The organism is Algiphilus sp. (assembly GCF_965216485.1).
Taxonomy (GTDB): domain Bacteria; phylum Pseudomonadota; class Gammaproteobacteria; order Nevskiales; family Nevskiaceae; genus Algiphilus.
The window spans coordinates 227,487-285,157 of the sequence record NZ_OZ244162.1 but is presented as its reverse complement, the minus strand read 5'-3'; the positions used below and the strand labels follow the sequence as shown (position 1 = coordinate 285,157).

49 protein-coding genes (2 of these 49 cut by a window edge) are annotated in these 57,671 nt (G+C 65.8%); 25 read left to right on the top strand and 24 right to left on the bottom strand.

Translation table 11 applies throughout. The annotated features are described in order from the left end of the window. A protein-coding gene (locus ACOOFO_RS01275) for a DUF2868 domain-containing protein (protein ID WP_420427854.1) crosses the window boundary here: on the bottom strand, nt 1-194 show its start. 1,180 nt of this gene lie to the left of the window's left edge; the window shows 194 of its 1,374 coding nt (coding positions 1-194); the start codon lies at nt 192-194; the stop codon falls past the left edge of the window. Between the two features lie 88 nt (nt 195-282). Here ACOOFO_RS01275 and ACOOFO_RS01270 point away from each other — a divergent pair, with 88 nt between their 5' ends. Further along, nucleotides 283-615, top strand: a complete 333-nt coding sequence (locus tag ACOOFO_RS01270; protein ID WP_420427853.1) for a DMT family transporter — start codon at nt 283-285, stop codon at nt 613-615. Continuing rightward, nucleotides 616-1,200 carry a uracil-DNA glycosylase family protein gene (locus tag ACOOFO_RS01265; protein ID WP_420427852.1) on the top strand — a complete coding sequence of 195 codons (585 nt, stop codon included), beginning with the start codon at nt 616-618 and terminating at the stop codon, nt 1,198-1,200. A gap of 37 nt (nt 1,201-1,237) precedes the next feature. Here ACOOFO_RS01265 and ACOOFO_RS01260 read toward each other — a convergent pair whose 3' ends face one another. Continuing rightward, nucleotides 1,238-2,143 carry a DMT family transporter gene (locus tag ACOOFO_RS01260; protein WP_420427851.1) on the bottom strand — a complete coding sequence of 302 codons (906 nt, stop codon included), beginning with the start codon at nt 2,141-2,143 and terminating at the stop codon, nt 1,238-1,240. Between the two features lie 131 nt (nt 2,144-2,274). Between ACOOFO_RS01260 and uvrD the strand changes: the two genes are divergently transcribed. Further along, a complete protein-coding gene (gene uvrD, locus ACOOFO_RS01255) occupies nt 2,275-4,476 on the top strand; it encodes a DNA helicase II (protein ID WP_420427850.1) in 2,202 nt (733 codons plus the stop codon). Between the two features lie 4 nt (nt 4,477-4,480). Next, nucleotides 4,481-5,251 (top strand): zinc-dependent peptidase, encoded by a 771-nt coding sequence (locus tag ACOOFO_RS01250; protein WP_420427849.1) that lies wholly within the window; start codon nt 4,481-4,483, stop codon nt 5,249-5,251. A 39-nt stretch (nt 5,252-5,290) separates the two neighbouring features. Here the strand turns inward: ACOOFO_RS01250 and ACOOFO_RS01245 are convergent, their stop codons facing one another. The 12 genes from ACOOFO_RS01245 to ttcA form a co-directional block, all read right to left on the bottom strand. Then, nucleotides 5,291-6,820, bottom strand: a complete 1,530-nt coding sequence (locus ACOOFO_RS01245) for an NADP-dependent isocitrate dehydrogenase (protein ID WP_420427848.1) — start codon at nt 6,818-6,820, stop codon at nt 5,291-5,293. 7 nt (nt 6,821-6,827) lie between these two features. Continuing rightward, the gene (locus ACOOFO_RS01240; RefSeq protein WP_420427847.1) at nt 6,828-7,190 is read right to left on the bottom strand and encodes a DUF190 domain-containing protein; all 363 of its coding nucleotides are present in this window, start codon (nt 7,188-7,190) and stop codon (nt 6,828-6,830) included. Continuing rightward, the gene (locus tag ACOOFO_RS01235; protein ID WP_420427846.1) at nt 7,187-9,472 is read right to left on the bottom strand and encodes a DUF2309 domain-containing protein; all 2,286 of its coding nucleotides are present in this window, start codon (nt 9,470-9,472) and stop codon (nt 7,187-7,189) included. The genes ACOOFO_RS01240 and ACOOFO_RS01235 overlap by 4 nt, the downstream gene beginning before the upstream one ends. Then, a complete protein-coding gene (locus tag ACOOFO_RS01230; protein ID WP_420427845.1) occupies nt 9,465-10,856 on the bottom strand; it encodes a proton-conducting transporter membrane subunit in 1,392 nt (463 codons plus the stop codon). Before ACOOFO_RS01230 ends, ACOOFO_RS01235 begins: the two co-directional genes overlap by 8 nt. Before the next feature lie 77 nt (nt 10,857-10,933). Then, nucleotides 10,934-11,836 carry a LysR family transcriptional regulator gene (locus ACOOFO_RS01225; RefSeq protein ID WP_420427844.1) on the bottom strand — a complete coding sequence of 301 codons (903 nt, stop codon included), beginning with the start codon at nt 11,834-11,836 and terminating at the stop codon, nt 10,934-10,936. A gap of 27 nt (nt 11,837-11,863) precedes the next feature. Continuing rightward, entirely contained in the window at nt 11,864-12,280 is a 417-nt protein-coding gene (locus ACOOFO_RS01220; RefSeq protein ID WP_420427843.1) for a YkgJ family cysteine cluster protein, read from the bottom strand. Nucleotides 12,281-12,371: 91 nt separating this feature from the next. After that, nucleotides 12,372-14,165, bottom strand: a complete 1,794-nt coding sequence (locus ACOOFO_RS01215; protein ID WP_420427842.1) for a patatin-like phospholipase family protein — start codon at nt 14,163-14,165, stop codon at nt 12,372-12,374. Between the two features lie 78 nt (nt 14,166-14,243). Next, nucleotides 14,244-15,878 carry a 3-(methylthio)propionyl-CoA ligase gene (locus tag ACOOFO_RS01210; protein WP_420427841.1) on the bottom strand — a complete coding sequence of 545 codons (1,635 nt, stop codon included), beginning with the start codon at nt 15,876-15,878 and terminating at the stop codon, nt 14,244-14,246. A 260-nt stretch (nt 15,879-16,138) separates the two neighbouring features. Next, the gene (locus tag ACOOFO_RS01205; RefSeq protein ID WP_420427840.1) at nt 16,139-16,795 is read right to left on the bottom strand and encodes an SPOR domain-containing protein; all 657 of its coding nucleotides are present in this window, start codon (nt 16,793-16,795) and stop codon (nt 16,139-16,141) included. A 2-nt stretch (nt 16,796-16,797) separates the two neighbouring features. Next, nucleotides 16,798-18,564: an arginine--tRNA ligase gene (gene argS, locus ACOOFO_RS01200; protein WP_420427839.1), complete on the bottom strand. Its 1,767-nt coding sequence runs from the start codon at nt 18,562-18,564 to the stop codon at nt 16,798-16,800. A 90-nt stretch (nt 18,565-18,654) separates the two neighbouring features. Beyond that, entirely contained in the window at nt 18,655-20,814 is a 2,160-nt protein-coding gene (locus ACOOFO_RS01195; RefSeq protein WP_420427838.1) for a primosomal protein N', read from the bottom strand. A 287-nt stretch (nt 20,815-21,101) separates the two neighbouring features. Continuing rightward, complete coding sequence (ttcA, locus tag ACOOFO_RS01190) at nt 21,102-22,004, bottom strand: tRNA 2-thiocytidine(32) synthetase TtcA (protein ID WP_420427837.1); 903 nt, start codon at nt 22,002-22,004, stop codon at nt 21,102-21,104. 131 nt (nt 22,005-22,135) lie between these two features. Here ttcA and ACOOFO_RS01185 point away from each other — a divergent pair, with 131 nt between their 5' ends. Next, nucleotides 22,136-22,903 (top strand): SDR family oxidoreductase, encoded by a 768-nt coding sequence (locus ACOOFO_RS01185; protein ID WP_420427836.1) that lies wholly within the window; start codon nt 22,136-22,138, stop codon nt 22,901-22,903. After that, entirely contained in the window at nt 22,881-23,849 is a 969-nt protein-coding gene (locus ACOOFO_RS01180) for a histone deacetylase (protein WP_420427835.1), read from the top strand. Before ACOOFO_RS01185 ends, ACOOFO_RS01180 begins: the two co-directional genes overlap by 23 nt. Here ACOOFO_RS01180 and ACOOFO_RS01175 read toward each other — a convergent pair. Further along, nucleotides 23,825-25,750, bottom strand: a complete 1,926-nt coding sequence (locus ACOOFO_RS01175; protein ID WP_420427834.1) for a DUF4105 domain-containing protein — start codon at nt 25,748-25,750, stop codon at nt 23,825-23,827. The genes ACOOFO_RS01180 and ACOOFO_RS01175 overlap by 25 nt on opposite strands. A 74-nt stretch (nt 25,751-25,824) precedes the next feature. Continuing rightward, the gene (locus ACOOFO_RS01170) at nt 25,825-26,304 is read right to left on the bottom strand and encodes a DUF3015 domain-containing protein (protein ID WP_420427833.1); all 480 of its coding nucleotides are present in this window, start codon (nt 26,302-26,304) and stop codon (nt 25,825-25,827) included. A gap of 228 nt (nt 26,305-26,532) precedes the next feature. On the opposite strand from ACOOFO_RS01170, the gene ACOOFO_RS01165 reads away from it, so the two are divergent. The 3 genes from ACOOFO_RS01165 to ACOOFO_RS01155 are packed head-to-tail and all read left to right on the top strand — an operon-like array spanning nt 26,533 to nt 29,387. Beyond that, nucleotides 26,533-27,657, top strand: a complete 1,125-nt coding sequence (locus tag ACOOFO_RS01165) for an NAD(P) transhydrogenase subunit alpha (protein WP_420427832.1) — start codon at nt 26,533-26,535, stop codon at nt 27,655-27,657. 2 nt (nt 27,658-27,659) lie between these two features. After that, on the top strand, nt 27,660-27,962 hold the full coding sequence (locus ACOOFO_RS01160) for an NAD(P) transhydrogenase subunit alpha (RefSeq protein ID WP_223054964.1): 303 nt from the start codon (nt 27,660-27,662) through the stop codon (nt 27,960-27,962). A gap of 9 nt (nt 27,963-27,971) precedes the next feature. Next, a complete protein-coding gene (locus tag ACOOFO_RS01155) occupies nt 27,972-29,387 on the top strand; it encodes an NAD(P)(+) transhydrogenase (Re/Si-specific) subunit beta (RefSeq protein ID WP_420427831.1) in 1,416 nt (471 codons plus the stop codon). 152 nt (nt 29,388-29,539) lie between these two features. Here ACOOFO_RS01155 and ACOOFO_RS01150 read toward each other — a convergent pair whose 3' ends face one another. Next, nucleotides 29,540-30,034, bottom strand: coding sequence for a hypothetical protein (locus tag ACOOFO_RS01150; RefSeq protein ID WP_420427830.1), 495 nt, complete (start codon nt 30,032-30,034; stop codon nt 29,540-29,542). A 230-nt stretch (nt 30,035-30,264) separates the two neighbouring features. Here ACOOFO_RS01150 and ACOOFO_RS01145 point away from each other — a divergent pair, with 230 nt between their 5' ends. From ACOOFO_RS01145 to ACOOFO_RS01085, 13 genes are all read left to right on the top strand, one after another. Beyond that, complete coding sequence (locus ACOOFO_RS01145; RefSeq protein ID WP_420427829.1) at nt 30,265-31,053, top strand: EAL domain-containing protein; 789 nt, start codon at nt 30,265-30,267, stop codon at nt 31,051-31,053. A gap of 104 nt (nt 31,054-31,157) precedes the next feature. After that, nucleotides 31,158-31,547, top strand: a complete 390-nt coding sequence (locus ACOOFO_RS01140) for a hypothetical protein (RefSeq protein WP_420427828.1) — start codon at nt 31,158-31,160, stop codon at nt 31,545-31,547. 72 nt (nt 31,548-31,619) lie between these two features. Next, a complete protein-coding gene (locus tag ACOOFO_RS01135) occupies nt 31,620-32,600 on the top strand; it encodes a hypothetical protein (protein ID WP_420427827.1) in 981 nt (326 codons plus the stop codon). A 114-nt stretch (nt 32,601-32,714) separates the two neighbouring features. Then, a complete protein-coding gene (locus tag ACOOFO_RS01130; protein ID WP_420427826.1) occupies nt 32,715-33,191 on the top strand; it encodes a hypothetical protein in 477 nt (158 codons plus the stop codon). An 8-nt stretch (nt 33,192-33,199) separates the two neighbouring features. Continuing rightward, a complete protein-coding gene (thpR, locus tag ACOOFO_RS01125) occupies nt 33,200-33,742 on the top strand; it encodes an RNA 2',3'-cyclic phosphodiesterase (protein ID WP_420427825.1) in 543 nt (180 codons plus the stop codon). Nucleotides 33,743-33,853: 111 nt separating this feature from the next. Continuing rightward, nucleotides 33,854-34,636, top strand: coding sequence for a DUF3450 family protein (locus tag ACOOFO_RS01120; RefSeq protein ID WP_420427824.1), 783 nt, complete (start codon nt 33,854-33,856; stop codon nt 34,634-34,636). Next, complete coding sequence (locus ACOOFO_RS01115; protein ID WP_420427823.1) at nt 34,633-36,024, top strand: MotA/TolQ/ExbB proton channel family protein; 1,392 nt, start codon at nt 34,633-34,635, stop codon at nt 36,022-36,024. The genes ACOOFO_RS01120 and ACOOFO_RS01115 overlap by 4 nt, the downstream gene beginning before the upstream one ends. After that, nucleotides 36,021-36,650, top strand: coding sequence for a MotA/TolQ/ExbB proton channel family protein (locus ACOOFO_RS01110; protein WP_420427822.1), 630 nt, complete (start codon nt 36,021-36,023; stop codon nt 36,648-36,650). Before ACOOFO_RS01115 ends, ACOOFO_RS01110 begins: the two co-directional genes overlap by 4 nt. Further along, a complete protein-coding gene (locus tag ACOOFO_RS01105; protein WP_223054973.1) occupies nt 36,647-37,063 on the top strand; it encodes an ExbD/TolR family protein in 417 nt (138 codons plus the stop codon). Before ACOOFO_RS01110 ends, ACOOFO_RS01105 begins: the two co-directional genes overlap by 4 nt. 5 nt (nt 37,064-37,068) lie before the next feature. Further along, nucleotides 37,069-37,701, top strand: a complete 633-nt coding sequence (locus ACOOFO_RS01100) for an energy transducer TonB (protein ID WP_420427821.1) — start codon at nt 37,069-37,071, stop codon at nt 37,699-37,701. Nucleotides 37,702-37,705: 4 nt separating this feature from the next. Then, on the top strand, nt 37,706-38,851 hold the full coding sequence (locus tag ACOOFO_RS01095) for a tetratricopeptide repeat protein (protein ID WP_420427820.1): 1,146 nt from the start codon (nt 37,706-37,708) through the stop codon (nt 38,849-38,851). After that, nucleotides 38,842-41,901, top strand: a complete 3,060-nt coding sequence (locus tag ACOOFO_RS01090) for a TonB-dependent receptor domain-containing protein (protein ID WP_420427819.1) — start codon at nt 38,842-38,844, stop codon at nt 41,899-41,901. Before ACOOFO_RS01095 ends, ACOOFO_RS01090 begins: the two co-directional genes overlap by 10 nt. Before the next feature lie 217 nt (nt 41,902-42,118). After that, on the top strand, nt 42,119-43,702 hold the full coding sequence (locus ACOOFO_RS01085; protein WP_420427818.1) for a hypothetical protein: 1,584 nt from the start codon (nt 42,119-42,121) through the stop codon (nt 43,700-43,702). Between the two features lie 222 nt (nt 43,703-43,924). Here the strand turns inward: ACOOFO_RS01085 and ACOOFO_RS01080 are convergent, their stop codons facing one another. Together ACOOFO_RS01080 and ACOOFO_RS01075 are read right to left on the bottom strand one after the other, a co-directional pair. Then, nucleotides 43,925-45,385, bottom strand: a complete 1,461-nt coding sequence (locus ACOOFO_RS01080) for a hypothetical protein (RefSeq protein WP_420427817.1) — start codon at nt 45,383-45,385, stop codon at nt 43,925-43,927. 9 nt (nt 45,386-45,394) lie between these two features. After that, the gene (locus tag ACOOFO_RS01075; RefSeq protein WP_420427816.1) at nt 45,395-45,610 is read right to left on the bottom strand and encodes a hypothetical protein; all 216 of its coding nucleotides are present in this window, start codon (nt 45,608-45,610) and stop codon (nt 45,395-45,397) included. Nucleotides 45,611-45,831: 221 nt separating this feature from the next. Between ACOOFO_RS01075 and ACOOFO_RS01070 the strand changes: the two genes are divergently transcribed. From ACOOFO_RS01070 to ACOOFO_RS01060, 3 genes are all read left to right on the top strand, one after another. Continuing rightward, a complete protein-coding gene (locus ACOOFO_RS01070) occupies nt 45,832-46,566 on the top strand; it encodes an Abi-alpha family protein (RefSeq protein ID WP_420427815.1) in 735 nt (244 codons plus the stop codon). A gap of 104 nt (nt 46,567-46,670) precedes the next feature. Further along, nucleotides 46,671-47,996: a DUF445 family protein gene (locus ACOOFO_RS01065; protein ID WP_420427814.1), complete on the top strand. Its 1,326-nt coding sequence runs from the start codon at nt 46,671-46,673 to the stop codon at nt 47,994-47,996. A gap of 45 nt (nt 47,997-48,041) precedes the next feature. Further along, nucleotides 48,042-48,368, top strand: coding sequence for a hypothetical protein (locus ACOOFO_RS01060; RefSeq protein ID WP_420427813.1), 327 nt, complete (start codon nt 48,042-48,044; stop codon nt 48,366-48,368). 43 nt (nt 48,369-48,411) lie between these two features. Here ACOOFO_RS01060 and ACOOFO_RS01055 read toward each other — a convergent pair whose 3' ends face one another. The 5 genes in view from ACOOFO_RS01055 to ACOOFO_RS01035 are tightly spaced (at most 52 nt apart) and all read right to left on the bottom strand, a layout consistent with a single transcriptional unit that may run on beyond the window. Then, nucleotides 48,412-52,104, bottom strand: a complete 3,693-nt coding sequence (locus tag ACOOFO_RS01055; RefSeq protein ID WP_420427812.1) for a translocation/assembly module TamB domain-containing protein — start codon at nt 52,102-52,104, stop codon at nt 48,412-48,414. After that, nucleotides 52,101-53,840, bottom strand: coding sequence for an autotransporter assembly complex protein TamA (locus ACOOFO_RS01050; protein WP_420427811.1), 1,740 nt, complete (start codon nt 53,838-53,840; stop codon nt 52,101-52,103). The genes ACOOFO_RS01055 and ACOOFO_RS01050 overlap by 4 nt, the downstream gene beginning before the upstream one ends. Nucleotides 53,841-53,855: 15 nt before the next feature. After that, nucleotides 53,856-55,019 (bottom strand): osmoprotectant NAGGN system M42 family peptidase, encoded by a 1,164-nt coding sequence (locus ACOOFO_RS01045; RefSeq protein ID WP_420427810.1) that lies wholly within the window; start codon nt 55,017-55,019, stop codon nt 53,856-53,858. A gap of 20 nt (nt 55,020-55,039) precedes the next feature. After that, a complete protein-coding gene (gene ngg, locus ACOOFO_RS01040; protein ID WP_420427809.1) occupies nt 55,040-56,782 on the bottom strand; it encodes an N-acetylglutaminylglutamine synthetase in 1,743 nt (580 codons plus the stop codon). Nucleotides 56,783-56,834: 52 nt separating this feature from the next. Further along, nucleotides 56,835-57,671: the end of an N-acetylglutaminylglutamine amidotransferase gene (locus ACOOFO_RS01035; protein WP_420427808.1), read on the bottom strand. It continues 933 nt past the right edge of the window; 837 of the gene's 1,770 nt are visible here — the last part of the coding sequence; its start codon lies off the right edge, out of view; its stop codon occupies nt 56,835-56,837.

The window sequence follows — 57,671 nt, the reverse complement described above, 5'->3', positions numbered from 1 at the left end:
GCGCGCTGGCGGGGTGCATCCGGAAGATGGCGCGCCCGCACCAGGATGCGGTGGCGCAGATCACCGCCGGCCAGGCGCGCCTGCGCATCCGCCTCGGGGCTGTACTCGGGGTGACCGGCGGCCTCCTCACGTGCGCATACGCGCTCGGCGAGACAGTGATCCGTCAGTCGGATACGGGATGCGCGTCGAGCCATCTGCCGACTATACAAAAGCCGGCTTACTGAACCCTGGGTCGGCGCCGCCACTGGCATCATGCGGCTTTCCTGCTTGGGTCTTTGGCGCATGTGGCATTGGCTCTTCCTCGGACTGGCAATCATCTGCGAGGTGATTGCAACCTCGGCGTTGCGCGCGACGGACGGCTTCACCCGGCTGATTCCTTCGCTCATCGTGGTGGTCGGCTATGGCTGCTCCTTCTACTTCCTGGCGCTCACCTTGCGCGTCATTCCCGTGGGTGTCGCCTATGCCGTCTGGTGTGGTGCAGGCATGGCGCTGATTGCATTGATCGGCTGGCTGATCATGGGGCAGAAGCTCGACGCGGCAGCGCTGGTGGGCATTGCCTTCATCGCTGTCGGCGTAGGCGTCATCTTTCGCTTCTCGGACACGGTCGTGCGCTGAATGTCTGTTGATACATTGGCAGGTCTGCTGGATCGGGTGCGCGCCTGTGACCGTTGCCGCGCGCAACTGCCGCACGGGCCGCGGCCGGTGCTGCAGGCCAGCGCCAGCGCCCGCATCCTGATCGCGGGACAGGCGCCGGGCCGGCGCGTGCATGCCTCCGGCCTGCCCTTTGACGACCCCAGCGGCGAACGCCTGCGCGCCTGGATGGGCATCGACCGGCAGCGCTTCTACGATGCCGCGCGCATCGCCATCGTGCCCATGGCCTTCTGTTACCCGGGTACCGGCAAGAATGGCGACCTGCCGCCCCGGCCCGAGTGCGCGCCGGCATGGCGGCAGCCGCTGCTGTCTGCAATGCCGCAGATCGCCCTGACGCTGGTCATCGGCCGCTACGCCCAGGCCTGGCATCTGCCGGAGGCCCCGGTCACGGTCACTGAATGCGTTCGCGCCTGGCGGCAAGTGTGGCCGCAGCAGTTGCCGCTGCCCCATCCCAGCCCCCGCAACCAGCGCTGGCTGCGCCGGAACCCCTGGTTCGAGGCCGAGGTTCTCCCCGCGCTGCGCGCCCGCGTCGCCACACTCATGGACTGAACGCGGCTACCGATTTGCGCCCGAGCCGTTGTGCGCCTCAGCCAGGCTGTACTCGCGCTGCCGGTGCACGCTGCACCAGCACCACCCCGACGGCGGTGATCGCGAGGGCGATCCAGTCGGTGAGCAGCACCGCGTCTCCAAAGGCCAGCCAGGCCATCAGCATGGTCACCGGCGGGCCGAAGTAGAACAGGCTGGCAACGCGGGTGGCGTCGACGCGGGCCAGCAACACCCACATCAAGGCATAGGCGCCCAGCGACACCAGCACGGTGACCCAACCCAGTGCTGCGATGAAGGGCAGGGTCCACTGCGTACGCAGCCCTTCCAGCAGCAGGGCCGGGATCAGCAGCGCCACCGCCGAACCGGCGCTCTGATAGAGCAGCAAGGTGCCCATGGGGAGCCGGCGTCCGCTGTGTGTGCGCAGGCGCTGTGACAGGCTGGCAATGGTGATGGCCACGACCGAGCCAAAGGGCAGTACGTAGGCCCAGAGCGGTGCACCATGGTCGCCCTGCATACGGGCGATCACCGCCACGGCGACCCCGCAGAAGCCGGCGCTCAGCCCCACCCACTGCAGTGGGCTGGTGCCTTCGCCGGTGATGGCGCCCGACAGTGCCCCGGTCAGCAAGGGCTGCAGCGCCACCACCAGCGCGACGATGCCAGCCGGCACATCGGCCTCGATGGCGCCCAGCGCACAACCCAGCCAGACGGCGTGCGCCAGAATGCCGGTCCAGGTGGCGTGGAAGGCCTCGCCGCGATCGGGCAGCAACGGCTCTGACCGGGCAATGACCCAGGCCAGCATCAGCAGCGTCAGCGCCAGATAGCGCCAGAACAGCAGCGTCAGCGCGCCGGCGTAGGGCAGGCCGTATTCGGCACCGATGAAGCCAGAGTTCCAGAGCAGCACGAAGGCGCTGGCCAGAAGCACATAGGGGATCGCACGCGTAGCCATGGGGCTCCAGAGGGGCGAATGGGGGAGGCGGCGTCGGGCGCGCATGTGCACGCGAAAAAGAGGGCCGCAGGCGGTCGGCCAGTCCCGAACCGACCGTTACAATGTCGTCTCCGTCTCCCCGTTGCAAGCCCATGTCCGAATTCGATCCGCGCCTGTTGACTGCGGAACTCAACGAGGCCCAGCGCGAGGCAGTGACCGCGCCGCCGGCCCACCGGCTGGTACTGGCCGGTGCCGGATCGGGCAAGACCCGGGTGCTGACCCACCGCATCGCCTGGCTGGTCGCCGCCGAAGATGTCTCGCCGCACTCCATACTGGCGGTGACCTTCACCAACAAGGCGGCCGCCGAAATGCGCGGGCGGATCGAGGCCTTGCTGGACATCCCCGTGCGTTCGCTCTGGGTGGGGACCTTCCACGGGATTGCCCATCGCATGCTGCGACTGCACTGGAAGGATGCCGGCCTGACGCAGAATTTCCAGATACTGGATGCCGATGACCAGGTGCGCCAGGTCAAGCGCGTGCTGCGCGGCCTGGACATGCCCGAGGACCGCTGGCCGCCCAAGACCGTGGCCGGCTGGATCAACAAGCAGAAGGAGGATGCGCTGCGGCCGGAGGACTTCAGCGACAGCGGCGACATCGCCCAGCGCGCACTGGTACGCGCCTACAGCGCCTATCAGCGCACCTGCGACGACAACGGGCTGGTGGATTTCGCCGAGTTGCTGCTGCGTGCCTTTGAGCTGCTGCGCGACAACGCCGACCTGCGCGCCCATTATCACCAGCGCTTCCGGCACATCCTGGTGGACGAGTTCCAGGACACCAACACGCTGCAATACCGCTGGCTGCGCCTGGTGGCGGGCGAGCAGGGCATCGTCTTCTGCGTCGGCGACGACGATCAGTCGGTCTACTCCTGGCGCGGCGCCAAGGTCGAGAACATGACCAAGCTGCAGCGCGATTACTCCGATCTGGAGGTCATCCGGCTGGAGCAGAACTACCGCTCCACCAGCGTCATTCTGAACGCCGCCAATACCCTGATCGCGCACAATGCCGAGCGCATGGGCAAGAATCTGTGGACCGACGCCGGCGAGGGCGAGCTGATCCAGGTCTACACCGCCTTCAACGATCTCGACGAGGCGGACTTCGTCGTAGGCCGCATTGCTGCAGAGTCGGCCAAGGGGCGGGCCTACACCGAGATGGCGATTCTCTACCGCACCTCGGCACAGTCGCGCGTACTGGAAGAGCGCCTCGTGCAGCAGCGCATTCCCTATCGCATCTACGGCGGGTTGCGCTTCTTCGAGCGCATGGAAATCCGCGACACCCTGGCCTGGATGCGGCTGCTGTCCAATCGCGACGACGATACTGCCTTCGAGCGCGCCCTCGGTACACCCCCACGCGGTGTGGGCGCCACCTCGCTGGAAAAGCTGCGTGCCGCCGCGCGCGACGCCGGTACCAGCCTGTGGGCCGCCTCCGCCCAGGCCGAGAGCGTGATCGGGCGCACGGCCGGCAAGCTGCGGGCCTTCTGCCAACTCATCGAACAGCTGGCCGGCGAGTCGCAGTCGACCCCGCTATCCAAAATGATCGAGCGGGTCATCGACGTAGCCGGTCTGCGCGAGCACTACCGCAAGGAAAAGGGCGAGGCCGGACAGGCGCGTCTGGACAACCTCGACGAATTGATCTCGGCCGCCAAGGCCTTCGAGGGCGACGATGTCGTGCTTGCGGATCTTGATCCCTTGACCGCTTTTCTCACCCATGCCGCGCTCGAGGCGGGCGAGCAGCAGGCAGGCGAAGGCTCGGATTGCGTGCACCTGATGACCCTGCACGCTGCCAAGGGACTGGAATTCCCGCTCGTTTTCCTGGTCGGCGTCGAAGAAGGGCTGTTCCCGCATCAGCGGGCGGTCAACGAGGGCAGTCTCGAAGAGGAACGCCGGCTGTGCTACGTCGGCATCACGCGTGCCCGCGAGCAGTTGTACATCACGCACGCCGAGGCACGACGTACCCATGGCGTCGAGAATCTGTGCGCACCCAGCCGCTTTCTGCGCGAGCTGCCGAGCGAGAGCATGCATGAACTGCGCCCCCGTGCCGGGGTGGTGCGTCCGCGGCTGGCGGGGCGTTTCGCAGACAGCTATGCCAGCGCCGCGCCGCCGCGGCCGCTGATTTCGGATGCGCCGCCTCCGCAGACCGGCCTCTATCTGGGGGCCCGCGTGCGCCACGCACGCTTCGGCGAAGGCACGGTCACGGCCTTTGACGGCGAGGGTGAGCGCGCCCGTGTCGAGGTGGCCTTTGCCGACAGCGGTAGCAAGTGGCTGATCGCCTCGATGGCGCGCCTCGAGCCGCTGTGACGTCGTGGCAGCTCAGCGCTCAAACGGCGTCAGTAGCCTGGCAGCCTGGTGGGCGCGGCGTCGCAGCCGCATCGCCGATCGCCCACTGCAGGTCTGGCTGGATGAATCTCTGCCCTGGCGCGCCCTGCTGACAGCCGCCCAGCGCGATCGCCACCTCGCGCATACCCAGCAACTGCTGCAACGCCTGCACCTGCATGGCTGCGATGGTCTCGAACTCAGCCCCCGCATGGCGGCGATGTTGTGCGGCCTGGCGGCGCTGCTGTGCCTGCGCGTCAGGCGACCGATGCCGCAGCTGCGGGCCCTGCTGGTCTATCCGGCCCCCTTCTGGGTGCCGCAGGATTTCCCCGACGAAGCCGGTCTGGTGTCTGATGAGGAGGTGCTGCACAGCGGGCTGTCCGAAGACAATGGCCGCGTGCTGCTGGCCTGGGACGAGGTCGAGGCGGCGCTCACTGGCGCCGAGCACAACGTGGCGGTCCATGAGTTCGCCCACCAGCTTGATGCGATGAGCGGCGGCGAGGGTGCGCCCGTGGGGGCGCCGACGCGGAGCTGGTCCGACACCATGCAGGCAGCGTGGGCAGACTTCGAGCAGGCGGCGTCGCCGGTACTGGACGATTACGCCCTGGAAGGGCCCGCCGAGTTCTTCGCGGTAGCCGTCGAGGCCTTCTTCCAGCGCCCCGAGGCACTGGATGCGGTACACCCGGCGCTGTACCGGCTGTTGGCCGAGTACTTCGGTTTCGAAGCCAAGGGGCTCGTTTTCCCGCCGGCGCTGCGCTGAGCGCCGGCGTCGGCTCAAAGTGCAAGCAAGGCCGCGTGCCTACTCGCCCTGTCCGAGGGAGTAGCCCCGCTCGCCGTCGAACTCGTAGAGATGCTCGGTCTTGATGCAGTGGAAACCAGCCTGGGCGATGCGCAGGAGCAGCGCCGGAATGCATTCCGGTGCCAACGGCTTAGACTCCAGCATGGTGCTGCCGTCATCGGACAGTCGCGCCGCACACGATACGAATCGACAGCGCCAGTGATCCGTGCAGAAGGTTTCGGGAAAACCGCCCGGGTAGACCTTGACGCCGCGGTTGGTGACCATCTTTAGCTGGAACTCGTCGCCGGTCAGTGCTTCCAGCGCCTTGCCCAGCACCGCCGCCTGCCGGTTGGGCATGTCCCAATCCAGAAAGACATCGACGCCCACCAGCTGCTTCTTCGGCTTGGTAGCCGCGCGCGTCCGGACCTGGATCGGGCCGCGGTCGTCGCCTGGGGGGAAGGAGGCAAGATGGCGCGGGGACTCGCCCAGCCGGGCAATGACCGCGTCGGCGAAGGCCTTTGTCCCGACCCGTCGCTTGGTGTGGCTTGAATGGCCCAGATCCGCCGTGTGGATGCCGTCTTCGAGGGTGCGCAGCAGGGCATTGCCCATGTGCGAGGCGGTCTCGGCCTGGCCAAGGTGCGTCAGCATCAGGCAGGCGGCCTGCATCAGCCCGGCTGGATTGGCCTTGCCCTGACCGGCGATATCCGGTGCCGAGCCGTGGATGGCCTCGAACATGGCAACGGTGTCGCCGACATTGGCCGAACCGCCCAAGCCCACCGAACCGGCAATCTCGGCCACGATGTCGGAGAGGATGTCGCCGTAGAGATTCATGGTGACCACTACATCGAAGCGTTCCGGGGTGGCGGCAAGGCGCGCCGCACCGATATCGATGATGTAGTGCTCTGTCTCCAGTTCTGGGTACTCCGTGGCCACCTCATCGAAGACGCGATGGAACAGGCCATCGCTGAGCTTCATGATGTTGTCCTTGGTCATGCAGGTGAGCTTGCGGCGACCGGCCCGACGTGCCAGTTCGAAGGCATAGCGGATCAGCCGCTCGCAGCCCGGTCGCGACACCAGCTTCAGGCATTGCACGACCTCGGCGGTCTGCTGGTGCTCGATGCCGGCGTAGAGATCCTCCTCGTTCTCGCGCACGATGATCAGATCCATGGCCGGATGGGCGCTCGGCACGAAGGGGGCGAAGGCGCGCACCGGGCGCACATTGGCGTACAGGCCCAGGGTTTTGCGGATGGTGACGTTCAGGCTCTTGTAGCCGCCGCCCTGCGGCGTGGTGATCGGCGCCTTGAGCAGGACCGGATTGCGGCGCAACGTGTCCCAGGCCTCGGGGGCGATGCCCGAGCTGTAGCCCTCCTGGTAGAGCGTCTCGCCGATGCGAATCTCCTCGACGCTGATACGTGCGTGGGCGGCATCGAGCAGGCGCAGCGTCTGCTCCATGATTTCGGGTCCGATGCCATCGCCGTGTGCCACCGTGATGGCGGCTGTTCCCTTGTCCGCAGCGTCGTCGCGCGCCGTGTCCTGCATGACGTCTTTCATCGGAAACCTAGTTCTGTGGTCCGTACATTGCGCCGTCGCGAACGAAGCGTTCCAGGCGCACCACTTGGACATCGGAAACGAACATCACGCCGGACTCGCGTTCGAACAGCGGTTTGAGACCGCTTGCGGCACGACGAATGGTGTCGGGGCTGGCTACCGCCACGAACATGATCAGGCTGTCTTCCTCGTTGAACAGCAGGCGGCCTTCGTGGAAGCCGTGCGCACCGCGGCCGGCGATGTCACGGATGATCGTATAGCCGGTGCTGCCGGATGACTCCAGCAGTTCGCGCACAAAATGCTCCTCGTCGCCGTGCACGATGATCTCGATCTTCTTGACGGCGTGAAAGACGATGTCCTGGTCGGTGTTCATAGCGCGTGCTCGCTGACAGAGGTTGAGTGGCTGGAAGCGGATGGAGACGGTGAAGTGGATGCAGCTCCCGCTTCTTCTGCAGCATGCAGCAACCAGCTTCCGCCGGGTTGGCGTTGCCGGACATCGCCGCTCCTGGGGTCGATGGCCGCCACCGCCACCCACTCATTGTCGAACAGCCGCTGCAGCACGCCATTGCGCTGGATCACGGATTCGATCCGCTCCGGGGGCGCGTGCACCACGGTCAGCAGGCGCAGTGGCTCATGCTGGGCTTGGCCATCTGGTCGCAGCACGGATTGTTCCGGCAGGCCGGTCATCAGATCGCTGCCATTGCCTTGCAGAACACCGAGGCGGCCCACGACCGTCTGGGTGGTCTTGGAGCCGGCGCCGAAAACCTGGGTGTCGACCGTGGAGAAGTAGTACTGGCTGTTGATCCAGTGGGCGACCACCATCGGCGCCGTCAGGATGATCTCCAGCGCCCTGCCGCGGCCATCGCTTTGCCAGTCATAGGAGTGCAGGAAGCACCGCCCCTCCAGGTCCAGATCTGCGCTCAGCCAGCGGGGACCCACCAGGAAGGCGGCGTTGCCGGCAAGTCCCCATTCGGGGCGGACTTCCGACCAGTCCCTGCAGCGCTGCTCGACCACCGCCACCGGGTCGCCGGCGCTATTCGGTAGCTGCCGGCAGCGCTCCGCAGCGGCGTGGCGGCGCGCCTGCGCCAGGTCCGCGAGCAGTTGCTGCAGGGCCGTGGCATGGTCAGGTGGCACGGCCTCGGCATCGAGCAGGCGCACCTCATCGGTGGTGGTGTTGTGTTCGGCCGCCAGGAAGACGGTGGTCTCCGGGATGTCGATCCCACGGGTGGCTAGTGCTGCGCGCACACGGCGCTGGTTCAGGATCTGCGTCAGGACGCGGGCGTTGGGCCCACCCGACTGCCCACCGCAGGCGCCGCAGTCGAGTGCCCGGGCATAGGGGTTGTTGACGGTTTCGCCGCCATGGCCACACAGCACCACCAGCGGCGCGAAATCCGCAATCAGACCCATCGTCTTGAGCGCGGCTTCCGCATAGAAGATCTGCTGATCGTGCGCGATGCCGTGGCCGTCGCTCTCGGCCACGCGGATATGGGTGGCGGTACTCGGTGGCTGCGCCTGCGGCCGTTCACGGCGTGGTGCGAGATTGGCCTGTGCCATGGACAGCCCGAAGGCCCAGCCGCTGGCTTCGACATAGGCGAAGGAGGCGGCAATCCCAGACTTGAGGCTGTCGGCCAGGCGCTTGCCGAGTTGGCGCCAGCGCTGTCTTCCGCGCCATTGCCGAATGGCCTTGCCGCCGCGTTGATGGGCGTGCTCGCGCACCAGGTGCTGCGGGTCCACCAGCACCGGACAGGAGGCAACGGCATCGGATTCGTCCAACGCCTGCCACGCCATCGGCACGCCGAAGAAGCCGGCAAAACCCAGGGTTTCGTAGGGCCCCGTTGCTTCGATATGTCTGCGCAAGACCTCCGAGCGAACATCGATGCAGAACACGAGCTGCGCCGCCGTGGCGGGCTTGTCGGAAGGCGCAGGGAGGGCGCGGGCGCCCAGCTGTTGCAGCAGCGGTGCCCGCCAGCGCGCCTCGCGTGCGCGCAGTTGCTCGATGCCATCCTCCACCGTCGGCGCATGCGCCAGGGCTTCGGCAGGCGCCACGTCCAGGCAATGACATAGCGCCATGCGCACGGCCAGGAAATCGACCACCGTGACCGGCGCATGCTGCTGCCAGGGGTCGCTGTCGCGCTGTGCGCGCCAGCGCACGAAGGAGGCCCAGCCAGGCAGCGCGTGCAGGTGGCCACGCAGGCGCTCGATGCGTGCCTCTCCCGCGGCGGTATCGGCGGTCAGCGTCTGCACGCAGGCCAGTGCTGCATCCGGCAGTGTGCGCAGTCGCCGACGACTGCGCAGCAGCGGGTCGTGCTGCGCCACGGCGCGCCAGGCGCGATACAGGCCCTGATGGCGGTTGGGCATGTTCCACGCTGCCTGGCCCTGATCGCAGAAGGCCGTGAGTGCCTGGATGAGGTGGCGGTTGACCTCGGCGCTGCCCGACTGCCAGCGCGCGTCAATATCTGCGAGGCGCTCGGTGGTAGCGCCCCAGTAGCCGCGGCCACCCTGATAGCGTGTGGCGGTGGCCACTGCGGTTGCGAAGGGGCGGTCCTCCCAGCCGCGCAGCGGGTTGATGGCAACGAATCCGGGAAGGGGCCAGTAGGGTGACAGCGAGCGTGCTGCCACCTCAACTTCACCGATCAATCGTGCCCGCTCAGGCATCGTGCAGACTCCGGTGCGGGGAAATGGTGGCAAAGGACGGTGCCGAGGCGGCGCGCACCCAGGCATAGACCCGCGCTGAGCTGCGCAGCCGCCCGCTCAGGTCCCACAGCGCCACGGCGGCGAACGCCAGCACCACCACGCCGTGTGCGGCATGCAGTGGCTGCGCGAAATCCGCCAGTCCCAGCGGCGCCAGCAGGTGATCGGTGGCAGCGACGATGGCGCCGTAGACCGCGGCGCCGGGCAGCAGCAGCAAAGGAATGGCAAGGCTGCGCGTGCCCGCCGATAACTGCTGCGCCGTGGCCACCGCGAAGGCGGCGCGCACCGCGCACACGGCCGCGAAGAGCACCAGGATCGCCCCGGTATCGTCCCACCGCTTGCCGCTAACCTGGGCAAAGACGGCTGCTGCCAGGAGTGCGCTCGGCAATATGACGGCCCACAGCCATGGTGCAGGTCGCGCGCGCGGTGTCGGTGCAGTGGCCAGCACGGCGTTGCCTGCACCCAGGAACAGCCTGGCCTTGTACAGGCCGTGCAGCATCAGATGGGCGACCGCCGCACCGAACAGCCCCAAACCGCACTGCGCGATCATGAAGCCCATCTGGGCCACCGTGGAGGCCGCCAGCGTGCGCTTGATATCGCTCTGCACCAGCGCAAACAGGCTGCCAAGCAGCGCCGAGAGTCCGCCGACGACGAAGACGGCGTGCAGCAGCCCCGGCACTTCGGCCAAAGGTGGCGCCAGCCGCAGCACCAGAATGCCGCCCGCATTGACCATGCCGGCGTGCATCAGGGCCGATACCGGCGTGGGGGCGGTCATCGACGACATCAGCCAGCGGCTGGCCGGTGGCAGCGCACATTGAATCACCGCGGCGAGGATCACCAGCAGCAGCGGTGCCAGCGGCGGGGCCTGCGCACTGGCGTGCTGGCCAATCTCCACCAGGGACGCGGTACCGGCGGCGACGCTCAGCCACAGCAGACCCACCCCCATAGCGAGAGACCCAGCGAGCAGCCAGCGGCGGGCCATGCGGCCGGCCGCACGCGCAGCAGGCTGGTTGCGCCGATAGCCGATGAGATCGGCCAGCCACCACGCCATGGCGGTCCACGCTGCGGTGAACCACAGCACGTGGTCGGCCGCCACCAGGAGCAGGGCAGTCAACAGCAGGGCGGCGAGGCGCCACCAGAAGCGCTGTGCCTCGGCTTCGCCATCCATGTAGCGCGCGGCGAAATGGGCGACGTTGGCGCCCACAAAGGCGATGAAAGGGGCCAGCAGCCAGAACAGCGCATCGAGTCGCAGCCCCGCGAGCTGCACGACGCTGGGGTAGCGCAGTACTGCAAGGGCGAACAGGGCGAGGAAAAGCAGCCAGCCAGGCCAGATGAGGTGTTTCGGCATGGGCACGCACCAGAATCCGGATGTCCGCATCTTCCGGTCTCGTAGTGAATAAGTAAATCGAATTTTTTCGATAGGACTTATCTGTTTTTCCGATAACTCATGCGGTCGCGGATGAAGGCGGCGAGGGCATCGACCGCGGGCAGATCAGTGGTGCGGGCCACCATGCTGATCTCGGCATCGCGCAGCGCCGGCCAATCGTCCTTCTCGCTGAAGGCGAGCAGCCCTTCCGGAACCAGTGAGGCTGGCAGCACGGTCACGCCCAGGCCGGCGCGCACCGCAGCCACAGTGCCGGCAAAGCTGGGGCTGGCGTAGACCGAGGTCCACTCCATGCCGGCGGCGTCCAGTGCCTCGATGGCGCGACTGCGATACACGCAAGGCGGCGGCGAAGCCACCAAGGGAAGGTAGTCCCGCCCGTGCGGGAAGCGGGCGGCGGCGTCGCGCATTGCCATCCCGGGCTCCAGAAAGCCGCCTCCCACCCAGACCAAGGCCTCCCGCCACAGCGGTTGCGCCCCGGTGGCCGGTGCGTCCGGATGCTGTTTGATGATGATGAGGTCAAGGGCGCCGCCCTGCTGTTGCTCGATCAGGCGCAGGGTCAGGTCGCAGGTGACATGCAGAAAGACATCGGGGTGCGCGTCCGCGAAGGCGGCCAGGATCTCGGGCAGATAGTGCGTCGCGAAATCCTCGGGTGAGCCGAAGCGCACTTCACCGCTGACCTCGGGCTGACGGAAACGCTCGAACATCGCATCGGAGAGGCGCAGGATCTGTTCGGCATAGCCGAGCAGCTTTTCGCCCTCTGGCGTCAGCCGGACATTGCGCCGATCACGGGCGAAAAGCTGGACATCGAGCGTGTCTTCGAGCTTTCGGATCTGCGTGCTGACTGAGGACTGCGAACGTCCAATGCTTTCAGCGGTGCGCGAGAAGCTGCGGCTATCCGCAAGGTGGACGAAGGTTCGCAGCAGGGCGGTATCGATCTGGGCCACGCACACCTACCGGCAACAGGACGAGGCTCATGATGCCTGAGCCACCTGCGGCAGCGGCGGTACTTCCGGGGCGCCAGTCGGGGCAGGGGCATCCCAGTCTTCCGGGGTGAGCGGCGGCAAACCCCAGACGGCGCGCGCGGCGTCGCAGCGTGGATTGTGATCCCCAACGCCATCCTCGTAGGAGGGCGGAAAGTCGCGGCATACCGTCGAGCGACGTGGATGGATGGTGCAGCGCACGGCCTCACCGATGGTGCCCATCAACGCAACGCAACGCGGTGTTGTCCCTTCGGTCCCGCGCATCACGCGGAGATGCGGCGTCAGCTTGCGCGTCATGGCAACCGGTACGCCATCCGGCGTGGCGTCGTCGGCTTCGGCCCAGTAGAAGGAGGCACGGAAGTGCGCGCAGCAGGCGCCGCAACGCAGGCACGGGTGGGAAGCGCTCATCGATGGCAAGGAAGGGGCAGGCCGGCAGATGCGCGGCCCGCGCTTTATAGCCGGCCGCGCGGTGCTCGGCAAGTGCATGCATGGACGCCTGCTATCGCGTCCAGCTCGCAGGCGGTTGAAAACTCGGTGGCCCCTCTTCGCCTGGCCAGTCGTTTGCCGCCGCCTCCAGCACCTTGCAGGCATGGGCGTAGCCGGCCTCGATGGTCTCGTCCAGCGCATCCCAACTGAACATGTTGACCGTATCCACCGGCATGCGCAGGAAGAGGTCGGCGTGACGCGCGTTCTCTTCCAGTCGCAGGTCGCTGGTCATGGTGGTCATGCGCATCAGGATGTCCGACAGCTGCGGGCGCTTGCTGCGCCGTGCCTTCAGCAGCGCTTCCGGTGCGGGTCCCTTGATGCCGGGCAGCGACAGCTCGCCGGGAGCGCCGACATCGCAGGCAATCACCGGGCCGCGATCCATGTGATGCATGGTATCCACCGGCACGCTGTTGACCACGGCACCATCGGCCAGCAGCTCGCCCTGGTAGACCACGGGCGGGGCAATGCCGGGTACGCACATGCTGGTGCCGACCCAGCTCGCCAGCTTGCCTTCGCGGTGAACCTGCGGTTGACCGCGCGTGAGATTGGTGGAAACACAGTAGAAGGGGATGGGGAGGTCCTCGATCAGCCCTTCGCCGAGGACGCTGCGCAGCTTGTTGAGGAACTTGCGGCCACGGATCAGGGAGACGCGCGGAATCACCCAATCGTTGAGATGGTTGTTTTGCACGAAGACGTCATCGCAGATGTCGCGCATCGCCTGCGGGCTGGCGCCCTGGGCATGCAGTGCGGCGATGAAGGCGCCCATGCTGGTGCCGCCGATCATGTCGATGTCCAGCTTTGCCTCTTCCAGGGCGCGCAGCAGACCGATATGCGCGAAGCCGCGCGCGCCGCCGCCGCCCAGCACGAGGCCGGTCGCCTTGCCCGCCACCTGACGCGCCAGGCGGCGCAATGTCTGGGGCTGTTTCGGGTCACAGTGGTGCAGAAAGCCTGCCCCGCTGCGCGCCATCAATTCGGCGGCACGGGCCTTGGCACCGCACAGCACCAGTTCACGCGGGGCCGGTGTGGCGGCAGTCTCCAGCGCCTGCAGGGTGTCGGTGTGCAGGGGGCCGTCGCCGGCCACCAGCAGGATGCGGTCCGCCTGGCGCGCCACGCGCAGGGTCCACGGTTCCGGCACACCGTCCGCGGCCGCCACCAGATGGGCCGTGTCGCCCTCCAGCGCCTGCAGCCAGGACACCAGCCGCGCATTCGCCGCACCCGCATCGAAGCGGGTCTGGGCGGCGCCAGGGCCAAGGTCGCGGTCCACCGCCTGACGGTCGAGCAGCGGCACATGACCGCGCAGTTCGGCAGCGAGGGATTGCGCCAGTGCACGCGCGACCCCGGCGTAGTCGGCATCTTCGGTCAGCGGGAGTACGGTGACCGCATGGGCGCTGCGCTGTTGAGGGCTGCGCCCGCTGTGCGCACCGCGCAGTCGCGCCACCACCATGCGTAGCAGCGCGCGTTGCGCATCCTCGTGGCGCGACAGCACGCGCCGGAACGCCTCGGCGTCGATCTTGAGCAGCAGGGTGTCGCGCAGCGCCGATGCAGTTGCGGTGCGGGCCTCGTCGGTCAATGCGCCGACTTCGCCCACAAGGTCACCGGCGGCAATATCCACCGGTGCGTGGGGCAGTGCGATACGCAGTCGGCCGACAGCCACCAGGTAGACCGCGTCGGTCGGATCGCCCGCTTCGAACAGCGTATCGCCGCCGCGCAGGCTGACGGTGACCGCCTCGGCGGTCAGCGCATCAAGGGCAACCGCAGGCAGTTGGCCGAGCAGCGGAGAGGAAGACAGGCAGCTTCGGACATCCATGGTGGATCACGTCGCGAAAGGGGGCTGCCGCAGTCTGCCATCCGCTGCCCGGCCGTGACGCCGGGCAGGCGTGTCTGCCTAGCCGGCCTTCTTCATGAGGTGGTCGCCGTACTCGTCGCGCAGCTTGTTCTTCTGCACCTTGCCGGTGGCACCCAGCGGCAGTCCATCGACGAAGAGCACGTCGTCCGGCGTCCACCACTTGGCGATCTTGCCCTCGAAGTGCGCCAGGATCTCGTCCTTGGACGGCGACTGGCCTTCCTTGAGCTGCACGATCAGCAACGGTCGCTCATCCCACTTCTCATGCTTGGCGGCAATGCAGGCCGCCATCGCCACCGCCGGATGCGACATGGCGATGTTCTCGAGGTCGATGGAACCGATCCATTCGCCGCCCGACTTGATGACGTCCTTGGTGCGGTCGGTGATGGTCAGATAGCCGTCCGGGTCGATGTGCCCGACGTCGCCGGTCGGGAACCAGCCCTCGACCAGCGGGGACTCGTCCTTCTTGAAGTATTGCTTCACCACCCACGGGCCGCGGACGTGGAGGTCACCCGTCGACTTGCCGTCCTGCGGCTGGCGGTTGCCCTGGTCGTCGACGATCTTCATCTCGACGCCGAAGACGGCACGGCCCTGTGACAGCGCGACGTTGAAGCGTTCGTCTTCCGACAGGCCCAGATGCTTGGCCTTGGGGTGGTTGTAGGTACCCAGCGGCGACATTTCGGTCATGCCCCAGGCATGTTCGAGCTGGACGCCGTAGTCCTGCTTGAAGGTCTTCATCAGCGCGGGCGGGCAGGCGGAACCGCCCACGGTCATGCGCTTGAGCGTCGACAGCTTCTTGTTGTTCTGCTGCAGGAACTGCAGCACCAGCAGCCACACGGTCGGCACACCGGCGCTGATGGTGACCTTTTCGCCTTCGAACAATTCGTAGAGGCTTTCCCCGTCCAGCTTGGCACCGGGGAAGACCAGCTTCACGCCGGCCAGCGCGCCAACGTAGGGCAGGCTCCAGGCGTTGACGTGGAACATCGGGACCACCGGCAGCACGATGTCGGTGGCGTCGACCGCGAAGGCATCGGGCAGGCAGGCGCCGTAGGTGTGTAGCACCAGGGCGCGGTGCGAATAGAGCACGCCCTTGGGGTTGCCCGTGGTGCCGGAGGTGTAGCACAGAGCGGCCGCGGCATTCTCATCCAGCTCCGGCCACTCGTACTGGTCGGCGTGGTCGCGGATGTAGTCCTCGTAGCTGATCGCCTTGACCTTCTTCAGCTCGGGCATCTTGTCGGCGTCGCATAGCGCCACCCAATGCTCAATGGTCGGGCAGTGCTCAGCGATGGCGTCGACGATGGGCGCGAAGGTGGCATCGAAGAACAGGATCCGGTCTTCCGCGTGGTTGACGATCCATGCCACCTGCTCGGGGTGTAGGCGCGGGTTGATGGTGTGCAGCACCGCGCCCATGCCCGAAACTGCGTAATACAGCTCGAAATGGCGGTAGGTGTTCCAGGCAAGGGTCGCGGTGCGATCGCCCTGCTTGATGCCGCTGCCTTCGAGCGCATTGGCTAGCTTGCGGATGCGCTGGGCGGCGTCGCCATAGGTGTAGCGGTGGATATCGCCTTCGATGCGACGGGTCACGATCTCCGTGTCGCTGTGATTGTTCTCGGCGTGCCGAAGCAGGCTCGAGATCAACAGCGGGATGTCCATCATCTGGCCGTAAAGCGTGCTCATGGGGTCTCCTCTTGGGGCGCGGGGTGTGCGTTTTTTCTGATGCAGCGCGCCGAAGGATAGCGCAATGTGAAAACGCCTAAATCATCGGTCAGCGCTGGCCGTCAGTCCCCTGTCAAAGGACGGGGCGATGGCTGAGGGCTCGTATGCGCGCACCGCCGCGTCGCTCGCCGCGCATGGTCGTCAAGTACATCGCGCTCCTGACTCCTTGCGCTGCACGCATACGGACTCGCGCGCCGCGATCCACTGCGTGTGAACAGGCCCTAGTTGCGGACCCGCATCACCAGCACGTCATCCATGCCGTGCTCTTCCATACGCATCATCACGCTGTGCACGCGTGGTGCGTCGGCGATGGGCCCTACCCGGACGCGATACCAGGTCTGGTTGTCGTTGATGGTCACAGTCTCGACGCGGCCTTCCAGGCCGATCAGCGCCAGTTGCGCGCGCTGGCTCTCGGCATCGTCGCGGCTGCGGTAGGAACCGACCTGGATGATGTAATCGCCCTCTTCGGCCAGCGCCGGCGTGTTCTGCGGACTGGCCTCGCGCGGGTCCGGTTTCGCCTTGCGCGCGTCGTCGCGGCTGCCCTCGATTTCCTCGCGCGGAATCACGACCTCGTAGCTGGGCAGCATGTCGTAGAAGGAGAAGCGCGCCTCTTCCTTGGGCGGCAGCTTGACGCCGCCGCTGGTGCGGTCGCTCGCGTCCTCTGGCGCACGCTCGGCGGGCGCGATGGCCTGCGTGCGTGCGTTGCGCTCCGCGGGGCGCATGACCCATACCGCCACCGCAACGCAGATACCGATGGCGATGCCCAGCAGCATCCACACCCATCCGGGCGTGCCGCGTGGGGGTGCGGTGTGGCGCTTGGCGGCGGTACCGCTGCGTCGTTTCTGGCTTCGCTTCTTTGCGGCGTAATCCCGCGCCATGGCTACATCGACTCCGGTGCGCTCACGCCGAGTAACTGCAATCCGGCGGCCAGCACCGACCGCGTCGCGGCGAGCAGGGCGAGGCGGGCGTCGCGGGTCGCGCAGTCGTCGATGAGCACCTTGTGGGCGTTGTAGTAGCTGTGCAGGGCGTCCGCGAGATCGCGTAGATAAAAGCTGATCATGTGCGGCGCGCGCTGGTCGGCGGCGGTCTGCAGCAGTTCCGGGAAGCGGGTCAGCTGCTTGAGCAGATCGATTTCGTGCGGAGTGGTGAGCGGCGCCAGCGCCTCAAGGCTGACCTGGGCGGGCACGCTGATGCCCTGGGACTGGGCCTGCGCGAAGACCGAGCAGATGCGCGCATGGGCGTACTGCACGTAGTAGACGGGGTTGTCATTGGACTGGCGCTTGGCCAGCTCGAGATCGAATTCGAGATGCTGGTCCTGCGAACGCGACAGGTAGAAAAAGCGTGTGGCATCAGTGCCCACCTCTTCGATCAGGTCGGCAAGGGTCACGAAATTGCCGCTGCGTTTGCCCATGCGCCCGGAGGACAGGGACACGAACTGGATCAGCGTGACCTCCAGCGCGTCGGTGCGTCCGGTCAACGCCTGGATGGCCGCGCGTACGCGTCCGATATAGCCGTGGTGGTCCGCGCCCCAGACGTCGATCAGGGTGTCGAAGCCGCGCTCGACCTTGTCCTCGTGATAGGCGAGATCGTTGGCGAAGTAGGTGGCGGCGCCATCGGATTTGTACAGCACCCGGTCCTTCTCGTCGCCGAGGGCGGAGGTGCGCAGCCAGACCGCGCCATCCTGCTCGTAGACGTGGCCCTGCTCGCGCAGCCGCGCGAGCGCACGGCTGGGGGCGCCGGAGGCGACCACCGCGCGCTCCGAGGCGTAGGCGTCAAAGGCTACGCCGAAGCGCGCCAGCGTGTCGCGGATGGTGCCCAGCTGTGCTTCCAGTGCAAAGTCGCGCACGGCGGCGTAATGCGCGTCGCCGAGCAGCGCGCGCGCGCGGGCGATCAGGGCGTCCAGATACTGCTCCTGGCCGCGCTTGAGTGCTTCCTTCTCGCCTTCCGTGGGTTCCTCGGGCAGGCCGTCAAACACCTTGCTGCCCGCCACCCGATAGGTGTCGCCCTGCGCCGCGTGCAGTGCTGCGCCGGTGGCCACCAGATAGTCGCCGGGGTAGCCGCGCGCCGGCAGTTGCACCGGTTCGCCGCAGGCTTCCAGATAACGGAGCCAAGCACTGAGGGTGAGCACGTCCACCTGGCGACCGGCGTCATTGACGTAATACTCGCGGCTGACCGCCCAGCCGACGGCAGCGAGCATGCGGGCCAGCGCATCGCCATAGGCGGCGTTGCGACCATGGCCGACATGCATCGGCCCGGTCGGATTAGCCGAAACGAACTCCACCAGAACGCGGCCCTTGGCCCCGCTGCGATCGAAACCCCACTCGGCGCCGGTGGCGAGAATGGCGCGCGCGGTGTCCTGCCAGGCGCTGGGCGACAGGAAGAAATTGATGAAGCCAGGCCCGGCGATCTCCACCTTGGCGACGTGCGGATGCTCCGGCAGTCGGGCTACCAGGGCTTCCGCGATCTGGCGTGGCGCCTTCTTCAGCGGCTTGGCCAGCGTCATCGCGAGGTTGGATGCCAGATCGCCGTGCTCCGGGTCGCGCGTATTCTCGATATGCGCCGTTTCCGGTGCGGCGTCGGGCTGGCCCGCTTCCTCGAACAGGCTACGGCAGGCAGTGAGAAGGAGGGCTTGAACGTCAGCTTTCATGATCGCCTGCGGCTCGCGGTTGCGCGTCGGTGGTCTGCGATGGCGCGCAAGTGTAAACCTTGCGCCGGTGTCGGGCGGCCGGGCAGACGGTCACAGGGTGTCCGCGGGATCGACATCCACGCCCCAGCGCACGCGTCGCGCCTCGGGCAGACGCTCGATGGCGGTGCAGCTGGCGGCCAGCGCCTGCTGCAGCGCTGCACGGCTTGGGTTCTGGACCCAGAGCTGGGCGCGGGTGCGCCCGGCGCGCCGCATCATCGGCGCCGGCAGCGGGCCGATGGCCTCGGCACCCTGGGCGCGCAGCAGTTGCGCGGCCGCCTCGAGAAAGGCCATGGCCGCTGTCGCATCGACGCTCTCGGCGCGCAGCAGCGCCAGCGGAACCGCCGGGGGCAGGGCATTGGTGGTGCGCTCTTCGAGCAAGGCGTCGGCAAAGGCGTCATAGCCTTCATCCAGCAGGCGCCGGAGCAGCGGGTGGTCGGGAACATGGGTCTGCAGCAGCACCGTACCGGCCCGGCGCCCGCGTCCTGCGCGCCCGGCCACCTGGGTGACCAGCTGGCCCATGCGTTCGGTGGCGCGGATGTCGGCCGAGAACAGCGCCTGGTCCACGGAGACAATGCCGACCAGACTGATACCCGGAAAATCGTGGCCCTTGGCCAGCATCTGTGTGCCGACCAGGATGTCGACGTCGCCGCGCAGGACCTGCGCGCGCAGTTCCTGCCAGGCACCGGCCCGCTGCATGACATCCGAGTCTGCGCGCGCGATGCGCGCCTGGGGCAGCATCGCCTGCAGGGCCTCTTCGATGCGCTCGGTGCCATGTCCGGCGGGGCGCAGCTCGCTGGCGCCGCAGCTCGGGCATTGCGCCGGTACCGCTTGGCGCGCGCCGCAGTGATGGCACAGCAGACTGCGGTGCTGCTTGTGCCAGGTCATGCGCGCGTCGCAGGCCTTGCAGGTGGCCGACCAGCCGCAGTCGCGACAGAGCAATGCCGGCGCATAGCCGCGGCGGTTGATGAAGAGCAGGACCTGCCCACCTTCGGTGACGTGGCTCTGGATGGCGCGCGCGAGGGACGGCGTCAGGCCGCCGCGCAGGCGCTGCCCACGCGCATCCACCACGTGCAGATCGGCGCCGGGGGCATCCTGGGCACGCGCATCCAGGCGGAAGTGCCGGTAGCGCTGTTGGCGGGCGTTGTGCAGCGTCTCCAGCGCCGGGGTGGCACTGCCAAGGCCGACCGGGGCGTCGAAGGCGCGGGCGCGCACCACGGCCACATCGCGAGCGGAATAGCGAAAGCCATCCTGCTGCTTGAAGGAGGCGTCGTGTTCCTCGTCCACCCAGACGCGGCCCAGCGCCGTGAAGGGCAGCCAGACCGCGGAGCGGGTGCCGACCACCAGCAATGCCTCGCCGCGGTCGATGCGCCGCCAGGCGGCCAATCGCGCGGCATCGGTCATGCCGGAGTGGTAGCTGATCACCCGACCCCCGAGCCGTTCACGCGCCCGCGCCAGCAACTGCGGCGTGAGTCCGATTTCCGGCACCAGCAGCAGCACCTGTTTGCCGGCGCGCAGATCTTCGGCGGCCTGGGCCAGATAGATTTCGGTCTTGCCGCTGCCGGTCACGCCCTGCAGCAGGCTGACCGAGAAACCGGAATGCGGCAGGGCGTCGCAGACCGCCTGTTGCTCGGATGTCAGCGTAATCGCGCGACCGCTATCCGCACCGGCTGGGTCCATCTCCGGCGCCGGGCCCAGCCGACATAGGCCCTTGTCGATGAGCGCGCGGGCCGCGCGTCGATCCACATCCGACCACGGCGCGGGCGTGCCGCGCAGTTGGGCGAGACAGGCCGCCTGGGCCGGCGCGCGTCGCAGCTTGTCCTCCGGTACGGCCGCGCCCTCATCGGTCAGGTACAGCCACTGCGGCGCCTCTTCCTGGCGCGGGGCGCCCTGCCGCAGGGCACTCGGCAGGGCGGCGGCGATCACCTCGCCAATGGGATGGTGATAGTAGTCCGCTGACCATTGCAGGCTGTCCATCAACTCCTTGCCGAGCAGCGGTGCGTCGTCGAGCACCGCGGATACGGGCTTGTAGCGGTGCTGGTCCTGCGCCTGCGCCGTGCGCGCTTGATCGAGCACGATGCCCAGCACTTCGCGACGGCCCAGGGGCACCCGGACACGCATGCCACGGCGAATCTGGTCCACCTGCGCGCGCGCGATGCGGTAGTCCAGGTGGGTGCGCATTGGCCTGTTGATTGCTACGGGTATCAGATACATGCCCACACGGCTTGTGGATAACTTTGTGCGGAATTCATGTCCGCAGGCACCACATTAGTGCCCATTCCGGTAATGCGCTTGCCTGCCGAACTGAATGGCGACAAATAATTCCAATATTTTCATGGGGATAAACATTACTCACGGCGCTTGGTCGCGTTCTGCGCTTGTCCGTTACCTGCGAACTGTGCTTGTGCACAAGGCGGTGGTCACCCCGTCAAAAAGTACGTGTTGCAGCCAGGTTACGGAGATGTGACAGCGCGGAATGTTGCGCCGCAACGCGCTACCGCTTATGCCGAGGAAGAGGACCGTTCGTCGGCAAACCAATCGCGCGCGGTGCCCTCGGCACCGTCGAGACCCGCGAAATCAAACAAGGTGGGGTCGGCCAGCTGCGACGGCGCTACGTTGCACATTGCGCGGAAGATCTGTTCCACGCGGCCCGGTGCTTCCCGCTCCCATTGCGCCATCATCTGCTGGACCTGCTTGCGCTGCAGGTGGTCCTGCGAGCCGCACAGATTGCAGGGGATGATTGGGAAGCCCTGCGCTTCCGCATAGGCGGCAATATCGCGCTCGCGGCAGTAGGCGAGGGGCCGGATGACGATGTTGCGCCCATCGTCGCTCTTCAATTTAGGCGGCATCGCAGCCATGCGCCCGCCGAAGAAGAGATTGAGGAAGAAGGTGGCCACGATGTCGTCCTTGTGGTGACCTAGCGCCACTTTGGTGTAGCCGTGCTCGGCAGCAAAGGTGTACAGCGCGCCGCGGCGCAGCCGTGAGCACAACGAGCACATGGTCTTGCCCTCGGGGATGTTGCGCTTGACCACCGAATAGGTGTCCTGCTCAAGGATCGTGAAGGGCACGCCGACACGGCGCAGGTAATCAGGCAGTACGTGCTCTGGAAAATCGGGCTGCTTCTGGTCCAGATTGACGGCGTGCAGCTCGAAGCGCACCGGGGCCGCCGCCTGTAGCTGCATCAGCATGTCCAGCATGGTGTAGCTGTCCTTGCCGCCGGAGAGACAGACGAGCACGCGGTCGCCCTCGCGGATCATGCCGTAGTCGCCGATGGCCTGGCCGGTCAGACGGCGCAATCGCTTGGCGCGCTTGTCCGCCTCGCGTTTTCCACGACGCGGGTCGGCCGTGCGTTCGGGGCGGTGGCCGGTGGGCGGAACGAACTGGAGGGGGATGTCATCGGCCATGGGCGGCGGGGAGAAAATGGAAGCGCAGCAGAATTCTACGGTAGTGGTTGCCAGCGGCGCGCACGTGTGGCTTTCTTTGACGCGCCCGCGGCAGCCTTGATTTCGCGTGGCGCAAGGCGCCTCATGCGCGCATGCTGACGAAGTTACCCAACCCGCACAATGTACTCGTCGTCGGTGCCAGCCGTGGCATCGGACTCGGAATGGTCCGCCACCTGTGCGAGGACATGCGCGTTGGGCAGATCTTCGCAGGCTGCCGGGAGCCTGCTTCCGCTAGCGATCTGCATGCATTGGCGGAGCACGACTGTCGTCTGCGCGCCATGCGCATGGACGTCGAGGACGAACAGACCCTGGCTGACGCCGTTGCGGAGATCGACCGTTTTGGCGGCGCGTTGCATGCCGTCATTGTCACAGCAGGTGTGCTGCACGACGAGGGTATGCGACCGGAGCGCCGCCTTGCGGACGTCGACGTGTCGGCTGCCGAGCGCAGTTTTCGGGTCAATGCACTGGGGCCTTTGCTGGTGCTCAAGCACACCGAGCCGCTGCTGCGCCAGTCGGGCGGACCTGCCTACTTCGCGTCCATCTCGGCGCGGGTCGGGTCGATCGGCGACAACCGCATCGGCGGTTGGTATAGCTACCGTGCCGCCAAGGCCGCACAGAACCAGTTCGTGCACACCGCCTCCATCGAGTTGGCGCGCCGCCACTCCGAGCTGACCTGCGTCACACTGCATCCAGGCACCGTGGATACCGCGTTGTCGGAGCCCTTTCAGGGCCGGGTCAAGCCGGACAAGCTGTTCAGCGTGGAGCGCGCGAGCCGGCAACTGCTTGAGGTGCTCGATGGACTGGACCCCGATGACAGCGGTGGCTTCTTCGCCTGGGATGGACAGCCCATTCCCTGGTAGTGCACCGCTGCATGTGGTGCACGCCCCCGGCTACGACTGTCCGCTGCCCGAGGGGCACCCCTTCCCCATGGCCAAGTTCACGGCGCTGCGCCAGCAGCTGGAGACGGCCGGCGGCGCCTGCTTCCACGCCCCACAACCCGCCACGACACGGCAACTCGAAACGAGCCACGCAGCGGGCTATCTGCAGGCGCTTTCCACCGGCACGCTGGACGCCAAGGCGCAACGCCGCGCTGGCTTCCTCTGTACACCGGCGCTGTTCGCGCGCTGCGCCCTGGAGACCGGCGGGACCTGCCGCACCGTAGAACTGGCGCTGGCGCACGGTCTGGCCTGCAACGCGGCCGGCGGTACCCACCACGCGCATTTCGATTTCGCCAGCGGCTACTGCCTGCTCAACGACCTGGCGGTGGCCGTGCACCATGCGCGCGAGCTTGGCGTGCGGCGCGTGCTGATCCTCGATTGCGACGTGCATCAGGGTGACGGCACGGCGCGGCTGCTGGCCGACGATCGTGATGCCTTCACGGTATCGATGCACTGCGCGCAGAACTTCCCCAGCCGCAAGGCGGACTCCGACTGTGATATCGGTCTGCCGCGCGGTACCGGCGACGCGGCCTATCTGCAGGCGCTGCACGCACACGTGCCGCACTTGCTGGACCGTCTGCAGCCCGAGCTGGTGCTTTACGACGCCGGTGTGGATGTGCATCGCGACGATCGCCTCGGGCATTTCATGCTCAGCGATGCCGGCCTGTACCGACGCGACGCCGCCGTGATCGAGATGGTGCGGGCGCGGGACATCCCGCTGGCCTGCGTCATCGGCGGCGGCTACGACCGCGACATCGCCGCACTGGCCGCGCGCCACGCGCTGCTCTTTGCCGCCGCCCGCGATGCGCTTGCCGGTCGGCCGGAACCCTGCTTCGCGGCCGCTCAGCCTGCGGGCGACGCAGCGTAGCCCGGGTCGAAGTAGCGGGTGATGCCGAGGCGCAGGCCGCGGCGCACCTCGCCGTCCTGGCGCGCGATGTAGGCATGCAGCCGCAGGCCCACGGTGCGGTCCCAATGCCACTGCGCCCCCAGATCGAGCTGATGCCGCTCGAAGTCGCCGCCGAGCAAGGCATTGCGACTGTGCGCTTCGATCAATAGCGAAGCGGGTCCGTTGCTCTCCCAGGCGGCGCCGATGCGCGCGCCACCGCCCAGGCTGTAGCCCTGCTCCAGATCCTGGGCCGCATCCACGGCCATGCGCGCGAAGCCATAGGTCGTCAGCGGGCCGAAGCGCCATGCCAGGCCGGGCCCTCCATCCAGATAGCCGCCGAAGCGACTGTTTACCCCGGACAGGCGGCGACCGCCGAACTGCACCCGCCAGGACACCGGCTGGAAGAGCAGGCCGCGCGGGCTCATGGAAAGGATCTGCACCAGGGTCAGGCGGTGCAGCTGCAGGCGGTCGCCGCGCGTATCCCAGCGTGCATCGACTTCGCCGAAGGCCACTTCGCTGCCCTGGTCGTAGCCGCCCACCGGGTCGAGCACATCGTGGTAGGCAGCACGCAAGCCCACCGCCAGGCCGGCGCCGCCCTCGCCAGTGAACATGCCGCTGAACAGGCGGGCGGTGGGGTGGCCCGCGTGCGGCGCGGTGGCAGGTGCTGCGGGGGCAGGGAAATCGCTGCGCACCCCTGTCGCGGCCCGCGCCGCCAGAATGCCGCGCGCCCGCGCCACCCCGGTATCGCGGTCGATCGGGCCGTTCTGGGTGCGGTGGTACAGCCAGTCGTGGGCCACATCCAGGGCGCGCGCCCGGCGTTGCGCCGGCCAGTCCGGCAGGGTGTCCGCCTCACGCTCTCCGCGCGCCACCGCAAGGGCGAGGCGAGTATCGTCGGCGCCGATCTGATCGGCGCGGTGACGCAACGTGGTCCCCATCGACGGGCGGTAGCGCGGTGCTCCGAGCAGATCCTGATGATGCAGCGCGCCGATGGTGTCGGTCGGGATCGCGCGCCAGCCCAGCCCCTGGCGCAGGTCGCGCTCGGGCATGGCGACTTCCAGCAGCGTCAACAGTTGAAAGGAGCAGTTGCGGGTAAAGAAGTAGTAGTCGAAGCCGGCGCCGCGCAGCTCCCACAGGTGCAGCATGACGCGCTCGAGTGCTGCCTCCGGTAGCTGCAGCGGGTACTCCCACAGATCCCGCACCTCGATGCGCCCGTACTCGCGCACCTTTTCGTAATAGGGCATGACGCTGAAGCGCCCGACATAGCCGCCGGTGAGGCCTTTGTAGGCGTAGACCAGGCTGTTCTCCGTGTCGGTCTGCGCGGCAAAGTTGACGGCGTAGGCCAGAAGTGGCGAGCGCTCCGAGCCGCGCGTGCCGTCGATGCGCAACAGGGTGTGGCCGAACATGGAGGCCGGGCTGTTCAGATAGGCTGCGGGAAAGACCAGCCAGGCCCGCTCCGGATTCAGCGCCTGCCACCATTGCGTGCGCCGCGCACAGTCCGGCATCGGCACGCCGTGCGCGCGCAGGTCCAGATGCGTATCCAGGAAGCGCCAGCGCAGCCCGAAGACGCAGGCGGCCTTTTCCTCGCGCACGGATACCGTTTGCTGCTCGACGAAGGCACGCAGGGTGGCGTGCAGCTCTGCACGCGGGTCTTGACGGCCGTCCTCGGCCAGAAAGAACCACGATGAATGCACAGCGCTGCGCCTCCGCCCGAGAGCGCCTGTCTCCATATGCAGCATCTTCTGCCAGGCGGGCAGCGACCACAGCGCGGCGGCGTCGGCGCGTTGCTGGAGCGTGGCAAGGGCGTTGGGTGCTGCCTGGTCTTCGGCGTGGGCGTGGCCAGGCAGGACGAGGCCAATCAGCAACAGGAAAAGCGGTAGGCGCATGGTTCAGGGCTGGGGCAAAAAAAAGCGGCGCCCTGTCGGACGCCGCCAGAATCATAGTCGCTGTGCGATGACGCTTAGACGTAACGCGCCAGCGTCTGATGGCGCTGCATCGCGCTCTCCAGGCCCGCCAGCACGTCGGCGACGGTGACTTCGGTGCTGCTGAAGATCGCGCCGTAGTTGGACTGCGCCATGGCGGCAAAGGCTTCGCGATCGGCCCCTTCGATCTTGTACAGCGTGGCCAGCGTGTCCAGCGTTTCCCCTTCGCCGGCGGCGATTTCGGCGGCCAGCTGGTCCATGTTGGTGGACGTGAACATGCTGGTGCGACCGTCGACGGTAATGGCGCCGTCGGCAGAGCAGCCCAGGGAGCCGGTGGAGATGCCGAAAGTCTGGTTGCCGAAGGTGCCGTTGGTGGTGGCGCCCAGTACCTTGGGCGCAACACCCGACTGGCCTTCCCAGATGATGGTGCCGACACCGCAACCGATGTCCTTGTCCGCCAGCGCGGCGCCAAATGGCATGGCAACCAGAGCGGCTGCGGCAATCGTCTTCTTAAACATGAATACCCCCGAAAACAGAAGGATGATGAGGATGTGGCGGTTGCCACGCTCCGAACATAGCGCACGCCCGGAGCGCTGTCATTACGTGGTGCCAAATCTGGACGCGGGGGTCTGCTATGTGCGGCGCAGTTTGATTAGTATTTGCTCGCGCAAGTAGACTCGCGCGCTCATCACGGGAACTGAGAACCGTTACCCGTCGATCCGGATGGCAAACAGGGAGTCCCAATCATGACGGTGAAAATCACCGCGCCCAAGGAAACGCGGGCCAATGAGCGGCGCGTCGCGGTGGTCCCCGCGGTCGGTGCCAAGCTCGCCAAACTGGGCGCTGAAGTCAGCGTACAGTCGGGTGCCGGCGAGGCCGCGCGCATTCCCGACGCCTCGTACGAGAAGGCGGAAATCAAGGTCGGCAAGCTCGAACTGGGCAAGGCCGACATCCTGCTGCGTGTGCAGCCGCCGAGCCCGGCCGAAATCAAGAAGATGAAGGAAGGCAGCATTCTGCTCTCCTTTGTCTACGCCAACCGCGAACCGGAAACGGTAAAGGCACTGGCTGACGCCAAGATCACGTGCTTCGCCATGGAGCTGGTGCCGCGCATCACGCGTGCGCAGGCCATGGACGCGCTGTCGTCGCAGGCTGCCCTGGCCGGCTACTACGGCGGGCTGCTGGCCGCCACCAATCTGAATCGCATCCTGCCCATGATGACCACGGCCGTCGGCTCGATCCGTCCGGCCAAGGTGCTGGTCATGGGTGCGGGCGTTGCCGGCCTGCAGGCCATTGCCACCGCGCGCCGTCTGGGTGCGATGGTGGAAGGCTACGACGTGCGTTCGGAAGTGGCCGAACAGGTCGAGTCGCTGGGCGCCAAGTTCGTCGATACCGGCGTATCCGCAGCCGGCGAAGGCGGCTATGCGCGCGAACTGACCGACGAGGAAAAGGCCAAGGCGGCCGAGGTGCTGACCAAGCACATCCAGAATGCCGACGCCATCATCACCACGGCGGCCATCCCGGGCCGGGACAGCCCAAAGATCATCTCGGAAGAGCAGATCAAGGGCATGAAGCCGGGTGCGGTCATCGTCGATCTCGCCGCCGAAGGCGGCGGCAACACGCCGCTGACCAAGCCGGGCGAGACCGTCGAAGTGGGGAGCGTGACCATTGTTGCCCCGCTCAATATTCCGAGCCTGCTCGCCGAGCATGCCTCGGAGCTCTACGCCAAGAACCTCCTCAACTTCCTCGAGCTGATCATCGCCGACGGCGAGATCAACCTGAACTGGGAAGACGAGGTCGTCGCCAAGTCCTGCCTCACGCACGACGGCGAGATCAAGAATGAAGCGGCGGCCGCCGCCATCAACGGGAGCTGATCATGGATGCCACCACTGCTATCACCGGCTTCGTCGCGCTCTATATCTTCATGCTCGCGGCCTTTACCGGTTACGAGATCATCGGCCGCGTGCCGGCGATTCTGCATACGCCGCTGATGTCGGGCTCCAACTTCGTGCACGGCATCGTGGTCGTCGGTGCGATCTGGGCGCTGCTCAACGCCGGCAGCCTGCTCGAGCAGGCCATCGGCTTCTTCGGGGTGCTGCTCGGCGCGGGTAACGCCGCCGGCGGCTACGTCGTCACCGACCGAATGCTGGACATGTTCAAGTCCAGCGACAGCCAGTAGGGGAGCCCCATGTCCGTCAATCTCATCATTGCGGCGTCGTTCTTCGCCGCGACACTGCTGTTCATCTATGGCCTGAAGCGCATGGCCAGCCCGGTGACCGCGCCTTCGGGCATCAAGGTAGCCGGCTGGGGCATGGTGCTCGCCGTGGCCGCCGCCTTCCTCTACGCCTTTGATGTGCGCCCGGAGGCGCAGTCGCAGCTCGGCGTCAACATCTTCCTCGCCCTGATCGCCCTCGGCATTGGCGTGGGTTGGGCGTGGAAGAGTGGCAAGACCGTCGCCATGACGGCCATGCCGCAGATGGTGGCGCTGTACAACGGCATGGGTGGCGGCGCCGCCGCCGCCATTGCCGCTGTCGAGCTGTATTCCGGCAACGCGCAGCACCATGGCTTCACTGTCACGGTACTGGCGCTGGTGGGTGGTCTGATCGGTGCCGTGGCACTGTCCGGCTCCATCGTCGCCTGGGCCAAGCTGGATGGCCGCCTCAACAAGACCATCCGCTTCGGCGCCCAGCAGCTCATCAATGGCAGTCTGCTGGCCATCGCCGTCCTGCTCGCGCTTTACGTGCTGTCGGCGGGCTACGAAGACATCCCGGGCTTCTCGATCACCCTGTTCTTCCTGGTGTCGCTGGCCCTGGGCGTGCTGCTGACGACGCCGATCGGCGGTGCGGACATGCCGGTGGTGATCTCGCTGTACAACGCCTTCACCGGCCTGGCTGTTGCCTTCGAAGGCTTCGTGCTGCAGAACCCGGCGATGATCATTGCCGGTACGGTGGTCGGTTCGGCCGGTACCCTTCTGACGCTGCTGATGGCCAAGGCCATGAACCGCTCGGTCAAGAACGTCATCTTCTCGAACTTCGGTGTCGAGGATGACAGCGGCGAAGGCATCGAGGGCACGATGAAGTCGGTCGAACCGTCTGATGCTGCGATCTCGATGTACTACGGCTCGAAGGTCATCATCGTGCCGGGCTACGGTCTGGCGGTGGCGCAGGCGCAGCACAAGCTCTACGAATTCGTGAAGCTGCTGCAGAAGAACGGTGTGGATGTCAGCTTCGCCATTCACCCCGTGGCCGGCCGCATGCCGGGGCATATGAACGTGCTGCTCGCCGAAGCCGGTGTGCCCTACGACATCATTCACGATCTCGAGGACATCAATGAAGAGTTCGCGCAGGCCGATGCGGCCATCGTCATTGGTGCCAACGACGTCGTGAACCCGGCTGCGCGCACCAACAAGAGCAGCCCGATCTACGGCATGCCCATTCTCAACGTCGACATGGCGCAGCAGGCCTATGTCGTCAAGCGCGGACAGGGCAAGGGCTACAGCGGCGTCGAGAACGAGCTGTTCTATGCCGACAATACGCAGATGGTCTACGGCGACGCGCAGAAGGTCATGGTGCAGATGATCGAAGCGGTCAAGTCACTCGGCTAGACCCGGCAAGGAGTGGCATCGTGCGGATGCCGGCCCCAAGCGACTCAAAAACGGCGGCGGATCCATCGGGTCCGCCGCCGTTCTTTGTGGTGGTCTCGCCTTATCGGCGGGCGTGGCGCCCACCGTCGGCCGCTCGCGATGCTGCGCCTGCTTCAGTTGGCGGTCGTATCTTCGCTCAGGCTGCGCAGAAACTTGCAGCGAACATATTCGGCTTCAAGTTGATCGCTCATGGTCACCGCCTGTTCGGCCTGCTCCGGGAAGTCATACATATTTTCTCCGGACAGGACGGCGATGGAGTGCAGGTGATCCTGCAGATTGCGGTGCCAGGCGGTGAGCGACGCCCACTCGTCCTCGAGCATCGCAGCTTCAATCTGTCCACCCAGGAAGCGCCAATGGTCACGGGCAGACTCGATGCTGGCCTCCGATTCTCCGGCGGCGCGATAGAGGGTGTAAAACTGCTCCATCGCGGTGTCGGACACCTTGTTATAGGTTTCCAGATACTGGTCGCAGGCCCCTTCGAGTGCAGCCGTAGCGGGGGCTGCGGTCGGTTGGTCTGCCTTGGCCTTGTCGTTTCCGTTGGAACACGCCGCCAGCACAACGCTGGTGGCGAGGGCGGCGCCCAGTTGCATGGTGAAGCGAGTCGTCATGGTTCTCTCCTGCCCTTGTCGGGCCTTGGTCTCCCGTCGAGAGCTTAAGGCGGAGTCGAGGCTTGCGGTCAAGAGCCTGCGGCACGGCCGTGGTCGCACCGCACTTCGCGGATGATGAAAACGCAGTGCGGCGACGTCCACCGTACATGGGCAGTGCTATCCGATAGTCGGTCAGCGTACGCAGCTCAACCCGCCTTGTGGTGCTGCCTTGGCCGGAGGAGACTGCTGCCATGGCAAAAGAGAGTGGTTCCGATACGGTTTCCAGGCAAGGCTGCGGCGGCTGCACCGGCAATGGGGGCCTCGATCTCGATTTCACGATGGCCTTCCAGCCGATCGTGGATGTCGCTGCCGGCACGATCTTCGCCCAGGAGGCCTTGGTGCGCGGGCCAGGGGGCGAAGGCGCTCAGACCGTCATCGCTCAGGTCAATGATGACAATCGCTATCGCTTCGATCAGCGCTGCCGCGTCATGGCGGTGGAATGGGCGGCGCGGTTGGGTTTCGACTGCGGTCTCAGCATCAATTTCATGCCCAACGCGGTGTACCAGCCGGAGCGTTGCATTCAGACCACGCTGGACGCTGCCCAACGCGTCGGATTCCCGGTTTCGAACATCATTCTTGAATTCAATGAGGGCGAACAGGTCCTCGATCATGCCCATCTGCGCAATATCGTCGATCACTATCAGGCCATTGGCATGAAGACGGCCATCGACGATTTCGGCGCGGGATTTTCCGGTCTGAATCTGCTGGCGGATGTGCACCCCGACTACATCAAGCTCGACATGGCGCTGATCCGCGGTGTCGACACCTGCCGGTCTCGCCGCGCCATCGTGAAGGGGGTGATGAGCATGTGCGCGGATCTGGACATCACGGTCATCGCGGAAGGCATTGAAAGCCGAGAAGAACTCCATGCGCTTTGGGACGCCGGCATTCATCTCTTTCAGGGATGGTACTTTGCCGCGGCGGCGGTGGAGGCCGCGCCCGACATCCCTGCCGAGCGGTTGGGCTGTCGCCCCGTCTGAACGTCAGCCTGCGGCCGCCGACTATCGCCCCCACTTGGTTCGCGCCGAAGGCCCTGATACCGTGCACACGGTGGTCCCCCTCCGGGAAAAATGAGCGATTCGTGATGATCGGAACATCGTTGTTGCGGTTGCGGCAACAAGGTCTGGCCAGGATTTGGGCCGGATTCACCAGTGTGCTGCTGGTGGCAGCATCCTTCCAGGCCCAGGCGGTGACTGAGCAGGAGGTGGACGCGGCCATCGCGGCATCGCATAAGCTCGCCGAGCGTGCCCAGCTCTCTGCCTCGGGCTCCGCATCGGCGCGGCGCGCCGAGGTGCGCTGCATCCTCTCCGTCATGGAGAAGGAGGCCGGCTCCACGGCCGTGGATGACTACATCAAGATGCTGGAGGCTCAGGCCGCGGGCGGTGACCATAGCCATCCCGCCATCGCCAAGGCCATGCGCCAGCATGGGGCGGTGATGTCGCAAGCGGCCACCACCTGTCGCGGCAATAACTAGGCCATCGGTCCGGTCGCCTCAAGCTGGCTTCAGACTGGTCGATAACGTGGCAGGGTTCCGTGGAGCCGTGCCATGCAGATCACCGATGCCACTCATCAGTTCCTCAGCCAGAGTGCACGCGCCAGCGTGCGTCAGGTACAGCAGCGGCTGATCATTGAGCCCGCCGCGCTGCCGGCCCAGCGGCCGTCAGAGCCACCGTCGCAGGAGCTGGCGGCCGAGTCCACAGACGAGCGCAAGCTAAGTCCACAGCAGCAGCTCAATATCCGCATCCTCGTCGCATTTGTGGAAAAGATGTTCGGCGTGCGTCTCGAGGATCTGGTTTCTCCGTCCGCAAAAATGGAGAAGGACGCGGGGTGGCGGCTGGCACTCGGGGCACTGGAGACAGAGCGCGCGCCACGTGTTCGCTTCGAGCGGGTAGAGCGCTTCTTCGAGGCCGAGTCGATTACGGTCGGGATCACCGCCCAGCTCGACTTTGGCAACGGCCGCCGTCTGGATGGAGAGCTGTTCCTGCGCATGGACCGCAGCTTCTACAGCGAACGCCACTTCTCGCTTGAGACCGGCCGGCGTCAGGATCCCTTGGTGCTCAATTTCAATGGCCAGGGGGTGGCGCTGCTCGATCAGCGGCTGGGCTTCGACCTCAGGGCGGATGGCTCGATGGTGGCCATGCCCGTGCTCGCGCCGGGCAATGCCATGCTGACTGCCGACCGCAACGGCGACGGGCGCATCAATGACGGCAGCGAGGTTCTGGGCGCACGCAGCGGCGATGCGTGGTCGGACCTGCGTCGGCTGGACGCGGATGGCAACGGCTTCATCGACGCCCAGGACCCGGCCTTTCAGACCCTGCGACTCTGGGAGCGCGACGGCAGTGGCAAGGAGCGCCTGTCGAGCCTGGCCGAACGCGGTGTGCGCGCCATCGGGCTGCAGCACATTGGCTCGCCCTTCGCACTGAAGGACGGTCACAACCAGGAGCTCGGTGTGATTCGCAGCACCGGGTACTTCCTGGACGAGCAATTCCGGCTTCGTCCCGCGCAACAGATCGATCTGACCGTGTAAGTGCGCGCGCGCCTGGGTCGGTGCGATGAAGGCCGTGCCACAGGCCGCACGTCTGCCGTGAGTGCGACGCCACAATCCTGCAAGCTAACGGCCTGAATCAACGGGAGCGAGACCATGTGGCAAAGAAGTGTTCTATGGGGTGTGGCGCTGGCGCTGACGGCCGGCATTGCCCAGGCGCAGCCGGCTGGGGATGGGGCGCTGTCGCCCGAGGCGCTCGCGCGCTGCGCCAGCGAGGTGCACCGGTTGCGTACGGAATCGCTGCGTCTGTTGGAGCAATCGCACGCCAACGACGTCCAGCGCGCCTCTCTGGCCGAGCAGCGACGGGCGCTGGCCGCCGACCCGTCCGCACGCCCCGATTACAACGCACGTGCAGAAGCCTTTAACGCGGAAATGCAGCAGTTCCGCGCGGATGTTCGCGCCCTGAACGCGCTCAAGGCGCATTACGAACGGCATTGCGCGCAGCGGCCTTACCGCCGCGCCGACCTTGAGGCCTTGCCCGAGGCCCATCGCTATGCCATGCGACAGGGGCTGTCCGACATTCGCGTGCCTTTTTTCGACGAGGGAGCGGACGCGGAGAGGCGCGCGCCCTAACGGCTACAATGCACACCGTGCGAGGCGTGCCGCCCGATGCAAGGCGGCGCCTGTTCTTCGCGCTCTGGCCCGATGAGCGCACGCGCAGCGCGCTGCTTCGGTACCGGCGCCAACCGGACGCGGGAGGTCGGCCGGTTCCGAGCGATCACTTGCACCTGACGCTCGCCTTTGCGGGGACGGTCAGCCAGGCGCAGGCGCAGCATCTCCATCAAATGGCCGCCGAGGTCAGGGCCTTCGCTTTTGCCCTGCAGCTGGATTGGATCGACCACTTCCGCGAGGCGCGTGTGCAGTGGCTCGGTCCGCGCCGGGTGCCGGATGCCCTTCCGCACCTGGCATCAGCGCTGTGCGCCCTGTGCCGCGAGGCCGGGGTCGATCTGAGCGAAGCGCCATTTCGACCCCACGTGACCCTGCAGCGGCACATTTGCCGGCCGCTGTGCGGGCCCGTGGCACCGGCACCTTTTTGGCAGGTGGAGGACTTCGTGCTGGTGGAATCCGGCGCGCATGGCAAGCCGGGGCCTTACCGGATTGTGGCGCGCTGGCCCTTGTGCTAGTCGAAAAGCCCCGTCGCCAGGGGCTTCCGCGGAATTGTTACAACATTGTCACGAAACCGTCATCTTGCGGCGGTACCGTGCGCCCACTTTCGCGGAGTTGGACGCATAACCATGACTCGGATCCATCGCGGGCGCGCGTTTTTTGCGCTGCTCATCGGTGTCGGCGTGGGTATTGCTTCGCCTGCCACAGCGCAGAGCGAGGACATCGATACCCTGACTGACAATCTTGTAAGCCTGCGCAGCGACGTGGAGTCGCTCAACAGCAAGCTCAATCAGGAGCAGGAAACGCACAAGCAGGAAATGCGTGCGTTGCTGTCGCGCAAGGGGCAGTTGACCAACGAGATCCGGCGTCAGGAGCTGGAGATCGAGCGTCTGCGCAAGGCTCTGGACGAGGCACGCACCGAGGCACAGAGCGCGACCGCCGATGCCCAGGATCTGCTGCCGATGCTGGACGCGGCCATCACCCAGATGCGCGCCTACATCGAAGCCGAGCTGCCCTTCAAGCGTGCGGAGCGTCTGGCGGCGCTGGATGAAATCCAGACCCAGCTCGACACCGGGGTCGTGACCGGGCCGAAGGGCGTCAACCGCCTGTGGAGCTTCTACGAAGACGAACTGCGCTTGGCCCGCGAAACCGGTCTGTTCCGCCAGTCGGTGGACCTGGGTGGCCAGAAGCAGCTCGCGGATGTGGCGCGGCTTGGCATGGTCGGTCTGTTCTTCCGTACCGAAGACGGGCAGGTCGGCATGGCGGTCGAGGAAGACGGCCAGTGGCGCTATCAGACGGTGAGTGATGGTGCCGACCAGAACCAGATCGTGGCCCTGTTCGATGCCCTCGACAAGAACATCCGCTCTGGCTACTACCAGCTTCCGAATCCGCTCGCGGAGGGCTCGCAGTGATCCGTCTTACCGCAATCATCGTCGCACTTGGCCTGAGCACCGCTGTCTGGGCGCAGGCCGAGGGTGGTGCAGCGGCAGCTGCACCCAATGCCAGTCAGCAGGCGGCGTCGTCCGCTAACGCCGAGCACGAGCTGCGCAAGGCCTACCAGCGCGAATACGCCTTCCTGGTGGCACAGAAGCGCGAACTCGAACAGCGCCTGCGCAGCTTCCGCACCGAGGCGCAGAACGAGATCTCCGAGCTGCAGCAGGACACGGATCAGCTCGAGAGCCAGCTGCTCAGCCTGGAGTCCACGGCCGATCGCGTGAATGATCAGCTCAGTGTCGCGCGCCAGTCCCTGGAATCCCGTACCGGCGACGAGGGCATTCTGGATGCCACCCTGGAGCAGGCCCGCGCCAGTCTCAAGGACGCCGGCTTCGCGCCGGCGGAGCAGCCCGACGCCTCACTGCCGGAACGCGCCCAAATCCGGTTTGGCGCGGCGATGGAGGCATTGAGCGCGTTCAGCACGGTCCGCGTCGAAGACGGCGCCTTCTTCCTTGCCGACGGTACCGAAGTCGAGGGCCAAGTCGTGCATTACGGGCAGGTCGCCAGTTTCGGCGTGAGCGAGCAGGGCAGCGGTGCCCTGGCGCCGGCCGGTGGTGGTGCGCTCAAGCTGTGGCCTGATTCCAGTGCGGCCGATGCCGAGGCGCTGGCCGCCGGTCAGCAGCCGGACACCCTGGGCCTGTTCCTGATCGAGAACCGCAACCGCGCGGTGGCCGACAGCGGTGATAAGACCGTGCTCGAGGTCATCGAGAGCGGTGGTGCGATCGCGTGGATCATTGTGGTTCTCGGCGGTATAGCGGCCTTGCTCGCCCTGCTGCGCTTCATCTTCCTGACGCGCGCCGGTGCCAACACCCAGACCATCTCCGAGAAAGTCGGCAATCTGGTCGCCAGCGGCAAGCCCCAGGAGGCGCTGGCCGTCTGCGAAAAGACCGGCGGCGCCACCGCCAAGGTCGTGGCCGCGGCCCTGCGCAATCTCGACCGCGATCCCAAGCACCTCGACGACATCATCTCCGAGAGCACGCTCGGCGAGTCCGACTATCTCGACCGTTACGGCACCTTGCTGCTGGTGATTGCGGCCATCTCGCCGCTGCTCGGCCTGCTCGGCACCGTCACCGGCATGATCTCGACCTTCGACGTCATCACCGAATTCGGTACCGGCGATCCCAAGTTGCTCTCGGGCGGCATTTCGACCGCCCTGGTGACCACGGAGCTTGGCCTCATCGTGGCGATTCCGACCCTGCTGCTGGGCAACGTGCTCTCCGGCTGGGCCGAGCGGATCAAGGATGGCATGGAGCAGGCCGCTCTCAATGTGGTGAACAAGTATCGGGAGCTCGGAGCCCGGGCATGAGCTTCGGCGACTTTGTCGGCGACCTGATGTTCTATTACCGGTCCGGCGGCTTCGTCATGCCGCCGCTGGTCATTGCAACGGTCCTCATGTGGTACGGGCTGGGTTATCGCATCGCCGTCATCAAGCGCGGCAGCGATGATCCGATCCGGCTGCTGGTCGACCGTGTGCGCGAGAAGGGCGCGGATGCGCTTCCCAAGCGTGGCATCGTCCCGAATGCGGTCGCCGTGGGTCTGGAAGCTCAGGCGCGCCGCCTGCCCAATCTTCGTGACCACCTGGATGTCGCCTTTGGTCAGTATCGGCAGATGATGAAGGGCTTCTCGATCATGACCCAGTCGATCATCGCCATTGCTCCGCTGCTGGGTCTGCTCGGCACGGTGGTGGGCATGGTCGAGACCTTTGATTCGCTGCAGGACATGCAGTTGTTTTCCCAGTCCGGTGGTATCGCCGGCGGTATCTCACAAGCGCTGATCACCACGCAGTTCGGCCTCGCGATCGCCATTCCCGGCCTGGTCGTGCACGGCTTCCTGTCGCGGCGCGCCCAACGCATCGAAGTCGACCTCGCCCAGCTCACCGATCTGCTGTGCGCGGAAGACGCCGATAACCAGAAACAGGAGGTGCGGGCATGAGCAGTCGCTTCCGCAAGAGCCGCGAGCCCAGCGGCATCGATATTTCACCGCTGATCGACATGGTCTTCATTCTGTTGATCTTCTTCATGGTCAGCACGACCTTCGTGAAGGACATGGACCTGGACATCAACCGGCCCAGTGCGCAGACCGCGCAGCAGTCCTCGACCAAGGCGATTCGCGTCTATATCGATAATCAGGGCAACACCTATCTCGACGGCCAGCCGGTTCGGGTCTGGGTCATCCAGAGCCGCTTGCGCGACATGCTCGCCGCCGCCGGCAATCCGGGTGTGCTTGTCGTCACCGATTCCGAGGTGCCTTCGGGCCGCCTCGTGGAAGTCGTGGATCAATGTCGCTTGGCCGGCGCCGAAGATGTCGGCGTCGCCACCGAGCAGGAAGCAGGGTCTGGCGTATGAATCACATGAATCCCCTCCGTTTGCACTCGCGTGCCTTCACCTGGGCCGTGGTCGGCACCGTCGGCGTCTTCGCCGGTGTGACGCTGGTCAATCAGCTCGCTTCCGCGCCGACGCCGGACCAGGAGGATACGGGCCGGCAGATCGAGATGGTGCGCAAGCAGCCACCGCCTCCGCCGCCGAAGCCAGAGCGGCAGCCTGAACCCCCACCGCAGCAGGCCAAGGCGCCGCCGCCGCCTCCGCTGTCCGGCCTGTCGCAGGGCCTGTCGGGTGTCGACCTTGGGCTGAACTTCGGCTCCTGGGAGTTCGGCGCAGTGGATGAGTCCCTGCTCGGCCAGAACGACGACGTGGTCATGACCGGCGATACGGTGGATGTCGCGCCCCGGCCACAATCCAGAGGCGCCATGCCCTATCCGCCAGAAGCGCGCGCCAAGGGCGTCGAAGGCTATGTTCTGGTCAGCCTGCTGATCAACAAGCGCGGCGAAGTCGCTGACGCACGCATCGTCGAAGCGCAGCCCAGCGGTGTCTTCGATGAGGTCGTTCTCAGCGCGATCCGGCAGTGGCAGTTCAGCCCGGCCGAATACAAGGGCGAAAAGGTCAAGGTCTGGGCGAACCAGCGCGTGCGCTTTGATCTGAGCTGATCCGATGATGCTCCGCCGACTCCTCATGCTCTGCCTGCTGGCAGTGCTGCCCACGCTTGCGCCGGTGCAGGCCAGCGACGAAGTCGACTACGTCGGGCTCGCCTCGCTGCTGCTCAAGGACGGTCACTATGATCGCGCCGAGGGCGCCCTGGCCAATGTCGACGAGTCCGACGAGGACCTCGATCGCGTGCGCTATTTCACCCTCAAGGGCCTGATCAAGCTGCGCAATCAGCTGCACGCCGAGGCAAAGCAGGCCCTGAACGAGGCGATTGCCGCCGGGCAGGAAGATCCGGTCGTCTACCTCTATCTGGCACAGGCCCACTTTGGCCTGAATGAGTACCGTGCCACTCTGGATGCGCTGCAGAAGGCCGGTGCCGAAACGCAGGGGCGGCCCGAGATCGTCGTCTTCCGCGCCCAGGCGCACTGGCAGCTGGGTGAGAAGTTCAAGGCGTGGGACGTGCTGGCCGACGCCTCCGAGCAGTTCCCCGATGAAGGTGAGTTCGTGCGACGCCGCGTCTTCATGCTGATTGATCTGGGCATGTACCGGGCCGCCGCTGACCTGGGTCTTGACTATATCGGTCGCTTCGGCGCCGAGGAACCCGACCTGCTGGCCATCGGTCGCGCCCTGCGGCAAAGCGGTGAGCCGGAGCGGGCGCTGGCCTTCCTGGAGCAGGCCTATCTGCGCTATCCGGGCAGCAAGTCGGCCATGCTCGAGCTGGCTCATACCTATCTGGAGACGCGGCGCACACTGGCCGCCGCACATCTGTTCGAGCAGGCCGCCGCCTTCTACCCCGAACTGACCTCGGAAGCCTCCGAGCTGTACCGCGAGGCGGGCCAACCCATGCACGCCTTGAACCTCAACGCGCGTACGGCCGATTCGGAGAAGAAATTCAAGCAGCGCCTGGCGTTGCTGGTGCAACTCGAGGCCTTTGAGCAGGTCGCGGCCATGGAGCGCGATCTGCAGCGCGTCGGCCTGACCGAGGAAGGCTCGGTGCGCTACGCGCTGGCCTACGCCTTCTTCAAGACCGGGCGCTTCGAGAAGGCCGAATCCTATCTCGCCGGTCTGTCCGACCCAGATCTCTTCAAGCAGGCCACCAATCTCCGAAGCGCGATGAGCAGCTGCGAGGAAAGCCCGTGGGCATGTCTGTGAAAACCTTCTTCATCCGGCTGTTCGCGGTGGTGGGCTGTCTCTTTTCCGCCGCGCTGTACGCCAGCGATGCCCAGGTCAGCATCTTCGTGCTGCAGGAAGGGAGCGCCGTGCAGGGCATGGAGCTGAGCCTGGACGGCAAGCGTCTGGGCAAGACCGATGCCGACGGTGCGGCCTTTGTGGATATCCCCAGTGGTGAGCATCTGCTAGAGCTGACCGCACCCGGCGGCGAAACGCCGATCTACTCGCAGCGCATCAAAGCGGAAGCCAATGACTTCATCCAGCTCATCGTGACGCTGGAGCCCACCGGCCAGGCCGATGCCGACATCGAGGGCGGCAGCGGTGCGCAGCCGGTGCAGCAGGAAGTGGAGGGCGTACCCGGCACGCTGACCGGGCGCATCGTGTCCGCGGAAGACGACAGTCCCATCGAGAACGCCCAGGTCTTCGTGAGCGGTTCGCGTGAATCCGCGCGCACGGATGCGGACGGCCGCTTCAGTCTGCAGGTGCCGGAGGGCAATTACGCCATCTCCATCGTTCACCCGCGCTATACCACCCGGACCATCACGGACATCTCGGTTGCCCCCGAAGAGACGGTGGAGCAGATGGTGTCGCTGACGCCCAGCGGCCTGGAGTTGCGCGAGTTCGTCGTGACGGCGCCGTACATCGAGGGCTCGGTCGCCTCGGTACTGTCGGAACAGCGGGAATCCAGCGCAGTGGTCGACGTGCTCGGCGCCGAGCAGATGTCGCGCTCGGGGGATTCCAACGCCGCCGATGCGCTGGCGCGCGTCACTGGTCTGACCATTGAGGACGGCAAGTTCGTGGTGGTCCGTGGCGCGCCGTCGCGCTATACCAAGACGTTGTTCAACGGCTCGCCGCTGCCCAGTCCGGATCCGATCAAGCGGATCGTGCCTCTGGACTTGTTTCCGACCGGGGTGCTGTCGAGCATCTCGGTATCCAAGAGCTATGACGCCTCGCAGCCGGGCTCTTTCGGCGCCGGCCTGATCAATCTGGAGACGGTCGGGATTCCCGAATCCCCGTTTCTCAATGTGTCCGTCAAGACTGGCGTGAACTCCGTATCGACCGGCGAGGATGGGCTCGATCATGAGGGGGGCGGTACCGATTTCCTCGGTATTGACGATGGGACCCGGGAACTGCCGGAGCAGCTCGATGCGGCGCTGGGCGGCAACGGTTCCGGTGACGATCTGGTGGAGGGCGCGCGCCAACTCAGCAATATCTGGGAAGTCCGCGACTTCAAGCCGCCAGCGGATCTTGGTCTCGGCCTCGGCGCCGGTACCAACACGCAATGGCTTGGCGGCACCTTCGGTGCCATCGGCTCGGTGAGCTGGTCGCAGAAGTACCGCACCCAGGAGCGCATACGAAGGACGTACTCCCTGGGGGGCGATGGCAATCTGGCGCTGCGCGACGACAAGACCGAGTTCCGCACGGATATGAATGTCGATCTGGGTGGGCTTATCGGACTGGGCCTGGAATGGGACCGTCACGCGCTGCGCAGTAACACCTTCGTGATTCGCAAGACCCAGCAGCGTTCGGAGATCATCGAGGGTTTTGATGCCACCAGTGATGACCGCTTCGCGCGGGAATTCCTGCTCGATTGGAACGAGCGCGAGCTGCTCCTGCAGCAGTTCACGGGCGAGCATGAATTCGCCCTCGCCAAGCTCGACTGGCGCACGATGGTGGCGGAAAGTTCGCGCGATGCGCCGGACCGTCGCGATTACATCTACCGCCGTCGTGAGGATGAGGAAGGTAATTTCATCTTCTTCCGACAGAATGGCGCGGCGCGCCGCTGGGACGACAGTGAGGACAGCGTCGTCAGCCTCGAGCTGGACCTGACCATCCCCGTGCTGCAGACCGAGCGGACCGTGCTGAATATCGGCACCGGTGTGTCGACCTATGCGCAGGAGCGTGAATCGCGGACTCAGCGCCTCGAACTCGATGTAGCCCCCGGCGATGACCTCAATCAGCCGCCTGAAGTGCTGCTGGACCCGGCGCGCACCGGAAACGGACTGACGCCCACCGACCAAACCCAGGACAACGATAACTACTTCGGCGATGCCGACGTCAACGCGGCCTACCTCAAGTTCGATTTTGACTGGCTGGATGTCCTGCGCGTGGTCGGCGGCGTGCGCTTCGAGCAGGCGGAGTTCCTGGTCGAGACCTTCGTGGCGGGCGGAAGCGCAGGTGGCCAGTCCGTCACCGGCTCCTTCGATACCGACGATGTGCTCGCCTCGCTGGGTCTCACCTGGCGTATCCGCGACGATCTGCAGCTGCGCGGCAATTTCGGGCAGAGCGTGTCCCGTCCCGTGCTGAACGAACTTTCACCCGCGCGCTATTTCGATCCCGATTCCGGCGACGAATTCCTGGGTAACCCGGAACTGGAGCCGACCGAAATCGACGCCTTCGATCTACGCCTGGAGTGGTATCCGAGCAACGAAGAGGTGCTGTCGGTCGGTGCCTTTCTGAAGGACTACACCAATCCCATCGAGCAGGCCTTCACCGGCGTCGGTGGCTCGGACCCGCTGCGTACGAATCAGAATGCCGAAAGCGCTGAAGTCACCGGCTTCGAATTCTCGGCGCGTACCACGATGACGCGACTGCTCAGCTTCGTGGACCGCGAGTGGGCATGGACCGACAAGGTCTACCTGCAGGCTAACGCATCCTTGATCGATTCCAGCGTCACACTTTCCGCGCAGAATCTGGAGACCAACGTCAACCGCACTCTGCAAGGGCAGGCGGATCAGACGCTGAACTTCCAGTTCGGATACCAGGGTGAACGACAGGACTGGACGGTGTCACTGAACCGCGTCGGTGAGCGGCTGCGGCTGACGGGCCGTCAGGGTCAGCCGGATGTCTTCCAGAGCCCGATCACCGTGGTGGACTTCAAGTACACCATCACCCTCTTCGAGGATTGGAAGGTGGAGGCCAGCATCGGCAATCTGCTCAACGAGGAAGTCGAATGGCTGCAGGGCGGTGAAGTATTCCGCGCGTACGAAACCGGAATCGATGCCGGGCTCGGACTGAAATACAACTTCTGAGGTTGCCTGATGAAGCCCGTCCGACCTCGTTTCGGACGGCGACTGTGCAGGCCCGGTCTTCTTACGGATACCGGGCCTTTTCTTTTGCGGGGATGCCTTCATTTGCCCCGCCGGGTGTCATCTATCTGTCATGAAAATGTCGCATTGGTGCAACGCGACTCCCGTAGTTTGCCGACCACATTTGCGGTACCTCAAGCGACTTCCTATGGAGAGCACAATGCAGAATGCGAAGAGCGCCATCGCGCTTGCCATCGTAGCCGGATTCGGCCTCGCCGCCTGTGGCGGTGGTGGCGGCGGCGGCAACAGTGGCGCTGGTAACGGCGGTAATGGTGGCAACGGTGGTGGTAACGGCGGTGGAAATGGTGGCAACGGCGGTACGCCCACCAGCTTCCAGGAGCAGTTCAGCCAGACCGACCGCTACGACGTGTCGGTCGAGAACTTCACCATTGACGCCAACACCCTGGCGATTTCCTCTGCCAGCAACACCGACAGCGACTTTGACGGCCCGTTCACCACGCCGGCCGGCAACTCCGTGACGCCGGAGGACTACTTCGGAGCGGTGGCCCCGACGGGCACGCCCTTCTGGGCCAACTGGACGGTTCGTCAGTCCGGTATTGACGGCAATCTGCCCGGCGGTGACTTCCACCCGCTGCAGGCTGAGATCACCGGCGGCAGCCTGACTCCGGCTGCCACCAGCAACTGTGCGAATATCGCCGCCGGCCTGGCCGATGGCGGCACCACCGACGTGTTCGGTGTGACCTTCCCGGTCTGCGTCATCACGGACGGCGACCTCGACGGCGATTTCACGCTGACGAATGATCACGTCTATGTGCTCGACGGCACGGTGCAGGTCGGTAACGGGGACGTCGAAGGTGCGTTCGACCAGAGCACCGTGCGTAATGACGTGCTGACGATTGAAGCTGGTACGCAGATCATGGCCGACACCGGCACCACGCCGTCGCTGGTGATCACGCGTGGTTCGACGATCAACGCCATCGGTACCGAAAATCTGCCGATCATCTTCGGTGCGGTGGAGTTCGAAAGCGGCGCCATCCAGAACGATGTCACCGACCTTGATGGCCGCGGCCTCTGGGGCAGCCTCGTGCTCTCGGGCTACGGCGAAATCAACAACGGCGACGACAACGACCAGACCACCACCGAGGCGGTACCGGATGGTGTGACGCGCTGGTTCGGCGGCACCGACAACAGCGATTCCAGCGGCACGCTGCGCTACGTCGTCCTGGCCGAGACCGGTGAAGCCTTCCGTCCGGACGAAGAAGTGCAGGGTCTGACGATCGAAGCCTCCGGTTCCGGCACGACCATCGAGTACGTCCAGATCACCAACTCTGACGACGACGGCATCGAGTGGTTCGGCGGCGCCGCCAACGTGCGCTACGGCGTCATCCAGGGCGTCACCGACGACTCCCTCGACATGGATCTCGGCTTCCAGGGTGTGGTCCAGAATGTGCTGGTCATCCAGGGCGCCAACTTCGGCGACCGCGGTATCGAGTCGGACAGCAACGGCGACAACTTCGGCGTGCTGCCGAAGACCCAGCCGATCCTGGCCAACATCACCATCCTGGGCAACAATGGCAACGAAGGCGGCACGGAAGCCGCACTGCACCGCGAAGGCTTTGGCGGTCAGGTCTACCGCTCCGCCTACGGCGATGACACCGTCATCAACAACGGTGCCTTCGGCGACGGCTGCTTGGATGTCGATGATGAGCTCGACGAAACGCTGCTCTACGGCGACGTGCTGTTCAACTGCAGCGCCGGTGCCCTGGTCGACGATACCGACTAAGGCAACGCGCGATACATGTAGTACACAAGAAGGGCGCCCATCGGGCGCCCTTCTTTTTGCTATCTCATAATGGTGCCGCGGAAGAGCCAAACACGGAGTGCGACACAAAGCGAAGCGCGCCGGCGCATCAGGTGGAAAGCCCCGCCACCACGCATCGCGAAGGCTGTACTGACGAACTCTATTCGGTCCGCCAGCGCTTTCCAGAGTGACTCGGACAGCTTGTCAAGCTGCCTGCTGCTCCAACTGTCGGGACAAGCGGTCCCACACCTTTTCACGCTTGGCGCCATCTCGAAGAGAGGCGATTTCGGCGTCGCTGCGGCGGCGAAGCACCCGACCGGCATCCTCCAGCGCGCCGCCATCGAGCGTGGCGATGATGCACGCAACCGTCCCCCAGCGTTCGTGCAGGCCGCCGGCTAGGTCGAGCAGGTGCTCGAGCAGTGCGCCGCCCTCGGCAGCGAGGATGTGCGCCACGGTGCGCTGAGCGTCCTCATCCATGCGCCCGACCACGTCGAGCAGCATGTCCGCAGCGGCGTCGCTGTTGAGTGCTTCGAGCAGCGCCTCCATGGCCTCCGGTCGACGCAACACGCGCAGCGTGGCGAGCAGGGCGCGCTCGCTCTCATCCGCGTAGCGGGCGAGGTCGAGCAGGGTGCTCCACTCGCCGGCGCTGTGGGCGGCCTCCAGCGCGGCTTCGGCGACTTCCGGACCCTGTTTCAGGGCAGCGTGTGCAACGACGCGCTTGTAGTCCGGGCGCATGACGCGCGCCAGCGGCAATGCCACCGCCAGCAGACCCTCCTCATAGGCGGCGCGGACGAGGTCGCCGAGCAGCCGCTCGTCCTTCACCTTGGGCAGGTTGACGATCTTGCGCCGATAGCGCGGGTGGATATGCGACAAGCCCCTCAGAATGGGGCCCCACAGGCGCTGCTCATCCGCTACTGACACCAGCGTATCGAGGGTGTCCTCGCTCTGTTCGCCCATGATGTCGGCAAGCCGGCCCTTCAGTTCATCGGTGACATGGTCAATGATGAACAGCGCCTGCGGGAGCATGTTGGCCTCGGTGCCGCGCTGCATGATGCGCGCGATGCGGGCATTGTCGATGTTGTGCACGATGCGTCCGAGCTGCTCCCGGCGCTCAATGAAGAAGGCCGTCTGCAAGAGCGCGGTGTCGTCGTCGATAGCGCCGATGACGGCGCGGAGCTGCTGCGCGGAGAGGGCATCACCAAAGCGGCCCATGGTGACGTAGTCCTTGCGCTCGACCAAGAGCAAAGCGGTCTCCTTGACGAGGTCAAGGGGCAGGCGCGGAATCAGCTGTTCCACCTTTTCGGGATCGATGAGGGGCGCGACATCCGCCACGAAGGCAGGCGTCACGTGGCGGGCAATGTTGCGCGCCCGCAGGGGGTTCATCTCTGCGACTACGCGGGCACTGAGCAAGGGCCCGAAACTCTCCATGGCCAGGCGCGCCACATAGCCTGCCGGCAGCATTCGCGTGAAGCGTTCCAACCGAATGAAGCGGTCGCGCTTCTCGTCGAACAAGGTCTTGTTGATGCGCCGCCGCAGGCGCTGGAGCTCATCCGCGCTGGATGCGCTTCCCAGTTCGGCGAGGCTTTCGGGCGCGACATCGAGGAGGACAGCGAGCTTGCCGATTTCGGCGCGTCGGGTCAGTTCCAGGGTATGCAGATCCGCCATGGCCTGTCCTCAGCGCAGAATGGAGCGGACGACGCCGCGAAGAAAAGTGGGCAACTGCTCGGGCCGGCGCGCGATCTCGGATTCGAGTTCGTTCCTTGCCTGGTTCACCGTCGTCTCCACCCGGTCCGCCACCGCCTGGACCACTTCTGCGTCGGCGTAATCGAGGAAATCGATATTGCCTTCCGCGTGCAGGCAACGCTCAAGTTGTTGCTTGGCTGATCCCACGGTCTCTCTCCCTGTCTCCACCGACCCCGCATGCGGCCCTCGCAGAAAGCCCCAGTGTCTGACGGTGGTGCCTCCGGTTGACGTATTTATTCCGTCAATTGATGGCATGATGCCATCGTTCGACGATTGATCTTTGTACACGCTCGGCGGTATCGTAGCAACAGGTGACGATCAGGTCATAACGAAAAGAGCGCCCGCACAGGCGCGTTAAGGAGGCTGCGTTGGAGGAGGAGCAACGGCACGATTCCGCGCCGGAGGAAACGCTGTCGCCGGAGGATGACATAGACTTCGCGCGCTTGGTCGAGTCCATTCCCTTCGCAGCGTTTGCGCGCCGCCAGGCGCAGTACGCGGAATCGCGATTGCTGCAAGGGCTGAAGCGCAAGCTGGACGGGCTGGACGATGCCATTGGCAAGGCATCGCTGCCGCTCGCGACCGCCAAGGCAGCGCTTCAGTCCGCACCGGACCCAGGCAGCGCCTTTCAGCAATTGCTCGAACAGTCCCTCGATCAGCGCCGCGACACGGCGGAGATCGACCTGCTTGGTCGTCTGGTCGAGCAACTCAGTTGCGACGAGGCGCGCATCCTGTCCGCCATGTCGGACCGCGAGCCGGTACCGGCCTGTCATGTCGTCGCGACCTCGCTGGTGGGCAGAGACAGCGTTCCCGTGCTGGCCAATATGAGTCGCGTGGGTGCCGATGCCGGAGTGATGCTGCCCGAATACGTCCCGCATTACCTGACCCATCTGCTGGCACTCGGCCTGGTGCATACCGCTCCGGAGGACCGCGAAGCCGGCGATCGCTACGCCATGCTGGAAAGCGAAGAGCGCGTGCGCGAGGCAATGCGGCATATCGAGGAGACGCTACGGCTGCGCCCGCGCGTGCAGCGCTTCAGTGTGGTGATCACCCTACTGGGTGCACGGCTCTGCGCGCTTGGGCAGGAAGCCGAGATGCGGCGCTGAGCCGGATCATCGGGGGAATATCGCGACCACGCAGCCGTCTGCTGGGTCGCAAGAAAACAAAAGGGAGGGCGGCCCCACCGCCTGAGAACGATTGAAGAGACGTTATGGAATCCGGAATCGCTGATTTTCTGGCCAACCCCTGGGTCTATCTGTCGATGCCCGTCATCAGTGCTGTCGTGGGTTACGGCACCAATGTGGTGGCGATCTACATGATGTTCCATCCGGTGGAGTTCTTCGGCATCAAGGTGAAGAACTGGCCCAACATCCTCGGCTGGCAGGGCATCATTCCGCGGCGCGCCGCGCATATGGCATCGGTCTGCGTCGACACCATCACCAAGCACCTGATCACGCAGGAAGAGATGTTCGCGCGCCTGGATGCCGAGCGCATCGCCGGCGAGCTGGACGGGCCGCTCAATGCGATGATCGAGGACATCGTCGACAAGGTCATGGGCGAGCATCAACCCACCTTGTGGGAATCGCTGCCGCAGGTCGTCAAGCGCCAGATCTACAAGCGCGTGAAGTCCGAGATGCCCAGCGTGATCAGCGAGATCATGGAAGAGATCAAGACCAACATCAATCAGATGTACGATCTCAAGGACATGGTCATCACCAATCTGACCAAGGATAAGGCACTCCTGAATCAGATCTTTGCCGAAGTAGGCCACGCCGAATTCAAGTTCATCGCCCGCTCCGGCATCTACTTTGGTGGTCTGTTCGGCGTCGTGCAGATGGGGGTCTGGGTCTTCTATCAGGAATGGTGGCTGCTGCCGGCCTTTGGTCTGGCGGTGGGCTACGCCACCAACTGGATCGCCCTGCAGATGATCTTCAATCCGAAGGAGATCGTGCGTGTCGGGCCTTTCCGCATCCAGGGTCTTTTCATGAAGCGGCAGGAGGAAGTCGCGCGTGACTTCGGCAAGCTGGTCGCGGCGCAGGTGCTGACGCCGGCCAATATCATCGAGGCCATCCTCAAGGGGCCCTATTCCGACAAGGTCTTCACCACCATCGGCCGGCACGTGCAGCGCACCATCGACGAGCAAACCAGCGTGGCCAAGCCCTTCGTCACCTTTACCGTGGGTACGCAGTCCTATCGTCGAATGAAGGCCAGCGCGGTCACGCAGATCATCGATGCCCTGCCCGACGCCCTGCACCATATCGAGCACTACGCCAACGACGCGCTGGATCTGGAGAACACACTGTCGACGCGCCTGGCTGGGCTACCGCCGCGCGATTTCGAGGGCATGCTGCGCCCTGCCTTCGAGCAGGACGAGTGGATTCTGATCGCGGTCGGTGCCGCCCTCGGCATGATGGTCGGCATCTTCCAGCTGGTCGTGCTCTTCGGTGACGAAATGGGTATCTGGGAAGGCGAAGCAGGCGCGGCCGCTGCGGCGCAGTCGGCCGTGCAGTGGCTGAGCGCCACGGGTCTGGGCTGATTTGCGCATGGTGTTGCCACCTGGTCGGTCCTTAGGGCCATCCGCATGAGCACCGGAACCGGTGCGCTGCTGTTCATCGCCTCCATGCTGTGCTTCGCTGTCGGCTTTGGTGCGGCATGGCTGCGCGCGCGACGCCGCGTGCAGGCGCGCATCCACGACCGGTTGCGCCAGGAGATGGAGCAGCGCATGGCGGAGGAGGTGCTGCGCCGGCTGCGCGACGACAGCAGCCTGCATGAAGACATCGAGAAGACGCTTCGTGAGCAGGGATACGCCACCCAAGAGGGCAAACCGGACGCACCCGATTTCAGCGCGGAGCCACCGCCGGACTCGAAGGGCGCGCCGCCATCCCAGGAGCCTGGCCGAGGGGGCTAGGCTGCGGGCAGCCAGGCGCAAGGCGGGCGCAGTGCGCTATGCCTCAGTCGCGCTCCAGTGTGTAGAGCAGATCGCCGCCGCTTTCGACCCCGGTTTCGGTCTGCAGTGCGAATCCCCGGCCAAGGTCGTAGCGCAGCTTGAAGATCTGCCCGGGCTGGAACAGGCTCACGCCGTAGCTGACGTAGAGCCGCGAGCCGATGTACTTGCCGACGGTGAACCGCGCCTGGGAGCTGTCCTCGCCGTCGCCACTCCCGATCGAGATTTCGTCCACACCCACGCGGCTGCCGATGCGCTGCGCCAGCCAGTCGCCCCCCGAGAGCCCCAACGCCAGCGCTGCGCCGGCCAGAGCAGAGCTCTCTTCGCTGCCTTCACCGATTTCGGTGGGCGGACGGGCCAGCACCAGCCAGCTCAGCTGGGCGTTCTGCTCCATGGGCGGCTCAGAGAAGAGCTGGAACTGTGGTTGCTCGACGCTGCCGCGTACGCGGATGCCCACCAGCACATTGGGGTCGGGTGTGCGAACGGCTTCGAAATCGAGGCCTGGAGATGTGACCGGGCCGCCGGCGAAGACAATGCGGCCGCGGCGTATGGCCAGTTTTTGACCGTAGGCTTCGTATTGTCCGTCCTCCAGCGTCAGCGCGCCGCGTCCGCGCGTGACCTTGCCAGGGGATTCGATGACCGTGATGGAGCCCTCGAGCCGGGTATCCAGACCGTAGCCCGTCAGGGAGACTTCGTCGCCCAGCGCCACCGTGATCTCGGCATTCACGGGCAAGCCCTTTGCGATCACCTGATCGTCATCTTCGATGAAGACCTGGTCCGCGCTAGGCGTGACGCCACCACTGGACGAAAATTTCTCGGGCTCGATGGTGGCGCGCGGAATGTCCACCCGGCCGCTGATGCGCAGCGTCTCCTCCAAACGCACGGTGAGGTCGGGAGAGATCCACGCCTGGGCTTCGGGCAGATTGGCCGCCTGGAAGTCCTGGCCCTGGACGCGTAGTTCTGCGCGCAAAGGGTTCGCCCGCAGCTGCGCGGTCCCGTTGCCCTCAATGCTGCCGCCCCCAGAGTGGGCGCGGAAGGCCAGATCGAGTTGTTGGTCGTCGCGCGTGCGCACGGTGGCACTGATGTCTTCCAGCGTCAGTCCGGGTGTGAACAGGGCCAAGGTGCCGTTGTCCAGTCGGGCCTCAAGCTGAGCATCGGGCGCGGTGGCAGTGCCACTCAGCCGCACGCGCGCATTGAGGCTGCCGGATGCTTCAGTGACCTCAGGCGTGAATAGCGGCAGGAAGTCCAGCGAGGGCAGGGTCAGGTTGAGCTGGCCATCCAGAGCCCCTTGCGGCTTCGGGTCGAGACGCACTTCGCCGTTGATGGCTCCGGCCGCCACCGGCAGACCGAGGCGCGCAAGAAGCTCGCCCGCGTCGTTCACCGAGCTTTCCAGCGACCCGGGGCCGAAAGCAAGCGGTGCCTGATCGGGGGCACGCAGTGCGCCCTCTGACAGGACAAAGCGACTGTCGGCCTGCGTGAGCACGCCGTCGACCATGGTGACTTCGGCATCGCCCTGCATCCCTCCGTCCAACTCCATGCCGGGGGGCAGGAAGGGGTGCAGGGTCGCCAGGCGGAAATCCTCCAGCGCAAGGGCCGCGTTCAGATTCCCGGCCTGCCAAGCCGCATCGAGGCAAAGCGCTCCGCTCTCGGCGCCATCCAGGCAGAGCTGGTCGACGCGTGCCTGTTCGGCGGAGGCCTGTAGCGGGGTAGCGTCGCGCAGTGTCCACGCGGTGAGACCGAGCGCGCTGGGGTCAAGACGCAGTGCTTCGAGGCGGCCGCTCCAGCGCATGGCTGCTTGATCGAGGCCGCCCTGCAGGCGGGCGGCCGCATCGAGCTGCGGCGTCTGTGCATCGATGGTCAGCGTGTGATCGTCGATGCGCCCGTCGAGGGAGATGGCTGCCTCCGAGAGCAGCACGGTATCGCCGCGCCTGTCGTAGACGCCCGACGCGCTGAGGTCGGCGCGCATCGGGCCATTGAGCGCGACATCCGCGTCGATACGGGCCTCGGCGAGGCGTGTGCCGGCCATCTGGACCTCGTGCAGCTCACCCTTCAGGCGTAGCTGCAGTGCATCCATCGGGCCCTTCAGTGTCAAGCCCAGCCCCGCCTCGCCACGGATGCCGGGTGCGAGCTCATTGAGATTGGCGCTTTGCAGGGTGGCCTGGAAATCAAAAGGCGGCGTGACGGTGCCCGATCCTTCCAGTCGCGAGCTGCCCGAACGCGCGCGCAAGGTCTTCAGCCGCACCTGTGTCCCCTGTGCCTGCCCCTCCAGAGCGAGTTGCAGCGCGTGCTTGCGCAGTCGGCTGTCTTCGAGCGTGACCTGGAAGCGGGCATCGGGCACATCGCCGCGCATTGCGAAGGTGGTGGTTGCGTCGCCATTGAGGGTGCCCGGGAAGTCAGGCGCCAATGGCGCCGGGTTGATGCCTTGCCATCGCAGCTTTGCATCGCCGGAGAGAGTGGGCTGCCATTGAACCTGGCCGCTGCCGCGCACACGCCCCTCCAGCAGGCGAATGGCCAGGCTGCGAATCCTTGCTTCCGTCAGGCCGCCTTCGGCCTCCAGTTGCAGCGACAGCGGAAGCAACTCCGCTTGCGTGCGCAGACCGGATCGCGTGGTGTCGGTCTCCACGCTGCCCGATGGGCGCTCGGGTTCTGGGGGTGCCAAGGCAACTGTGGCATCCGCGTCGAGCCGCACGGTCCAGGCATCGGGTTGGCCTTGCGCCCTCAGGTTGCCCTGGGCACTCTGCCAAGCGGGTTGGCTCGGGTTGAGCGGATCGTGCAGCCCGCGCCACTCCAGTGCGGCCTGGAAGCCATCCGTGCCCTGCCAGTCCGCGTCGATGCCGATGGAGCCGCTCGGGTAGAGCGCAATGCGGCCCTCTGCCGTGGGCTGCGCCAGCGAGCCGCCAATCTGCAGGTTGCCCTCGGGGCTTGTGAGCAGTCGCGCGTCCTGCGCCGCGCCGGCAGGCCAATGCAGATCCTGCCAGTCGATGGTCGCGCGCAGTGCATCATCCGAGCCCACTGGAATGCGGCCATCAAGGCGCAGCGTGCCAGCACCGGTCAGTTGCAGGTCTTCAACCTCGACTGCGCCCTTCGGCAACAGGATGCCCGCTTGCATCTGGTAGCGGCCGTACTCCGGCTGATCCACGCTCAGCGATTCGATCTGGATGCGTCGTCCGGCGGCCCATGCCGACAGGGTCAATTCGTTCAGACCCGGGAGTGCTTCGCCCTGCTGTGCGATCTGTACATCGCGCACGCTGAGCTCGGCGAGCACGACACGGAAGGGGATCAGCACATCCAGCGGGCCCGAGGGCTCCGTCTCGCTCTCGGTGGGCTCTTCCTCTCCCTGCTGAAGTGCCACGCGCACGGTCTCGACGCCGATCTGCTTGATATACAGGGTCCCCCCCGGAATCCAGCCGGGTACCCAGGCAAAGCGCAGTGTGTCCACCTGCACGTCGGCGGCAGGGGTAACGATCTGCAAGCCTCGCAGCGTCATGCTGCCGAGCAGGCGACCGTCGGCGGCCTCCACCGAGAATTGTTCGCCGGCCAGCGTATCGGCCAGGTCGAGCACGGTGCGCAGGCCAGTGGTCGTTAGCCCAAGCCAACCGACCAGGATCAATACCACCACCAGCGTGACGGTCAGGACCTGGGTACTCAGTCGCAACAGGCGATGCAGCCAGCTCAGCAAGCGTGTCATGAGCTGTTTCATAGGGAAATCCCGATGCCGATGTGCAGCCGGACCAGCCGATCCTTGTCGAGCGGGTGGGCAAGATCGACTCGAATCGAACCCACTGGGGAACGATAGCGCAGGCCCAGCCCGACACCGCGCGACAGCTCGGGGAAGGCGATGTTGCCGGCCCCGCCGGCATCCATGAAGGCCGCCACGCCCCAGTTGCCCCAGATCAATCGGTCCACTTCGACTGACATGGAGGTCAGGTATTCGCCGCCAATGACGTTGCCGTCGTCGTCGAATTCGCCGAGGGAACGGAAGGCGTAGCCGCGCACACTGCGGTCACCGCCGGCATAGAAGCGCTCGGACAATGGCAGCCGCTCGAAGCTGTCGACGAAGCTGGCGCCGTACTCGAAGCGGCCCAGCAGGCGGCTCTTGGCATCCAGCGACAGCACGCCGCGCAGTGCCACCCGGCTCTGCGCAAAGGTCGTGCTGGAAAGCGCGGGTTCGGCCGCGCCGTGGGTATCAAGGAACACGCTCCAGCCGTTGCGCGGATAGGCCTCGTTGTCGAACTCCTTGCGCTCGAAGGAGATACCCGGCACCAGCAGATTGGTGGTACGACGCAGGTCGCCGACGGAGAAGCGCTCGGTCGAGTATTCGAGGTAGGTGCGTCGCTTCCAGTCCCCGGGCTGACGCGCCAGGGAGGCGCCGATGATGTAGCTCTCCGAGTCGCCGTCTTCGAATTCCTCGCGCTCGTAGCGGGTGTTGAAACTGAGACTCTCGCCGGGGATATTGCCGAGCGGGATGTTGTAGGAGCCGCCCACGTCAGCGCCCCGCTGCGACACTCGGATATCCGACTCGATGGAGTGTCCGCGCTTGTTGATATGGCGAAAATCGGTTTCCAGCGAGACCCGCGCGCCGGTATCCGTACCGAAGCCGACACCGGCGGCGTAGCGCTGCGAGGGCAGATAGCGCGGCTCGATGCGGATGGGCATGCGGGCATCTTCGGCTTCGTCGCGCTCCGGACTGACGTCGACGCGGCTGAAGTAGCCGAGCTCCATCAACTGGAACTGGGTGTCGAGCAGGGCATCGGGGGAAAAGGGGTCGCCGCTGGCGATGGGCAGATAGCGGCGGATGACGTCGTCGTCGAGTTCGTCCTGCACGATGCGAATCTCGCCGACTTCGTAGCGAGGGCCGGTATTGAGAACCAGCCTGATGTCGGCATAGCGGTCATCGCGATGCACGCGGATCTGCGCGGTCTCGTAACCGACATCGAAGTATCCGCGCGCAAAGGCGGACCGGATCAACCGCTCCTTGGCCGCGCGGTACTGACTGTGCAACAGCGGCTGATCTTCAGTGAGCGGAAGCTTGTCGATTTCCGCCTGCAATTCGGCATCCGCTTCACCGCCGCCCCTGATGTCGATCTGTATGCGGCGGATACGTGTGCGCGGGCCGGGCTCGATGCGATAGGCCGCGGTGGCCGATGTCTCCCCAATCTCGAACTCGCTACGTACGGTCGGCGAGTAGTAGCCATAGGGCTGCAGTGCCTGCTGAATGTCGTCCTTGGCGCGCTTGTGCAAGCGCTCAAGGATGTGGGGCCGGGATTCTCCCTGGCGGGCAGCCTGGCGAATGGCCAGCAGCGACTCCACGTTGTCGCGGAGCTCGCCCTCGACGCCGTCCACGCGCACGTCGACGTCGAAGGCCAGCGCGCCCGGCATGATCCCGAGCGCGCAGAGTCCCCAGAGGCTCAGCCAGAGGCTGCGCGGCAGATGCACGGCGTCCGAAGGCCGCTACAGGAATTCCTTCGGATTCGGCAGTTCCTGGTGCGGGGCTTCCATCTCGCCGATATCGATCTGGTGCGGGAAGCCTTCCAGCGGGCCCAGCATCCGTTGGTCGCGGGCGATCACCGGACCATTCTGGGCGTACAGGGTCATCAGTTCGGCAATCGCCGTCAGCGAGGACAGATGGGTGCGCTCCCAGCCGTGCGAGGAGTCCGCACCAAAACCGATCAAGGCGTGGCGGATGTCATAGCCAGCGCGCAGTGCGGCCGCCGAATCGGAAAAGTAGTACGGGAACACATCGCGCTGATGATCGATGTCGTGTTCCTGGCACAGGTGGATCAGCTTGCGCGTCAGGTGGTAGTCGAAGGGTCCTGAGGAATCGGCGATGGCCAGCGTGACGCCGCGCTCGCGCGAATTCTGTCCGGTGCCCGGAATGGCGATGTCGATGCCGATCATCTCGCTGATGCGTTCGTCGAGAATGGCGGAGGCGCCGAAACCCACTTCCTCGGTGACAGTGAACATCGGGTGGAAGTAGACCGGCAGCGTGATCTTGCTTTCGACGATGGCCTTGCAGGCGGCGAGCAGTGCGGCAACACCTGCCTTGTCGTCCAGATGGCGGGAGGAGATGTAGCCACTGGAGGTGATTTCCGGTTGCGGGTCAATCGCAACAAAATCACCCACGTTCACGCCCAAATGCCGCAAATCCTCATCAGTATCCGCATATTCGTCGATGCGCAGTTCGACCTGCTCCCAGTTCACGGGCTGGTCGTCGACCTGGGTGTTGAAGGCATGGCCGGAGGCCATCAGCGGCAGGATCGTGCCGCGGTAGGCGTGGTCGTCGGTGAACAGGGTCACGCGCGCACCCTCGGCGAAACGGCTCGACCAGGTGCCGATGGGCAGCAGGCTCATGCGGCCGTTCGGTTTGATGTGGCGCACATTGGCGCCGAGGGTGTCGACGTGGGCCACGACCGCGCAGGCCGGGCGATCGGTCTCGCCCTTGATGGTGGCGCGAATGGCGCCGCGCCGGGTCAGTTCAAACGGTACGCCGATCTCGGAGAGCTTGCCGCAGACGTAGTGCACCACCTCGTCGGTGAAGCCCACCGGGCTCGGGATGGCGAGCAGTTCGAGCAGTGTCTGGCGGATGTAATGGTCGTCGATTGGTAGTTTTTTCATGTCGCCCATTGTGACCGTGCTCACGCGACCGCGCTGCGTGGAAAGAGAAAATCAATGAAACGCTGCGCGGTCGGCTGGGGCTCGTGGTTGGCAAGCCCCGGGCGCTCGTTGGCTTCAATGATCACGTAATCGGGTTGAGACGCGGCCGGAACCAGAAAGTCGAGCCCGGTTACCGGAATCTCCAGCGCCCGGGCGGCGTTCACTGCAGCGTGCACCAGGGTGGGGTGCAGCAAATGCGTGACGTCCTGTAGCGTGCCGCCGGTATGCAGGTTGGCGGTCTTGCGCACGGCCAGTGTCTCCCCTTGTGCGAGTACATCGTCCAGGCTGTGACCGGCCATGCGCACGCAACGTTCCGTTTCCTTGTCCAGCGGAATGTGTGCCTCGCCGTCCGTGGCCGCTTCACGGCGCCGCGACAGCTTCTCCACCAGCGTGCGGATCGGGGTAGAGCCGTCGCCGGTGATGACCGGCGGGCGGCGGATGGCTGCGGCCACCACCTTGTAGCCAATGACAATGATGCGCAGGTCGTCGCCCGGACAGCACTGCTCGATGAGGACTTGCTCATCGTGCTTGCGCGCCGTGCGGATCGCCGAACGCAGCGCGCGACCGTCGCGCACATCCACCGAGATGCCTGCCCCTTGTTCACCGTCGGCTGGTTTGACGACCACCGATTGGTGCAGGCGAAGAAATTCGAGGTCGCCGTCGGAGTCATCGGCCACGCGCTGCGCCGGCACGTTCAGGCCCGCGCGCTCGAGGATGCGCCGCGTCACCCGCTTGTCCGCGCAGCGTGACATCGCCACCGCCGAGGTCAGGGCCGAGAGCGACTCGCGGCAGGTGATGGAGCGCCCGCCAAGGGTCAGCTTGAAGTAGCCGTATTCGGCATCCAGGATCTCCACGCGGATGCCGCGACGTCGCGCCTCGTTGGTGATGATGGCGGCATAGACGTTGAGTCCGGCGTCGTCGTCGGGGGGCTCGGTGTAGAGCGGCTCGTTGATGGCGTTCTTGGTCTTGACGGTGAACACCGGCACGCGCGTGAAGCCCAGCTTCTCGTAGAGCGAGATGGCCTGGCTGTTGTCGTGCATCACCGAGAGGTCCATGAACACGCGGCCACGGGCCTGGTAGTGCTCGGCCAGGAAACGCACCAGCGATTGCCCCAGGCCGGGCAGAGTGGCGTCGGGGTCCACCGCCAGACACCACAGGCTGGAACCGCCCTCGGGGTCGCCGCAGGCTTCGACGTGATCGACGCCAGTGGCGGTGCCGACGACGCGGCCGGTAGCGAGGTCCTCGGCCACGGCATAGATCATGGTGCGGGAGGCACGCTGCTTCCAGGCCATGCCCGCATCGATGGGGACCATGCCGTGCGCGGCATAGATGCGGTTGATGGCCTGGGCGTCCTCCAGCGTGCGCAGCCGGCGCACCGCGTAGCCGCGATTGCGTTGCCGTGGAGAACGGTAGTGCGCTAACCAGAGCCGGAAGGTGTGGCTCGGGTCGAGGAACAGCTGCTGCGGATTTTGCGCCAGGATGACGTGCGGGTCGCGCACATAGATGGCGATATTGCGCCGGCCGGAGGGTTCATCCAGCAGCGCGCGCGCAACATCCCCCGGACCGTCGAAGGTATGGGCCAGAATCAGGTCGCCCCAGCCCATATCCAGCGACACGTTGGACTGCCCGATTTCCTGATTGGGCGGCGGCGTGCGCTGCTGGTGATTGAGGCTTTGGGCATGACGTTGCGCCAGTCGGGGGTCGGAATGGCCACGACGAGACATACGTTGCTCCTACCGGCGAAGGAAGACGAGGGCCGGTGTCTGAGAGGCCGTATTAAACACCATGCGCCTGCAGCCAGCCTTCCAGTGCGGCGCATTGCCAAAGTTTGGAACCGCGCAGCGGCGTGATGTGCGCCTCCGGATCGGCGAACAGCTCGTCGAGGTACACACGCTGGAAGATGTCGCGGTCCTTGGCCACGCGGGCGCTGAGCAGGTCGCGCGTGTACTCCAGAAAATCGCCCTGCAGGTACTTCAGCGCCGGCACCGGGAAGTAGCCCTTCGGTCGGTCGATGACCGCGGCCGGGATGACCTGGCGAGCGGCTTCCTTGAGCACGTACTTGCCGTCCTCGGCGATCTTGTGCTGCGCCGGAATGCGGGCGGCCAGCTCGACCAGTTCGTGGTCCAGGAAGGGGACGCGGGCTTCGAGGCCATGCGCCATGGTCATGTTGTCCACCCGCTTGACCGGGTCGTCGACCAGCATGATCTGCGTGTCCATGCGCAGCGCCTTGTCCACCGCCTCACTGGCGCCGCCGCGTTCGAACTGATGGCGGATGAAGGCGCGGGCATGATCCTCGCCGTGGAAACGGGTGTGGACCGCGCGCTGGAACTCGGCGTGGTCGCGGTCGCAGAAGACCCGGGCATAGTCTGCCACCGGGTCGGTGGATTCCATCATCGGCGGATACCAGTGGTAACCACCGAAGACCTCATCGGCGCCCTGGCCCGACTGCACCACCTTGCTGCGCTTGGCGACCTCCTCGGACAGCAGGTAGAAGGCGACGCAGTCGTGCGACACCATGGGCTCGTTCATCGCGCGCATGGCCTCGGGCAGGCGTGGCAACAGCTTGCGCGAGTCGATGAAGATCTTCTCGTGCTGGGTGCCGAAGTGCTTGGC

Bases quoted from the DNA above. Each gene is read 5' to 3' on its own strand.
- ACOOFO_RS01055 (WP_420427812.1), bottom strand. From the start codon at position 52,104: ATGAAACAGCTCATGACACGCTTGCTGAGCTGGCTGCATCGCCTGTTG.
- uvrD (WP_420427850.1), top strand. From the start codon at position 2,275: ATGTCCGAATTCGATCCGCGCCTGTTGACTGCGGAACTCAACGAGGCC.
- ACOOFO_RS01220 (WP_420427843.1), bottom strand. From the start codon at position 12,280: ATGAGCGCTTCCCACCCGTGCCTGCGTTGCGGCGCCTGCTGCGCGCAC.
- ACOOFO_RS01180 (WP_420427835.1), top strand. From the start codon at position 22,881: ATGGACAGCCCATTCCCTGGTAGTGCACCGCTGCATGTGGTGCACGCC.
- ttcA (WP_420427837.1), bottom strand. From the start codon at position 22,004: ATGGCCGATGACATCCCCCTCCAGTTCGTTCCGCCCACCGGCCACCGC.
- ACOOFO_RS01175 (WP_420427834.1), bottom strand. From the start codon at position 25,750: ATGCGCCTACCGCTTTTCCTGTTGCTGATTGGCCTCGTCCTGCCTGGC.
- ACOOFO_RS01165 (WP_420427832.1), top strand. From the start codon at position 26,533: ATGACGGTGAAAATCACCGCGCCCAAGGAAACGCGGGCCAATGAGCGG.
- ACOOFO_RS01210 (WP_420427841.1), bottom strand. From the start codon at position 15,878: ATGAGCACGCTTTACGGCCAGATGATGGACATCCCGCTGTTGATCTCG.
- argS (WP_420427839.1), bottom strand. From the start codon at position 18,564: ATGAAAGCTGACGTTCAAGCCCTCCTTCTCACTGCCTGCCGTAGCCTG.
- ACOOFO_RS01205 (WP_420427840.1), bottom strand. From the start codon at position 16,795: ATGGCGCGGGATTACGCCGCAAAGAAGCGAAGCCAGAAACGACGCAGC.
- thpR (WP_420427825.1), top strand. From the start codon at position 33,200: ATGCACACCGTGCGAGGCGTGCCGCCCGATGCAAGGCGGCGCCTGTTC.
- ACOOFO_RS01095 (WP_420427820.1), top strand. From the start codon at position 37,706: ATGATGCTCCGCCGACTCCTCATGCTCTGCCTGCTGGCAGTGCTGCCC.
- ACOOFO_RS01150 (WP_420427830.1), bottom strand. From the start codon at position 30,034: ATGACGACTCGCTTCACCATGCAACTGGGCGCCGCCCTCGCCACCAGC.
- ngg (WP_420427809.1), bottom strand. From the start codon at position 56,782: ATGTCTCGTCGTGGCCATTCCGACCCCCGACTGGCGCAACGTCATGCC.
- ACOOFO_RS01140 (WP_420427828.1), top strand. From the start codon at position 31,158: ATGATCGGAACATCGTTGTTGCGGTTGCGGCAACAAGGTCTGGCCAGG.
- ACOOFO_RS01060 (WP_420427813.1), top strand. From the start codon at position 48,042: ATGAGCACCGGAACCGGTGCGCTGCTGTTCATCGCCTCCATGCTGTGC.
- ACOOFO_RS01135 (WP_420427827.1), top strand. From the start codon at position 31,620: ATGCAGATCACCGATGCCACTCATCAGTTCCTCAGCCAGAGTGCACGC.
- ACOOFO_RS01170 (WP_420427833.1), bottom strand. From the start codon at position 26,304: ATGTTTAAGAAGACGATTGCCGCAGCCGCTCTGGTTGCCATGCCATTT.
- ACOOFO_RS01245 (WP_420427848.1), bottom strand. From the start codon at position 6,820: ATGAAAGACGTCATGCAGGACACGGCGCGCGACGACGCTGCGGACAAG.
- ACOOFO_RS01100 (WP_420427821.1), top strand. From the start codon at position 37,069: ATGAATCCCCTCCGTTTGCACTCGCGTGCCTTCACCTGGGCCGTGGTC.
- ACOOFO_RS01090 (WP_420427819.1), top strand. From the start codon at position 38,842: ATGTCTGTGAAAACCTTCTTCATCCGGCTGTTCGCGGTGGTGGGCTGT.
- ACOOFO_RS01145 (WP_420427829.1), top strand. From the start codon at position 30,265: ATGGCAAAAGAGAGTGGTTCCGATACGGTTTCCAGGCAAGGCTGCGGC.
- ACOOFO_RS01160 (WP_223054964.1), top strand. From the start codon at position 27,660: ATGGATGCCACCACTGCTATCACCGGCTTCGTCGCGCTCTATATCTTC.
- ACOOFO_RS01085 (WP_420427818.1), top strand. From the start codon at position 42,119: ATGCAGAATGCGAAGAGCGCCATCGCGCTTGCCATCGTAGCCGGATTC.
- ACOOFO_RS01155 (WP_420427831.1), top strand. From the start codon at position 27,972: ATGTCCGTCAATCTCATCATTGCGGCGTCGTTCTTCGCCGCGACACTG.
- ACOOFO_RS01195 (WP_420427838.1), bottom strand. From the start codon at position 20,814: ATGTATCTGATACCCGTAGCAATCAACAGGCCAATGCGCACCCACCTG.
- ACOOFO_RS01110 (WP_420427822.1), top strand. From the start codon at position 36,021: ATGAGCTTCGGCGACTTTGTCGGCGACCTGATGTTCTATTACCGGTCC.
- ACOOFO_RS01270 (WP_420427853.1), top strand. From the start codon at position 283: ATGTGGCATTGGCTCTTCCTCGGACTGGCAATCATCTGCGAGGTGATT.
- ACOOFO_RS01185 (WP_420427836.1), top strand. From the start codon at position 22,136: ATGCTGACGAAGTTACCCAACCCGCACAATGTACTCGTCGTCGGTGCC.
- ACOOFO_RS01065 (WP_420427814.1), top strand. From the start codon at position 46,671: ATGGAATCCGGAATCGCTGATTTTCTGGCCAACCCCTGGGTCTATCTG.
- ACOOFO_RS01215 (WP_420427842.1), bottom strand. From the start codon at position 14,165: ATGGATGTCCGAAGCTGCCTGTCTTCCTCTCCGCTGCTCGGCCAACTG.
- ACOOFO_RS01235 (WP_420427846.1), bottom strand. From the start codon at position 9,472: ATGCCTGAGCGGGCACGATTGATCGGTGAAGTTGAGGTGGCAGCACGC.
- ACOOFO_RS01105 (WP_223054973.1), top strand. From the start codon at position 36,647: ATGAGCAGTCGCTTCCGCAAGAGCCGCGAGCCCAGCGGCATCGATATT.
- ACOOFO_RS01045 (WP_420427810.1), bottom strand. From the start codon at position 55,019: ATGAAAAAACTACCAATCGACGACCATTACATCCGCCAGACACTGCTC.
- ACOOFO_RS01260 (WP_420427851.1), bottom strand. From the start codon at position 2,143: ATGGCTACGCGTGCGATCCCCTATGTGCTTCTGGCCAGCGCCTTCGTG.
- ACOOFO_RS01120 (WP_420427824.1), top strand. From the start codon at position 33,854: ATGACTCGGATCCATCGCGGGCGCGCGTTTTTTGCGCTGCTCATCGGT.
- ACOOFO_RS01240 (WP_420427847.1), bottom strand. From the start codon at position 7,190: ATGAACACCGACCAGGACATCGTCTTTCACGCCGTCAAGAAGATCGAG.
- ACOOFO_RS01080 (WP_420427817.1), bottom strand. From the start codon at position 45,385: ATGGCGGATCTGCATACCCTGGAACTGACCCGACGCGCCGAAATCGGC.
- ACOOFO_RS01265 (WP_420427852.1), top strand. From the start codon at position 616: ATGTCTGTTGATACATTGGCAGGTCTGCTGGATCGGGTGCGCGCCTGT.
- ACOOFO_RS01230 (WP_420427845.1), bottom strand. From the start codon at position 10,856: ATGCCGAAACACCTCATCTGGCCTGGCTGGCTGCTTTTCCTCGCCCTG.
- ACOOFO_RS01130 (WP_420427826.1), top strand. From the start codon at position 32,715: ATGTGGCAAAGAAGTGTTCTATGGGGTGTGGCGCTGGCGCTGACGGCC.